This window comes from Streptomyces rugosispiralis, from assembly GCF_024505145.1.
GTDB classification, from domain to species: domain Bacteria; phylum Actinomycetota; class Actinomycetes; order Streptomycetales; family Streptomycetaceae; genus Streptomyces; species Streptomyces rugosispiralis.
The window spans coordinates 401,663-459,333 of record NZ_JANIAA010000004.1; the positions used below are offsets into that span (position 1 = coordinate 401,663).

The window sequence follows — 57,671 nt, forward strand, 5'->3', positions numbered from 1 at the left end:
GCAAGGTCACCGTGGTCGAGCAGCGCGAGGGGATGCTGGACTTCTGCGATGTCGAGATCGTCGAGGCGCTGAAGTACCGGCTGCGCGACCTGGCCGTCACCTTCCGCTTCGGCGAGACCGTGGCGGCCGTCGAGCGCCATCCGCGCGGCGCCCTGACCATCCTGGAGAGCGGTAAGAAGATCCCCGCCGACGCGGTGATGTACTCCGCGGGGCGCCAGGGGCTCACCGACGCCCTCGACCTCGCCAAGGCGGGGCTCACCGCCGACCGGCGCGGCCGGATCGCGGTGGACGAGCACTACCGCACCGCCGTGCCGCACATCTACGCCGTCGGTGATGTCATCGGCTTCCCGGCCCTGGCCGCGACCTCCATGGAGCAGGGCCGCAGCGCGGCGTACCACGCGTGCGAGGAGCCGGTGAACCCGATCCACCACCTCCAGCCGATCGGCATCTACAGCATCCCCGAGATCAGCTTCATAGGCCGTACCGAGGACCAGCTCACGGACGAGAAGGTGCCCTTCGAGGTGGGGGTCTCGCGCTATCGCGAGCTGGCCCGGGGCCAGATCGTCGGCGACGCCCACGGCATGCTGAAGCTGCTGGTCTCCCCGGAGGACCGGAAGCTGCTCGGCGTGCACTGCTTCGGCACCGGCGCCACCGAGCTGATCCACATCGGCCAGGCCGTGATGGGCTGCGGCGGCACCGTCGACTATCTGGTGGACGCGGTGTTCAACTATCCGACCTTCGCCGAGTCCTACAAGGTGGCCGCGCTCGACGCCACCAACAAGATGCGCGAGGTCGATCACCTGCGGGACTGACCCCCGGCTCCGGCCCTCCTCCGCACCGCCTCGTCCCGGATATCCCTTTTGGGATACTGGGAGGCAGACCGGGAGGAGGCTGAGATGACTCGCGCAGTCGGTATTGACCTGGGTACGACCAACTCGGTCGTATCGGTCCTGGAGGGCGGCGAGCCGACCGTCATCACCAACACCGAGGGCACCCGGACCACCCCTTCGGTGGTGGCCTTCGCCAAGAACGGCGAGGTGCTGGTGGGGGAGGTCGCCAAGCGCCAGGCGGTGACGAACGTGGAGCGCACCGCGCGATCGGTCAAGCGCCACATGGGCGAGGACCGGTGGCGGTTCCCGGCCACCGGCGATGTGGACGGCAAGCGCTACACCGCGCAGGAGATCTCCGCGCGGGTGCTCCAGAAGCTCAAGCGCGACGGCGAGGCGTACCTCGGCGAGGACGTCACCGACGCCGTGATCACCGTCCCCGCGTACTTCAACGACTCCCAGCGCACCGCCACCAAGGAGGCGGGCGAGATCGCCGGGCTGAAGGTGCTGCGGATCATCAACGAGCCGACGGCCGCCGCCCTGGCGTACGGGCTGGACAAGGAGAACGACCAGACCATCCTGGTCTTCGACCTCGGCGGCGGTACCTTCGACGTCTCGCTGCTGGAGATCGGCGAGGGGGTGGTGGAGGTCAAGGCCACCAACGGCGACACCCACCTCGGCGGCGACGACTGGGACCAGCGGATCGTGGACCATCTGGTCTCCCGGTTCGGACACGGCTACGGCGTGGATCTGGCCCAGGACAAGATGGCGGTCCAGCGGCTGCGCGAGGCATCCGAGAAGGCCAAGATCGAGCTCTCCGCGGCCAGTGAGACCACGATCAACCTGCCGTACATCACCGCCTCCGACCAGGGCCCGCTGCACCTGGACGAGAAGCTCACCCGCTCGCAGTTCCAGCAGCTGACCGAGGACCTCCTGGAGCGCTGCAAGGCCCCCTTCCACCAGGCGATCAAGGACGCCGGGATCAAGACCTCCGACATCGACCATGTGATCCTGGTCGGCGGCTCGACCCGGATGCCCGCCGTGACCGGCCTGGTCAAGGAGCTGACCGGCAAGGAGCCGCACAAGGGCGTCAACCCGGACGAGGTCGTCGCGATCGGCGCATCCCTCCAGGCCGGTGTCCTCAAGGGCGAGGTCAAGGACGTGCTGCTGCTGGACGTCACCCCGCTGTCCCTCGGTATCGAGACCAAGGGCGGCATCATGACCAAGCTGATCGAGCGGAACACCACGATCCCGACCAAGCGCTCGGAGGTCTTCACCACGGCCGAGGACAACCAGCCATCGGTGCAGATCCAGGTCTTCCAGGGCGAGCGCGAGATGGCCGCGTACAACAAGAAGCTCGGGATGTTCGAGCTGACCGGCCTGCCGCCCGCGCCGCGCGGGGTGCCGCAGATCGAGGTGGCCTTCGACATCGACGCCAACGGCATCATGCACGTCTCCGCCAAGGACCTCGGCACCGGCCGGGAGCAGCGGATGACCGTCACCGGCGGCTCCGCGCTGCCGAAGGACGACATCGACCGCATGATGCGCGAGGCCGAGAGTTACGCGGAGGAGGACCACCGGCGCCGCGAGGCCGCCGAGACCCGCAATCAGGCCGAGTCGCTCGTCTACCAGACCGAGCGGCTGCTGCGGGACCAGGCCGACAAGGTGCCCGGGGACGTCCGGCAGGAGGCCGAGGCGGCGGTCGCGGATCTGAAGCGGACGCTCGAGGGCGAGGACACCAACGCGATCCGCGAGGCCACCGAGCGGACCGCCGCCATCGGGCAGAAGATCGGCACCGCGATCTACGCCCAGGCCCAGCAGTCCGGCCCGTCCGGCGGCGGATCCAGCGGCTCCGCGGGCGGCCCCTCGGGGGACGGCGGGGGCCAGGCCCACTCGTCCGACGAAGAGGTCGTGGACGCGGAGATCGTGGACGACGAGAAGACCGGGGACGAGCCCAAGGGAGGGGCGGGCTGACACCGCTCCCCGGGTGCCCCGGCCGTCACTGCTTCCTGGGCGGCTCGCCCCGTGGCGCCGAGACCTCCACGAGTTCCGCGCGCCCCTTCGTGTTGAGATACAGGATCGGAATGGCCTTGTTGCGCGGATTGCCGTCGTCCTCGAAGGAGATGAAGCCGCTCGCCCCGCGCACCTGCTGACGGCCGCTCATCTGGTGGAACATCCGCGCCACCGCTTCCCCGGTCACCTCGCCCTGCGAGCCCGCCGCCATCTGGACGCCATGGGCGGCGGTGAGGACCGCGTCATGCGCCATGATGGCCTGGCCGTCATCGCGCGGATCAGTGGGGAACCACGTGTCCAGCGACCCGCCCGGCTGGAAGTGGCGGGCCGAGTAGCCGGAGACGTGGAGCGGATCCTTCTGCCACATATCGGGGTGCGCCAGCCCTGTGTAGAGCACCCGCACCCCGCTCTCGGCGGCGTGTGCGAGCTGCCTGGCGGTCAGGTTGGAGGTGTCGTCACCGGTGATCACCATGAACTTCCGCTCCTGGCAGGGCCGGTTGGCGATCGAGTCCAGGAACCGGGTGAGGTGCTTGCCGCGGCCCGCGAAGAAGACCGCCTGCGGCTTCTGGTCGCACAGTTGCCCCGACATGTACTGCAGCTCGTTCTGCCAGGCGCTGCGTACCGAGGAGTCATAGGTCATCCGGTCCGCCACCAGCCGATGTCCCTTGGTGTCCTGGTAGACCCTGGTGAAGGCGTCCCCCAGCGTCTTGGCGTAGTAATTGCTCCGCGCGTCGTCCTGGACCACCACCGCCGTACGGACCTTCTCCCGCTTGAGATAGGCGGAGGCGGCATACGCCTCGTCCACATTGGTCGGGGAGACCCGGACGAACCTCCTGTTGGGGTCCTCGATGTTGGTGGCCGTCATGGTGCTGGCGACCAGGGCGAGACCGTGGTCCGACAGCCGCCGCAGCGCGCTCAGGCTCCGGTCGGTGCTGGGGCCCAGCCCGGTGACCGCGACCAGCTTGTCGTCGGAGGTCTTCCGGTCTATCAGCTCATCGACGGCGTGCTCCCAATGGGCCCCGCTGCTGCCCACATTGGCGATCAGCAGCTTGATCTTCGGGGAGGAGGAGAGGTCGCCGCGGTTGTGCCGGTACTGTGCCAGATACGCGCCCTCCAGCTCATGCCGGACCGACTCCTCGGAGTTGCTGTCGTCGTCGGTCAGCGTGAAGGAGGTCATATAGGCGACGCTGACGTATGGTTCCTTGCCGGCGTTCTTCTCGACCAGGGCGTTCTCTGCCTTGATCTTCTTCTCCACCCGCTTCAGATGTCCGGCGAAGACGTACGAGCCGTCGGTGACGCCCACGCACTCGCGGTCGTCGCCCATCTTGACGACGCCGTCCCCGCACCGGTCCCGCCTCTCCTCGAACCAGTTCACGGTGAGCGGGACCGCCACCGCGAGCACGGCCGATACGATCACGCCGATCACCACCCGGCGCACGATGTGCAGCGGCCATTCAAGTCTCGGCACCGGTCTCACCCCTCGCCCGCGCTCGTCAGCGGATGGCGCCAGTGGCGGTACCGCTCCGCCTCGTTGAACAGGGCCACGATGTCGTTCCTCCGCAGTCGTGAGAGCTGGTTGAAACCGTCGGCGATCATGTCGTTCAGCCGCATCCCGGGGTCGGCGAGCGGATCGCTCCACACCCAGCGCACCGTGATCAGCTCCCGGATCACCGAAGCCGTGGTGACCGCCTCCGGGGGCTCGTCCGGGGCGAGGTCGGCGAGCAGCTCCAGCGGTCCGCCGGCCTGGCCCAGCCGGTTGGGGGCGGCCGTGATGGTGTTGAACTCAGCTATCCACTGCGCCGCGGGCACCACCGGGAAGCGCTCCACCAGATACCCGGTCACCTCGTCGATCCGCTCCGCCGCCAGCCGGTGGTACATCTCCTGGACCGGGCGGCCCTCGGACCTGAAATGCTCGGCCAGCAGCTCCTGCACCGCGTCCCAGTCGTCCGGACGCCCGGCCAGCCGCCACAGCAACAGCCGCCGCAGCCAGGGGTGCAGGGCCGGGGTCACCGCGCCCGGACTGTGCAGCAGCCAGCGGCCGCGGACCTCGCCGAACAGCGAGTCCCCCGAGCCCAGCAGCCGGGTGCCGACGGACAGGTCGCGCGCCGCGGCGCACTCCTCCAGCGCCGCCCGCCGCGCGGGGTCGAAACCGCGCAGCAGGTGGTCCAGAGCGGCCTCCGCCAGCGTCCGGGTGTCCTCGCCCTCCCGCGGCGTACGGTCCGGCAGGGTGCGCAGCCAGCGGTCCTGCTCGGCGCCGTCCTCGACGGGCACGGACGAGTGCCGGAGCAGCTCCAGGACCAGGCTGACCGCCCGGGGGAGCCCCGCGGTCAGCCGGTGGACGAAGGGCGCGAGCCGGGTGAACGGCGCGAGGTCGGGGTGGTGGCGCAGCTCCAGCTCGATCCGGATCCGCACCTCGTCCAGATTGAGGTCGCGCAGCCGCAGCGGATACCACCAGGTGTCATCGCTGTCCCGGCCCGGCCGGTGCTCGCGCCAGTCCGCCAGGGAGGCCCGGTCCGGGCCGCGCAGCCGCCACGGCCACTGGTCGCCGGTGGCCGGGCCCCAGCGGGGCAGCCACCGGTTGGAGCTCGCCACGACGGTGAGCGGATCGCAGTCGGCGCCCGCCACCACGGCGTCGTCATGGCGGGCCCGGATCAGCAGGTCGAGGAAGCGACGGCCGTACTCCGTATGGGAGTTGTCGAGCAGCAGCAGATACGAGCGGGGCATGAACGAGTGGCGCACATTGCTGCGCATGTCCTCCAGCAGGGCCGAGAACAGCACCCGGTCCAGCCGCTCCTGATCGTCCTCGTCCCCGTCGTGGCGCCACAGGTTGAGCTCGACCAGCGCCTCCCACGGATCCCGGCTCCGCAGCAGCGGATGGCCGCCGTACCAGGCCGCGCTGCTGGTGAACTTGCGGCCCGGCAGCCGCCTCCGGCCGCGCCGCAGCGCGTCCCGCAGCAGCGCCAGTGCCGCCGTGGAGGCGCCGTCGGGGGCGCCCACGGCGCCTCCGGCCACCTCGAAGAAGGCGGCGAGATAGTCGCCGTAGCGCGCCTCCGCCTGCTCCTGGAAGGCGTCCAGCTCGCGCCGGATGTTGCGCCGCCCCTCCGCCAGGCTCGTCATCCGGAGCTGGTGGTCGGAGGCGAGCAGACCGAGCGTCAGCCGCGGGAAGTGCGAGCGGCGGTAGCGCGGCAGCTTGCGCTCCAGCTGGCGCGCGAGCAGCGCCAGGGCGTACCGCGGCAGCAGGGCCTGCTCACCGCCGACATTGACATACGCGAACGGCGTCTCGGGGCCGAATTTCTCCATCAGCGCGCCATGGGCGTCGCTGGCCCCACTGCCGCGCGGCCCCAACAGCATGATCACCGGCCGCTCGTCCGTGGGCTCCAGCCTGAGACACTCCCCGACCAGACTGATGATCCCGCTGCGGCCTCTTAAGCCCACACCCATTCCGGATTCCGCCACGTGCCCCCGTCCCCCCGTTCAGGCCCCCCGTCGGCAACTAGGGGGTCCTTTACCCACATTCACCCCTTCGATAGCGGGCCGTTCCCAAACGTACTCCGAGTGTGGCCGATGCCGACATTCCCTTTCCGGCTCAGCGGCGGAAGATCTCCAGCCGGGTGGGCGCGGGCCGCCCCGGTGCGGGCAGCCCGAAGCCGCGGCGCCCCGGGGTGATCGACCCCAGCACGCCGGCGTGGCGGGCGCCGGTGCAGCTCGGCACCGTACCGGCCAGCCCATGGGCGGTCAGGAAGGCGAGGACGGCGAAGGCGTACGCCTCCTTCGCCGCCGCCGGAAGGCCGAGGTCGTCGGAGGTCCGCAGCGCGATGGGGCCCAGCTCCCGGCGCAACGCCCCCATCAGGGTGGGGTTGCGGGTGCCGCCGCCCGAGGCGATCACCTCGGTGGCGTGCACCTTCCGTACGGCGTCGGCCACCGTCCGGGCCGTCAGCTCGGTGACGGTGGCGACCACGTCGTCGTCCGGCACCGGGCCGGTGGCGGCCAGGGCAGCCCGCAGATAGGAGGCGTGGAACAGCTCCTTGCCGGTGGTCTTCGGCGCGGGCAGCGCATAGTACGGCTCGGCCAGCAGCCGCTCAAGCAGCGGCTCGTGGACGGTCCCGCGCGCCGCCATGACACCGTCCGCGTCATGGTCCAGCCGGCCGTCCGTCAGATCGCCGACCGCCGCGTCGATGAGCGCGTTCGCCGGGCCGGTGTCGAACGCCAGCGGATCCCCGGCGCCGGAGACCACCGTGATGTTGGCGATCCCGCCCAGGTTGAGGGCGGCGCACACACCGGGCCGCCCGCGCAGCCACAGGGTGTCCACCAGGCTGACCAGGGGAGCGCCCTGACCGCCCGCGGCCACATCGCGGGTGCGCAGATCGGAGACCACCGGACAGCCGGTGGCCTCGGCGATCCAGGCGGGCCCGCCGAGCTGGAGCGTGCCGTGCACCCGCCCGCCCTCGGCCCAGTGGTACACCGTCTGGCCGTGGGAGCCGATGAGGTCCGCACGCCCCTCGCACAGCTCCCGGTCGGCGCGGACCGCGAGCGCGGCGAACGCCTGGCCGATCCGGGTGTCGAGCGCGCACACCTCCCGCATGGTGGTGGCCGCCGGGGGCAGCGCGGCGCTCAGCGCCGACCGCAGCGCCTCCGGATACGCCTCGCTGACCAGCCCCAGCGGGGCCAGCACCACGGTGTCGCCGTCGAGCACCAGATCGGCCGCCGCGGCGTCCACCGCGTCATGGGACGTGCCCGACATCAGACCGATCACCCGCATGATGTCTCCTCCTCCCGCTCGGCCCCCTTGTCCGTCCGCGCCGCGCCGGGCAGCGCGCCGCGGTGGTTCTCCCCGCGCAGGGTGAACAGGGCGACCACGCTGACGGCGCAGGTCACCGTCACGTAGTAGGCCGGGATGTCGACCTCGCCGGTGTGCTTGATCACCTCGGTGATGATGAGCCCCGCGCATCCGGAGAACACCGCGTTGGACAGCGCGTACGCCAGCCCCAGACCCGTGTAGCGGACCCGGGTCGGGAACATCTCGGCGAGCATGGCCGGACCCGGCCCCGCCATCAGGCCCACCACCACGCCCGCCACGAAGACCGCCGCCCCCTGGACCCATGCCGAACTGTCCGGATCCTGCAAGACGTTGAGCAGCGGGAAGGCCAGCACCGCCACCAACGCGGCCCCGGTCAGCATCACCGGCCGCCGCCCGATCCGGTCGCTGAGCAGTCCCGCCGGGAGGATGGAGAGCGCGAAGCCCGCGTTGGCCACCACGGTGGCGACCAGCGCCTGCTGGAAGGTGGCGTCCAAGGTGGCCTGGAGATACGAGGGCATGACGACCAGGAAGGTGTAACCGGCCGCCGCCCAGCCCATGACGCGCGCGGCCCCCATGACGACGGCCCCGGCCACCTCACGGGGGTCCGCCACCCGCTCCGGCCCGGCCGACGGCGCGGTGCCGGGGTCCCCGTCCGCCGCCGCGCGGAAGAACGGGGTCTCCTCCAGCCTCAGCCGCAGCCACAGGGCCACCAGCCCGATCGGCAGGGTCAGCAGGAACGGCAGCCGCCATCCCCAGTCGCCCAGCGACTCCTCGCTCAGCACGGTGGCCAGCACCGCCGCCACCCCGGCCCCGGCCAGCAGCCCCAGCGCCACGGTGAACGACTGCCACGCCCCGTACAGCCCGCGGCGGCCCGGCGGGGCGAACTCCGTCATGATCGACACCGCGCCGCCGAACTCCCCGCCCGCGGAGAGACCTTGGACGATCCGCAACAGGGTGAGCAGCCAGGGCGCGGCCGCGCCCAGCGTGTCGTACGTGGGCAGCGCTCCGATGAGCGTGGTGGCGCCGGTCATCAGCAGCAGCACCAGGATCAGCGTGGGACGGCGGCCGATCCGGTCGCCGACCCGGCCGAAGACGGCGGCGCCGATGGGGCGGAAGAAGAACGCGATCCCGAACGAGGCGTAGGTCTTGACCAGGCCCTCGATCTCGCTGCCGCCGTCCGGGGTGAAGAAGTTCGCCGCGATGATCGTCGCGAAGAAGCCGTAGACACCGAACTCGTACCACTCGATGAAGTTGCCGACCGAACCGGCCACCAGCGCGCGGCGCGGGGCCCGTCCGGCGACACGCTCGCTGGGATCCGCTGGGGACGTCGTCACATCCGGGCCCTTTCCGCCGTCACCGCCAAGGGGATGTGATGTCCGTACCCGTCAGGGAGCGCGGTTACCGGTGCGAGCGCGGCTCCAGCGACGCTCGAGGTCTGGGCAGATCCCGTACGTAGGCCGAGGCGCGGGTCGACGCGGTGCCGTACGGGCCCGTCCTCAGCCGCGCACTATCGCGTTGCATTCCCGCTGCAACGCGATGTCCTGCCACATCGGGTGCTGGGGCCCCGCGTTGGAGCACACCACCGCGCCCCACGCGCCCACCCGTGCCGACTCCTCGACGGCGCGGCGGCAGAACGCGGCCCCCACCGGGCCCTCCTCGAAGGTCCCGTGCAGCGGGGTGTAGCCGATCCAGCCCTCGCCGAAGACCAGCGGGACCCCGTTCGCGGCCGCCCAGTCCGCGGCCGCCTCGATCCAGGTGACCAGCCGCTGGTCCATCGCCAGCCGGTGCACGGCGTAGCGGTCGTACAGCCAGGCGTCCCAGCGGTCGGGGTCGCACCAGTCGTGGACGTAGATCTCCCGGGGGCCGACCGTGGTGGCCTCCAGCCGCCAGCGGTCGCCGGGCGGAGGGGCCCAGTCGGCCAGATCGGGGGCGCCGGGGCGCAGCAGCTCCCGGCGGACCTCCTCCTGGGGGAACGGGCGGGCCCGGTCGCGGATGGCGAAGGTGGTCAGCAGCTCGTCCAGCACCCCGTAGACATAGGGGTGGAAGACCGCCACATCCACCTCGCGGGGCACCCCGCGCAGCGAACCGACCGGCACCTTGGCGTAGTTGACCGTGACCGGCCGGTTGGGGTGGCGCTCCTTGAACCGGGCGATGCCCCGCTCCAGCCGCGGCCGCAGGGCGACGACCTTGTCCGCACCGGCCAGCCCCTCGGTGAGCCGGCTGCCCTGGACCTCGTTGTGCAGCTCGGTGAAGGCGATCCGGTCGTCCAGACCGTGGATCACCAGGAAGTCGATCAGATCGGCCAGCGCGTCCGCGAGGGCCTCGGCGCGCCGCTCGGGATCGACGGCCATCAGCGCGTCGAACCAGGCCCGGTCCTCGCCGAACGACGGGCTCTGCTGGTACTCCCAGCTGGAGAGGATGACGAAGCAGTCATGGCGCAGGGCCGCCTCGAACAGCTCGCGCAGCCATGCCCGGCCGTCGATCTCGCCCCCGCCGCCCAGGTCGTACCAGCGCATCCGCTGCCCGTACGCGCCGCCCAGCGCCGACGGCCGCAGCTTGGTCGTGTCCAGCCGGGAGCCGAAGAGCAGGAACGGCATGGCGCAGATGCGCACCGTGTTGTAGCCGCGGGCCACGGCACCCTCGAAGGCACGGTCGAGATCGGCGAAGGGCTCATCCGGGCCGGTGCGGGTGTACCAGCTGAAGTCCCACAGCGAGATGGTCAGTTTGTCCGGCAGATGCGGCGACAGCGTCACAGGGGGCTCCCCGCGGTCGGCGGCTCGGCGATGGCAGAGATGAGAGATCGGTTCATCGTCCGGGGGTGCCAATGGGCTGTCAAGATGTATTCATAAATAATGGCCAGGGTCGGGGGTGACCGGGTTTCCACCCCTGTTCATCCGGTACGGCGGGTGCCGGAGGCCGTCCGGGGCCGGGACGCGACCCGTAAGGCGGTCGCGCCGACCATATGGGGCGGCCTCTCAGGCGATCCAGCCGTAGCCGGGCCGTGGTCTGCGGGAGGCCGGGGGCGCGCCCACGCTCTCCAGGTCGTGCTCGGCGGCCCGCACCAACTGCTGCCCCAGATCGCTGAGCGCCCGCCCGGCCGCCAGCTCATCGCCGATCACGGGCACGTCCTCGTCGTCCGGATTGCACCGGGCCAGTCCCCGGCCGGTGAGCGCCGTGGACCCGGTGTCCAGCTCGATGCGCGCCCTGGTCCGCCCCTCGTCCTCGGAGAGGTAGAGATGGACCTTCCACTCCACTGTGTGCGACATGGTCTGCTCCTCACCTTCTGGGCGGCCGCCTCTGGCGCCAGAAGCGGCCGGATCCCGCGGCGGCGGCCGGAGCCCCGCTCAGCGGCGGCCGGAGCCCCGCTCAGCGACGGTTCCTGCCGGACCACGCGGGTTCCACCACCTTCCACTCTGCCTCCCATCGCGCGTACCGCCTGCGGTCCAGGGCCCGCCGGACCCGGGCCCGCCCCGTGAACGCGAGCGCGGCCACCGTCGCCGCGGTGATACAGCCGGTGAACCAGCCCATGGTCCGCGCGGTCGAGGGGGAGGAGGGCGGCTGCGCCAGGGCGCCCTCGCGGTTCACCCAGACCCGTACCTCGTCCCCCGAGTCGCCGTCGCCCGCCACCGTGGCGGTGCCCGTACGGCGCTCACCGTCGTCCGCGACCCAGTGCACCCGTGCCTGCCGCGGCTCCCGCACATCGCTGTGGGCCGGGCCGGGCGTGGCATCGGCGAGCCGCGCGGTGATCTGGTGCCGGGCCTCGGTCTCGGCGGCCACGACGCGCATCTGGGAGGCGTGTGCCGCGTACCCCGCGCTGATCGCGGCGGCCGGCAGTCCGACCACGAGGATCAGCGCGAACAGCACCGTGCACCAGGTCTGGATCCGGTCCGTCCGGCGGCGCAGCGGGTTGGGTCCCTTGGCCGGGCGTTTGAGCAGAGGCGGACGCGGCCCGAATACGCGTCGCGGTCCGTGGGTGTTCATGGTCTGGCCTCCAGCGGGTGCTGACGCCGGCGCGTGGTCGCGCGGGCATCGGGGTCAGGTGCGCGGGGCGGGCTGATAGGCGCCGGGCACCATCCGCGCGCTGATCGCCGTGCGGTTGTAGGCGTTGATCACGACGGCGGCCCAGATCACGGCCGCCACCTGCGGTTCGTCGAAGACCTCGCGGACGGCCGCGTAGACCTCGTCCGGCACATGGCCGTCCTGGATCGAGGTCACCGCCTCGGTCAGCGCGAGCGCGGCCCGCTCCCGCTCGGTGAAGAACGGGGTCTCCCGCCAGGCGGCGAGGGTGTGGATCCGCTGCTCGGTCTCGCCCTGGGCGCGGGCGTCCTTGGTGTGCATGTCCAGGCAGAACGCGCAGCCGTTGAGCTGCGAGGCGCGGATCCTGACCAGCTCCAGCAGCTCGGGCTCGACCCCCGCCGCCAGGGCGGCCCGCACCGCCGCCCGGTGCAGCTCGCCCATCGCGGCGGACACCTCGGGGGCGAGGCCCTTCAGATCCAGCCGGGCGGTGGTGCGGGCCGGGGTGGTCGTGGTCATCGGTGAACTCCGTTCGTCGCGGTCGGTCGCGGTCGGTCGCAGTGAGTCGTGGTCAGTCGCGGTGAGGCAGTGAGTCGTGGTGAGGCAGCGGGTCACGGTCGGTCGCGGTCAGGGGATCGGGTCGGTCAGGGGACCGGGGTCGCCAGAGGATGGGGAACGCCGTCCAGCCAGGTCTGCCAGGAGGCGGCGCGCAGCGCCGGGCCCGCCCGCAGCGGGCGGCCCAGCCACGCGGTCACCGGGCGGATCCCGTGCACCGCGTTGACCAGCCACACCTCACGGCCGTCCAGCTCCTGCACGGTGCGGCGGCGGTGCTCGGTGCGGACGCCCAGTTCGGCCGCCCGGTCCTGGATCAGAGCCGAGGTCACGCCCGCAAGCAGCGGAAGCTCCGGGGGCGGCAGACACAGCACGTCGTCCTCCCACCACAGGACGCTCGCCGCCGTGCCCTCGAGCACCAGCCCGGAGGGGGTGGTGAGCAGCAGTTCCTGCGCGCCGCGGGCGGCGGCCCGCTCCCGCAGATGCGCCAGGAGTGAGAGGTCGGGGCCGGTACGGCGGGGATGCGACCGCGGGTCGAACTCCTCGGTCAGGCATACGGTCACATTGACCGTCCGCGGCGGCGCGGGCCGGACCCGCAGGAACAGCCGGGCCGGTTCCGGACCGGCCAGCTCGACCCGGGGGAACCAGCGCTCGGTGCGGGGCAGGGCGGCGATCGCGTCGCGCCAGAAGCTCTCGATCCGGGCGGGGGAGTCGCCGCTCGCCTCGACGCACGCGGCGACGAACCGGCGGCGGTGGCGGTCGAGCCCGCGCACCCGCCCGTCGTCGACCAGCCAGGAGTCGGTGGCCAGCAGCGCGCTGTCCGGCACCGCCCGGGAGGGCATCAGCCCGCCGTCCTCGCGCCACATCAGCGTCCACTGCTTCTGGCCCGACGCGTCGGCGTGACCGATGTTCTGTGTGGCGACCATGTCCGCTTCCACGTCTCCGTCCCGACGTTCTCGACGTTCTCGATGTGCTCGATGTCCGATGCCGTGCTGTCCCGGTGTCCTACGTCTGCTGTCAGCGTTCCGTTGCTCCGTTGTCCGGCCGGACCGTCGTTCCGTTGTCCGGCCGGGTTCCCCGCCGTGCTCGCTGGATTAGCGGTGTTCGCTGGATTGCCGGTCAATAGCCGCGCGCCGGGCCGCCCCGGGGGCCGTAGGGGGCGCGTTCCAGCCACTCCCCGCAGCGGGGGACCACCGGCGACAGGGCGGCCGCCGCGCGCTGCGTCGCCCGCTTCCACGGCCGGGGCCGCAGATGGTCCAGGGCCGCCCCGGCGGCCTCGCTGTTGTAGAGGGCCGCGCTCCGGCGGGCGGAGGCGTACCCGGCCACCGTCGCGGGTCCCCGCGATGGCTCGGAGCATGCCGCCGACACCGCCTCGGCCGCCGCGACCGCGTCCGCGATCCCGCTGTTCATCCCGCGGGCCCCGAAGGGCGGGAACAGATGCGCCGCCTCGCCCGCCAGCAGCACCCGGCCGGACGGATCCGCGAACGACCCGGCGACCTTGCGCAGGAAGTGGTACCGCGACACCCACAGCACCCGGTGGGCGCAGTCCTCGCCCACCAGCCGCGGGAGCCAGCGGCGCAGCGCCTTCTCGGTGCCGAAGGACTCCGGCGGATCGTCGGCGCGGCACTGCAGATCGATCTGGAAGCCCCCGGTGAACGGCACCCGCAGTACGGTGCGGCCGCCGGTGCCGGGGTGCTCGTAGTGGAAGACCCGCTCGACCGGCAGGTCCCCGCCGGGCGGATCCGCCACGTCCACCACCACGTGATAGCCGTCGGACCGGGTGCCCTCCAGCGGGATGCCCAGCGCCTTGCGCACCCCCGAACGGGCTCCGTCGGCAGCGATCACATGGCCGGCCGTCCAGCTCCCGCCGTCCTTGGCGGTCACCGTCACCTTGTCGCCGTCCGCGCGCACCTCGTCCACCTCGGCGTCGAAGCGGAACTCCACGCCCGCCTCCGCGCACGCCTCGTGGAGGAACCGCTCGGTGTCCACCTGGCGCAGGCTGGTGAACGCGGGCAGGGCCGCGGCCCCGCCTCCGGAGGCCCGCGGAAAGGTCTGCGCGAACACCTCGCGGCCGCGGTAGAGGGTGCGCCGGGTGCGCCAGGTGGTCCCGTACGCCGCGATCCGTACGCCCAGTCCCGGGCGGGCCCGCTCCAGCAGTCCGAGCGACCGCCGGTGGACGAACAGCGCGCGGCTGCCGGGCCGCACCCGGTCCCGCGCCCCGGCCTCCAGCACCAGGACCGGCAGCCCGGCGGCGCGCAGGGCGAGGGCCGCCGTCATCCCGACCGGCCCGGCGCCCACCACCAGAACCGGGCCGCCGTCCTCGCCCGCCGCCATGTCAGCCACCGACCGGTGCGGTGGACAGGGTGGGCAGCTCACCCGCGGCGAGCTGCCGGGCGATCTCCAGCCGCTTGATCTTCCAGGTGGCGGTGCGCGGCAGATCCTCGAAGCGGCACTGCACCGGCTCGGCCAGCGCCGGGAGATCCTCGGTCGCCCGCCGCCAGCTGTCGGGGTCCAGCGGCTCGTTCCCCCGGGTGCACACCACCGGCACCGGCTCGCGCCCCGGACCGTGGACGATGATCACTTCCCGGAGGTCGGCGAACCGCGACAGCAACTCGTCCTCCACCTCCAGCGTGCTGTCCACGGTGGAGATCCGGTCCACCTCGCGGTCCAGCAGATACAGCGCGCCCCACCGGTCGCGGTAGCCCATGTCGCCCATCCGCCACCACCCCTGGTCCACCTGCCGGGCGTAACTCTCCGGCGCGCCGAGATAGGTGAGGATCCGGCCGCGGGTGCGGGCCTCGATGGCCCCCGTCGCACCCGGCGGGCACTTGCGGCCCCGCTCGTCCACCACCCGGATCCGGGTGAACCCGGGGATGCCGGTGCCCACCCGCCGTGCCTCCACCCGGTCCGCACCCCGCCGGGTGTACCAGCCGAAGGCGATGGGCCCGGTCTCGCTCTGCCCGTACAGCTGCATCAGCCGGGGGTCGCGGCGCCGGGACGCGGCGAGCAGCCGCCGCACCGTACGGGGGTGGATGGCGTCGAAGGTGGAGCCGTACGCCCGGACGTTGGACAGCGGGCCGTTCGGCGCGTCGGCCAGGTCCTCCCACAGCACATAGGTGTTGGGGTGTGTCTCCACGATGCCGGGGCGGTGCGCCGCCAGCAGCGGACCGGCGTGGGCCGGGTCGGGGTCGACGAGCAGCAGCAGCGGACTGCCGAAGTGCAGCAGTACGCCCAGCAGATGGTAGAAGCGGGAGTGGACGAACGACATGTGCAGCGCGGCCGCCTCCCCGCGGGTGGCCCGGCCCAGCGCCTGCTGGGGCACCAGCCGGTTCCACATGGTGTGCGGGCAGTGCACCGCCAGCTTCGGTATGCCGGTGGTCCCCGAGCTGTGGGTGATCAGCGAGGGTTCCCGGGGGTGCAGCCGGATGGCCGGGCGGCGTGGCACCCCGGCGAGGGCGGCCAGCGCGATGGCGTTCCCGGGCGCCTCGTCCACCGTCAGCACGCCCCGGGCCAGGGTGGTGTCCACCGTGCTCAGCGTGGACTCCAGCGTCGCCCGGTCGGTGATCAGCCAGGGGGCGTGCAGCCGGTCCAGCAGCACCGCCGCCACCTGTCCGTCCAGCGAGGGCGACAGCAGCGCCGGGACCGCGCCGATCCTGGAGACGGCACAGGTCAGCAGCACGATGTCGACGTTGTCGCCCTTGAGGATCGCCACATGCTCACTCGGGCGCACCCCCGCCGACCACAGCCGGGCGGCCAGGTCGTCGACCAGATCGGCCAGTTCGGTGTAGCCGAGGTCGGTACCGGCGTCGGGGGCGACGTCCAGTGGCCGGTCCAGGGTCACCCTGACCCTGCCGTGCCGGGCCGCGGCCTCCTGGAACATCAGCCCCAGATAGAACCCGCGCTCGGGGAGAAGCCGCTGCAACATATCGAGGTCCTCATCGTTCGAAGTCGGTCAGCGGGCCGCGCGCTGGGGCGCGGCCGGCACGCCGGTTTGACTCGTCACCAGCGGCCCGTGCGGACGACATGGCGCCGCAGCTTTCCCGTCGGGGTGCGCGGCAGCGAGGCCACCAGGCGCACGGTGCGCGGCGCCTTGTAGGCGGCGAGCCGCCGCCGGGCCAGCGCGATCAGATCGGCCGTCAGGGTCTCCTCGTCCACCGCCGGGCCGCCCGCCCGGTCACCTCCGTCGGCCGCCCGGCTACTTCCGTCGGCTGCCCGGCTACTTCCGTCGGCCGCCGGTACGACATAGGCGCGCAGCCGGGTCGCGCCCCGCTCGTCGGGGACGGCCGCCACCGCCACCTCCCGCACCGACGGGTGCTGCCGCAGCACCTCCTCGACCTCCAGTGGCGACACGGTGATCCCGCCGACCATCTCCAGGTCGTCCACCCGGCCCAGATGGCGATAGGTCCCGTCGCGCTCGCGCCGGGCCCGGTCCCGGGTGGCGAGCCAACCGCCGTCCGCCGGGCGGCCGGTGACCACCGTCGGGCCCCGTACCCACAGCTCGCCCTCGGCCGGGCCGTCGGCGCCGTCCGCCACCACCGCGCCCTCGCCGTCCCGCAGCTCCAGCTCGAAGCGGGGCACCGGACGGCCGAGGGTGCCGGGGGTGTTGTCCCACACCGTGTTGGCGCAGAAGGCGTGGCCCGCCTCGGTGGAGCCGATCTGCTCCAGCACCGGCGCGCCGAGCAGCTCACCGACCCGCTCACCGAGGGCGGGCGGCAGCCCCTCGCCCGCGCTGACCGCGGCGCGGACGGAGGCGAAGCAGGCCGTGTGGCCGGTGCCGCGCTCGTCCACCAGAGCGGCGTACGAGGACGGCACCGAATACAGCAGGGTCACCCGGTGCCGGGCCACGAGGTCGTCGATGAGGGCGGGTCCGGGGCGGTCCGCGGTGAGCACCGCGGCCGACCCCGAGAAGAGGGGGAAGGCGAAGGCGTTCCCGAAGCCGTAGGCGTAGAACAGCTTGGACACCGAGAACGACACGTCCGCCGGGCCGATGTCCAGCACCTCCTGCCCGACCAGGTCGTGATAGGCGGCCACATCGCCATGGCTGTGCGCCACCGCCTTGGGGCGGCCGGTGGTCCCGGAGGTGTACTGGATGTACAGCGGGGTGGTGGCCGTCACCGGCTCGGCCGCCGGGGCCGGGGCCGCCGAGCCCGGCGTGGCCGACGGGCCGGTCAGGGCCGACAGCTGGTCGGCGCCGAGCCAGGGGACGCCGTCGAAGTGGTCCTGGAGACCGGGCCCGGAGACGGCCAGCGCGGCGCGCGAGTCCTCGGCCATGAAGCGGTGGTCGTCGGCGGTGAGGGCGGGGTTGACCAGCACCGCCACGGCGCCCAGCCGGGCGGCGGCCAGAAACGTGGTCACCCACATGATGCCGTCGGGCAACGTCAGCAGCACCCGGTCACCGGCCGCCACCCCCCGGCCCGCCAGCACGGTGGCCGCGCGCTCGGCGCGGTCGTGGACCTCGCCGTGGGTCCAGACCCGGTGGCCCTCGAGAAAGGCGGTCCGGCCGGACCAGCCGCGGCGGTCCGCGAGCGCCGCGAGATGCGCGGCCACATTGGCCGAGACGGTGGGCCCGACGGGCATGGGCGGGGCGGACACCGATACGGCGGACACCGATAGGGCGGTCACCGGCCGGGCTCCTTCGCCGCGGGGGCGGGCGGCGCCGCGACGGCGGCCACCAGCAGATCGTCCATCTCCCCGCCGGACGCGGGCTCCCCGGCGGACGCGGGCTCCACGGCCTGGTAGGCACGCATGGTGGCGGCGGTCTTCAGCAGCATCTCCTCGTACTCCTCGGCCGGGTCGGAATCGAGAACGATGGCGCCGCCCGCGCCGATGTGCATCCGGCCGCCGGTGAACACGGCCGTGCGGATGACGATGTTGAGGTCGGCCGCGCCGTTGCAGCTGAGGTAGCCGAGCGCGCCGGAGTACACCCCGCGGGCCTCGGTCTCCAGCGAGTCGATGATCTCCAGCGTGCGCAGCTTGGGGGCGCCGGTCATGGAGCCGCCCGGGAAGCAGGCGCGGACGCAGTCGACGGAGGTGGTCTCCGGGCGCAGCCGGCCGCGCACGGTGGAGACCAACTGGTGGACGGAGGCGTAGGTCTCGGTGTTCATCAGCCGCGGCACGTACACACTGCCCGACGCGCACACCCGCCCCAGGTCGTTGCGGAGCAGATCCACGATCATCAGGTTCTCGGCGCGGGCCTTGGGGTTGGAGGCGAGGGCGGCCAGCGCCCGCGCGTCCTTCTCCGGGTTCTGGCCGCGCGGGGCGGTGCCCTTGATCGGTTTGGCCTCGGCGGTGCCGTCGGGGGTGATGCGCAGAAAGCGCTCGGGGGAGGCGCAGGCCACATCGGTGCCGTCGAACCGCAGATAGGCGGCGTACGGCGCCGGGTTGAACCGCCGCAGGGCCCGGTAGAAGGCGTAGGAGTCGCTCGGGGCGGGCAGCCAGGCGGAGTCGGTCAGGCAGATCTCATAGCTGACCCCGGCGCGCAGCTCCCGCAGACACGCCTCGATCGACGCCAGATACCGCTCCCGGTCCCGGACCAGCCAGGGTTCCACGGCGGCCGTGGTGGCGAGGGCCGGCGGTTGCGGGGCGGGTCCGGTGAGCGTCGGCACCCCGCTGAGCACGGTCACGGTGGTGTCCAGCCAGTCCTTCGCCTCCCGGTGGCCGTCGGGGGTGTCCTCGGCGAGGCAGCAGATGTAGGTGACGCCCTCCTGGTGGTCGACGGCGACGAACCGGTCGGCGAAGAGCCAGCAGGCGTCCGGGGTGGTGGCCCGGTGGCGGTTGGGGGAGCCGCAGTCGGCCTTGAGCTCGTAGCCGAAGTAGCCCACGTAGCCGCCGGTGAAGTCGAAGGGCAGATCGGGGGCCTTGATCCGGTGGCGGGTCAGCTCCCGCTTGAGGTAGTCGAAGACGCTGCCCTCGACCCGGACGGCGGGCCGTCCCGTCCGCCGCACCTCGCAGACGCCGGTGTCGGTGTCGTAGCGGACGAACTCGGCGAGCGGGCCGGTGCCGTCCCCGAGGAAGGAGAAGCGGGCCTCGCCGGACTCCGCGCGCGAGCTGTCGAGCCAGAACGCGTGCGGCGCCTCGGCGTACAGCCGGGTGAAGGCCGCCTCGGTGTCGGTGGCGTCGGCCAGCCACCGGGCGTGCAGCCGGTAGCCGGGGCCCACTTGGGGCGGCTCGGCCGGAGCGTCGTGCTTGGGAGCGGGCCGGGCCAGTTCGGTTCGGGGGTCCGCCTCGGGGGTGGGCGGTGAGTCCGGCGCGGTGGGCGCCTTGGTCGCCTTGGTTGCTTTCGTCGATTTCGCCGCTTTGGGGGCCGTACGGGCGCGGCGCGGCTCCTCGGCGGAGGCGGGGGACACGGTGGAGGTCACCGACTCGCCGTTGGCGTGCTCGACGGTCAGATCGCGGAAGTTGCTGAGCATGCGGTGGCCGTATCCGGTCAGCACCGACTCCGGGTGGAACTGGACGCCCCACAGCGGACGGGCCCGGTGCCGCAGCGCCATCAGCACACCGTCCTCGGACCAGGCGATGCCCTGCAGCCCCAGCGGCAGCGGCTCGGCCACGCACAGCGAGTGATAGCGCACGGCCGTGAAGTCCTGCGGAAGGCCGCGGAACAGTCCGCGCCCGCCGTGCTTGATCCGGGACAGATGCCCGTGCTTGGGCTCGGGCGCGGACACCACCCGCGCTTGCGCGCCGAGTGCGATCCCCTGGTGCCCCAGGCACACCCCCAGCACCGGGATGGGCGACCGCTCGATCAGCCGGGCGGTGGCGCCGAAGTCCCGGGGATCCGCCGGATGTCCGGGGCCGGGGGAGAGCACGATGTTGTCGAACGCGGAGAGATCGATGTCCGCGCACTCCGGCGCGTCATGCAGAAGCACCTCCGGTTCCTCGCCGTTGACCTCGGTCAGCAGTTGAAAGAGGTTGTACGTGTACGAGTCGTAATGATCGACGAGGAGAGTCCTCAGCGATTCCATCCGGATTTGCCTCCTTGCGATGAGAAAACCGACCGGGTATCACCCGCCCCGGTCCTCGGGCCGCGGCGCCCCGCTCACCTACCGGCGAGCGCGTGGGCCGTCGGCCGCCATCCGCCTGTGACGTCCTCGTATCGACTGCAGCGGCGGGTAGAGCCACTTCTTCAGAAGCCGCTGCAGCCGCGGCATGACCAGCCAGGTCACCATCGCGGTCACCCCGAGACACAAGGCCAGGGTCCGCAGCAGAAAATTCGCGTCCTTGATGAACGGGATCACCAGCACATTGAAGATGAGAACCGGAGGGAAGACCGCGCTCAGATTCACCAGCCACAGCTTCCATTTGGGCGGTGGCGGTAACGGCCGCACCGGCCCCTTGAACCAGTTCTCCAGTCCCGAGGTGCGCTGTGTTCCCTTTTCCTGGACGAACGGCCCGGTACGGGACGCCAATCGTGCGCGTTCCAGTGAGGAATCCCATGCCCGGGCCGGCCCTTCCGCCTCGAACCGGTAGAGGACGTGCCACTCCGAGGAGGTCGAACCGGATCCCATCACCCCGCCCCCGAGATATCCCGGAAGGCTTGCCGCGGCATTGAGCATCTCGATCGCCCAGGCATAGAACTCGCTTTCGCGGCCGGGGTCCACCCGGTATGCGGCAGTCACCGTGACCGGTTCACTGTCCACTCCAGCCGCAACTCCTTTCCGTGCCGTTGGCTTCGCCTGTCGCGTCCGGCGAGATGACACGAAGTGTTCCACACCGTGCGATCGGGAACAGTGGAATGCTCAACAACGTACATAAAAACTCGGAAAGGCCGCCGTGACCTGGGCGTTATCTACGGTTCGAGGTTCTGCCGGGACCGCGACGGGGTCGCTGATAAAGAATCTCCGAGCGGGATTGAACATGCGGAAGCGCCGGGCCGTATGAAACGTAATGCGGCCCGGCGCCTCGTGGTTTCGATCAACTCGATCACAGCTCGATCAGCCGGGTCAGCCGGGTCGGCTGGGTCGGCTCGATGAGCTTCGGTCAGCCGAGTACCTTCTCCAGCGCCGCCAGCGCCCCCTCCAGCTCCGCACGGGTGATGGTCAGCGGCGGTGCCAGCCGGATCGTCGAGCCATGGGTGTCCTTGACCAGGATCCCCTCGGCCATCAGCCGCTCGCTCACCTCGCGGCCGGTGCCGAGCGCGGGGTCCACGTCGACGCCCGCCCACAGCCCCCGGCAACGGTGGCCCACGACGCCCTTGCCGGTCAGCGCCGCCAGCCCGTCCCTCAGCACCTCGCCCAACTCCCGTGCCCGGCGCTGGAATTCGCCGGTGCGCAACAGATCGACCACGGCCGAGCCGACCGCCGCGGCCAGCGGATTGCCGCCGAAGGTGGAGCCGTGCTCGCCGGGGCGCAGCACCCCGAGCACCGCACGGTCGGCCACCACCGCCGACACCGGCACGATGCCGCCGCCCAGCGCCTTGCCGAGCAGCAGCACATCCGGCATCACCGACTCGTGCTCGACGGCCAGCGTGGTGCCGGTGCGGCCCAGACCGGACTGGATCTCATCGGCGATGAACAGCGTCCCGGTGCGCCGGGTCAGCTCGCGCACTCCGCGCAGATAGCCGTCGTCGGGGATGACCACGCCCGCCTCGCCCTGGATGGGCTCGATGAGGACCGCCGCCGTGGTCTCGTCCACGGCGGCCTCCAGCGCCGCGAGGTCGTTGTACGGCACGACGCGGAAGCCCGGGGCGAACGGGCCGAAGCCGTCGCGGGCCACGGGGTCGGTGGAGAAGCCGACGATCGTCGTCGTACGGCCGTGGAAGTTGTCGGCCGCCACCACGATGGTGGCCTGGTCCGGGGCGACGCCCTTCACCTCGTACGCCCATTTGCGGGCGACCTTGATGCCGCTCTCCACGGCCTCCGCGCCGGTGTTCATCGGCAGCACCATGGAGAGCCCGGTGAGCTCCGCCACCCCCTCGGCGAACCCGGCCAGCCGGTCGTTGTGGAAGGCCCGGGAGGTCAGCGTGAGCTGGTCGAGCTGGCGGTGGGCGGCCTCGATCAGCGCCGGGTGGCGGTGGCCGAAGTTGAGGGCGGAGTACCCGGCCAGCATGTCCAGGTAGCGGCGCCCCTCGACGTCCCACACCCAGCTGCCCTCGGCGCGGGCGACGACCACGGGCAGCGGGTGGTAGTTGTGCGCGAGCGAGGTCTCCTCGGCGTGGATCAGCTCCCGCGAGGAGCGGGCGGCGCCGTTCGCCGCGGCCGGGCCGGAACCGGCGGCGGTGGCGTCGAAAGCGGCGGAACCGGAGGCGGTGGGGGTGGTGGCGGTCATCAGCGGATCTCCTGTGTGCAGCACTTGATGCCCCCGCCGGCCTTGTGCAGTTCCGACAGGTCGACGGGGACGGGGACGTAACCGCGGTCGGTGAGCTGGTCGATGAGCCCGGTGGCCTGGGGCGCGACGAAGACATGGCGGCCGTCGGAGACCGAGTTGAGCCCGAAGGCCATGGCGTCGTCACGGGTGGCGATCAGCGCGTCGGGGTAGAGCCGCCCCAGCACCTCACGGCTGCCGGGGGAGAACGCCTCCGGGTAGTAGGCGATGTTCCGGTCGTCGAGGACGAACAGCGCGGTGTCCAGGTGGTAGAAGTACGGGTCCACCAGCAGCAGGCTGATGGTCGGCACCCCGAAGAACTCCTGCACCTCCTGATGGGCCGCCCGGGTGGTGCGGAAGCCGGTGCCGGCCAGGACATAGGGCCCGGCCGGTACCAGGTCGCCCTCGCCCTCGCACACCGATTCCGGCGGATGGACGTCGAATCCCGCCGCCTTGAACCACCGTTCGTAGGCGAGCTGTTCCGGCCGGCGCTGCGGTGCGTGGAATCGCGAGCCGAAGACCCGGCCCTCCAGGACGAGGGCCGAGTTCGCCGCGAACACCATGTCCGGGAGTCCCGCCACCGGTTCGATGAATTCGACCCGATGACCGTGGTCGCGGTAGGCGCGGATCAGCGTCTCCCATTGCGCCTGGGCGAGGTCGGTGTCGACCTCGGTGTCCTCACGCATCCAGGGATTGATGGCATACCGCACATCGAAATATCTGGGGGCACAGGTCAGGAAGCGCCTGGGGCGCGGCACACGCGTAAGGGGCAACGGAGGATTCCTCTCGCTTCCGCGGGCGACCGGGGGGATGAATCAACGGTAGAAAGCGGAGGAGAGGGGAGACAAGGAAAGAAAACTGCGTGTCGACGCACCGACGCTGCGTGCCGGGGCCGGTTCGCGGCGGTTCATTGCGTCGCGGTCGCGGGAGGGGCCGCACCGGCCTCCGCACTGCCCGTGAGCAGGTGCGACAGCACCATGTAGCTGATCGTCTGGCGGACGAAGGGCTCGGCCCGGATGCGCTCGAGCACCTCCTCGAAATGCTCCACATCGGTGGCCATGACATGCAGCAGGGCGTCCGCGCCGCCGGTCACCGTCATGGCCGCGATGATCTCCGGATAGTTGCGCACGACCTCCGCGAGGCGCCGGGGTGGCGCGGCGCTGTCGCAGTACACCTCGACATACGCCTCGGTCCGCCAGCCGAGGGCGGCCGGGCGCACGGTGGTGGTGAAGCCGGTGATCACATCGGTCTCCCGCATCCGGTCGACGCGGCGCTTGACCGCGGAGGCCGAGAGCCCGATCGCGGCGCCGATCTCCGTGAAGCTGGTCCTGGCGTTGGCGACCAGCGCCGCAACGATTTTGCGGTCCAGATCGTCGAACGGTACGGACTGATGTGTCATGGTCTGTCATCCTTTGCGTTTTTCGCCCCCTGTGCGAAGGGGCCCCTTCCCTGTGCTCAAAAGCGCCCCATACTCAGTGAGTGCCTGGGGCGTCTTTTTCTCTACGCTCTTTCAGAAAGATTCCACAAGAGGGGGCGTGAACCGGGGCACGAGCCCCCGTTTCTCCGGGGTCGCGCGGTATGGGCTCCGGGGGTACAAGGGCGGTGCGCCGGAACGGCCGAATCCACCGCGCTGATACGACACCACCTACCGTCCGCTGTCCTCCGAGGCGTAGCGTCAACTATTCCCCCCGTCCTTTCCGGACGATGAGCGGCTCCCCCGACGGAGACGACTCGCCATCCGACGGGGAAAGACTTCGAGTACGTCCAACGCCGCGCCGCACGCGCCGAATTCACCATGAAAACCGATTCCGGAACACCGGCGGTGTCACCATGCATTCGGCGACTCGCCGTACCGGCGGCCCCGTACTCCGGTGTGAGCGAAAGGGACCACCGTCATGACCCTCCTCAGATCCGGCAGGGCGTCGTGAGCCCGCGCCGGCACCCACCCCGGCCCGCCCCCGGGGGCCCACGGGACGCCGTCGTCACCGGCCTGGGTTTCTGCCTCCCGGGCGGCGCCGAACCCGTCTTCACCGCGGCCCAGGTGTGGGACATCGCCTCCCGGGGCCGCTCCGTCCTCGACCGGCACGACAGCCACTACGGCGCGGTCCATCTGAGCGCCGAGCAGTTCGGGGAGCGCCTCCCCGACATCCCCGAATTCTTCTCCCGCCACTACACCAACGCGCACCGCTACGGCCTGGTCTCCCTCGTCGAGGCGTGCACCGACGCCGAACTCGACATGGCGGCCGGCGATCTGCGCGAGGCGGCCGTGCTCGTCGGCCGCGGCAGCGTGGACGCCAACGTGGACAGCTATCTCGCCCTGCTCGGCGTCGACCCCGACTCCGCCACCACCCTCGACGCCCTGGAGATGTTCGTCGCCGCCGAACAGGCCGTCTCCCCTTCCGATGTGGCCGTCGTCCAGGGCGCGCTGACCCGGACCGTCGGCCCCTGCTTCACCGTCTCCTGCGGCTGCTCATCCGCCGCCGTGCAGATCGGCCACGCCCGCCGCCTCATCGCGGCCGACGAGACCGATCTCGCGGTGGTGACCGGCGTCGACGTCTTCAACGTCGACCTGATCCAGAAGGGCCGGCGGCTGCTGCACGGCGCCCAGCACGCCTACGACGCGATGGATGCCGCCGGAATGCCCGATCTGCTGCCGTCCTTCGACTCCCTGATGCGCCCCTACGACCGGCGCGCGGACTGCATCAACCACGGTGAGGGATCCGCCACCGTGGTCCTGGAGAGCAGGGAACACGCCGCGCGCCGCGGCGCCCACCTCTACGGCCAGGTGCTCGCCGCCGCCATGACCCGCGACGGCCTGGCCAACCCGCTCGCCGCCGACGGCTCCGGCGCCCAGCTCGCCAGGGCCGTACGCCTCTGCCTGGGCGACCGCCGGCGGATCGAGCAGGTGCCGTACATCAACGGCGCCAGCGACGGCGGCGCGGCCGTCACCGCCATGGAGGCCAACACCATCAGGGAGCTCTACGGCCCCGACCCCGCCGTGCTGATGTCCTCCCAGGAGGGATGCTTCGGCCACCACGGCTCACCCGCCGGCTGCCTCGGCCTCGCCCTGACCCTGATGATGATGGAGTTCGGCGAGGTGTGCCCCACCGCCAACTGCGAACAGCCCGCGGACGGACTCCCCTTCGACCCCGTCCCCGGCACCCGCACCCGTCCCCTCGACTTCGACCACGCGCTCAGCTTCAACTACCAGATCGGTGGCGTGAAGCACGCGCTGCTGCTGGGCGGTCCGGACGCCACCTGAGTCCGTGACCCCCGCGGCGATCTCCACCCCACGGCCCCTCACGGCCCCCACCCCGGGCCGAGCACCACCCACGGAGACCCCGATGCGTCAGCACACTCCCGCCCCCGGCCGTTCCCCCGGCCGCATCGCCATCGTCGGCATGGGCTGCCGGCTCCCCGGTGACACCGACTCACCCGCCGCCCTGTGGCGGCTGCTGGCCGACGGACGCGACGCCGTCGGCGAACCGCCCGCCGAGCGCGCCGCGCTCTGGGCGGCCGACCCCGCCACCCCGCCCGCGTCCGCGCCGCCCGTCCGCGGTGGATATCTGCGCGATGTGTCCGGCTTCGACGCCGACTTCTTCGGCGTCTCCGGACGCGAGGCCGATGTCCTCGACCCCCAGCACCGGCTGCTGCTGGAAGTGGCCTGGGAGGCCCTGGAACACGCCGGAATGCCACCCGACCGGCTCGGCTCCACCGCCACCGGCGTCTTCGCCGGGCTCAGCTACAACGACTACATGAACCGGCTCGACCGGCACCCCCGCGAGCTGGAGGGCTCCGCCCTGGCCAACGGGCACTGCGTGGCCACCGGCCGGATCTCCTACCTCCTCGGCCTCCACGGCCCGTCGGTGGCGCTGGACACCGCGTGCTCGTCCTCCCTGGTCGCCGTCCACCTGGCCGTCCAGGCGCTGCGCGCGGGGGAGTGCGATCTGGCCCTGGCCGGTGGGGTCACACTGATGCTCGAGCCGCGGATCACCCGCTCGTTCGACCGGATGGGCATGCTCTCGCACACCGGCCACTGCCACGCCTTCGACGCCGCCGCCGACGGCTTCGTCCGCGGCGAGGGCTGCGGCATCGTCGTACTCAAACGCCTCCCCGACGCCCTGCGCGACGGGGACCGGATCCTGGCCGTGCTGCGCGGCTCGGCCGTCAACCAGGACGGCCACTCCGACGGCCTCGCCGCCCCCTCGGCCACCGCCCAGCGCGCCCTGTACGAGGAGGCGCTCGGCCGCGCCGGGGTGGACCCCGCGGACGTCGGCATGGTCGAGGCCCACGGCACCGGCACCCCCGTCGGCGACCCGGTCGAGTTCACCAGCCTCGCCCAGGTCTACGGCACCGGCCGCGACCGCTGCGCGCTGGCCTCGGTCAAGACCAACCTGGGCCATCTGGAGACCGCCGCCGGTGTCACCGGGCTGATCAAGGCCGTGCTGTGCCTGGGCCGTGCACACATCCCGCCCAATCTGCACTTCACCCAGTGGAATCCCGCCATCACCGCCGAGGGAACCCGCTTCTTCATCCCCCGCCGGCTCACCCTCTGGCCGGTGCGGACCGGGCCCCGGCTGGCCGCCGTGTCCTCCTTCGGCTTCTCCGGGACCAACGCCCATGTGGTGCTGGAACAACCACCCGCACCCGCCCCCCGCCCCGCACCGACTCGCCTGCGGCCCGTCACCCGCGCCGTTCCGCAGGTGTTCCTCGTCCCCGCCGGTTCCCCGGCCGTGCTGCCCGGCGCCGCCCGCCGGATGGCGGACTGGCTGGAGGGCGACGGCGCCGACACCCCGCTGCGCGACATCGCCCACACCCTGGCGCTGCGCCGTGGCTCCGGCCGCGGCCGGCTCGGTGTCACCGCCGCCTCGCGCGCCGAACTCGTGTGCTCCTTGCGGGCGTTCGCCGACGGCCGGGCCCACCCCGCCGTGGTGAGCGGCGCCGTGGGCGCCGCGGTCTCCCGCCGGCCGATCTGGGTGTTCTCCGGACAGGGCTCCCAATGGCCCGGTATGGGACGGCGGCTGCTGGAGACCGAACCGGTCTTCGCCGAGGCGCTCGCCGAGGCCGACGCCCTCATCGCCGCCGAGTCCGGATTCTCGGTGCTCGACATCGTGCGCAGCGGTGCGCCGGTGACCGGCTGCGGCCGGGTGCAGCCCGTGCTGTTCGCGCTCCAGACCGCGCTCGCCGCCACCTGGCGCGCCCACGGCGTGGAGCCCGCCGGGGTCATCGGCCACTCCATGGGCGAGGTCGCCGCCGCCGTGGTGGCGGGGGCGCTCTCCCTCGCCGACGGGGCCAAGGTGATCTGCCGCCGCTCCGCGCTGCTCACCCGCGTCGCCGGGAACGGCGCCATGGCCACGGTCGGCCTCGGCGCCGACGAGGTGCAGGCCGAACTCGACGGCGGCGGCGCCGAAGCCGTCACCGTGGCCGTCATGGCGGCACCCGGCTCCACCGTGGTGGCCGGGGACACCGCGCACGTCGAACGGCTGGTCGCCGGCTGGCAGGCCCGCTCCGTTCCCGCCGCGCTGATCGCCGTGGACGTCGCCTCGCACTCGCCCCAGGTGGACCCGCTCCTGCCCGATCTGCGCACCGCCCTCGCCGGGCTCGACCCCCGCCGCCCGGACGTGCCCTTCTACACCACCGTCCTGGACCATCCGCACACCCCGCCCGCCTTCGACGCCGACTACTGGTGCGCCAACCTGCGCCACCCGGTCCGCTTCTCCGCGGCCGTCGCCGCCGCCGCGGCCGACCGTCACCTGGTGTACGTCGAGATCTCCCCCCACCCGGTCATCACCCACCCCGTCCTGGCCGGTCTCGCCGGTCTGGTGGACGACCCCGTCGTCCTGCCCACGCTCCGCCGCGAGGAGGACGAGCCGACCACCTTCCGGACCCAGCTGGCCGCGCTGCACTGCGCGGGCGTGCCCGTCGACTGGTCCGTGCTGTACGCGGACGGTGTTCTCACCGACGTACCGCCGATCACCTTCGACCGCACCCGCCACTGGGCCGACGCCCCGCCCCCCGCGCCCGCCGACCCCACCTCGGCCGCCGGGCTGCCCGGCGCGCACCTCGAAATGCCCGGTGAACCCGTCCGCCACTGCTGGCGCGCCCGTACCGGCACCGCGGCCCTGCCCTGGCTCGACGACCACCGGGTGCACGGCGCGCCCGTCCTGCCCGGCGCGGTCTCCTACGCCCTCGCGCTCACCGCCGCCTGCGAGGTGTTCGGCGCCGGGCCCGAGGAGGTCGAGGTCACCGATCTGCGCTTCCGCGAACTGCTGCGGCTCGCCGACCACACCGACCTGTCCACCACGGTGGCCCTCGCCGCCACCGACCGCGCCGAATGCGAGATCTTCGGACGCGACGATGACGGCGCCTGGGTGCGGCAGGCGACCGCGGTGCTCCGCCGACTCGCCGTACCGCCCCGCTCCCGCGCCGCCTCCGTCCGTACCCTCGCCCTGCGCCATCCCGAGCCCATCGAGACCGAGGCGCTGTACGCCGATCTGCGGGCCCGGGGGGTGGCGCACGGACCGGCGTTCCAGGGCATCACCGAGGTGTCCGCCTCCCGCCACGGAAAGAGCTTCTGGGCCCGGGTACGGATCCCCGAGGCCGCCCGCGAACCCGGACCCGGGCTGTGCGTCCACCCCGTCCTGGTCGACCTGTGCGCCCAGTTGCTCAGCGCCGGGCTGCTCGACGAGGGCGACCGGCGGCTGCTGCTGCCCGCGCGGATGCAGGGCGTACGCGTCCTCGGCGACCCCGGGACCGCCGTGTACTGCCACGCCCGGCTCGCCGAGACCACCCCCGGAGCCACCGTCGGCCACGTCCGCCTGCTCGACGCGGACGGCCGGCCGGTCCTGGCCGTCGACGGGCTGCGCATCGTCCACCGGGCCGGGGAGCGTGCGGCCGAGGCCGACCAGTGGTTCCTCGAGGTCGGCTGGCGGCGCACCACCCGGCCCCCGGCCACCCGGCCCCCGGGGCGGTGGCTGGTCGTCGGGGAGGCGGACGGCACCGCCCGCCCGGTGGCCGCCGCCCTGCGCGCCGCCGGGGCCACCGCCCGGGTGTGGGAGGTGCCCCTGGCCGACCAGGGGCTCGACGCGTTCCGCGACGCCCTCACCAACCGGCTCACCCGCCCCGGGGAACGGCCGCGCGCCGTGGTGTTCGTATGCGGCGCGCACCCCGCCGAGGGCGGCGCGCACCCCGCGGAGGGCGGCGCGCACCCCGCGGAGGGCGGCCCGCACCCCGCCGAGGGCGGCCCGCACCCCGCCGAGGGCGGCGCGGAGGACGGGCTGCGCCGCACCCGCCGACTGCTCGCCGCCGCCCAGGCGCTCACCGCCCGCTACCCCGAACCGCCCCGCCTCTACGCCGCCACCTCGGGCGCCCGCACCGTGACCCCCGGCGACCCGGCCGACCCCGGGCAGAGCGCGCTCCGCGGACTCCTGCGGGTGCTCGCCCTGGAACACCCCGAGCTGCGGGCCACCGTCGTGGACACCGACCCGGCCGCCCCCGACCAGCTCGCGGACACCCTCGCCGCCGAACTCCTCGCCGACGGCCCCGAGGACGAGATCGCGCTGCGCGACGGAGCCCGCTACACCGCCGAACTGGACCGCGCGCCCCTCACCGACGCCGAGCGCACCACCGCCGCCGCCCGCACCGTGCGCTGCGGCACCGACGGCTTCCGGCTGCGCGCGGGCCGCCTCGGCGACCTCGGCAGCCTGGAGCTCACCACCGCCACCCGCCGCCCGCCCGGACCCGGTGAGGTGGAACTGCGGGTGCTCGCCGCGGGGCTGAACTTCCGTGACGTCCTCACCGCCATGGGCCTGCTCCCCGGCGACGAGGACATCCGCTACCGGCTCGGCTTCGAATGCGCGGGCGAGGTGACCGCGGTCGGACCGGGCGTCGACCACCTCGGCGCCGGTGACCGGGTGGTGGCCGCCGATGTGCACGGCGGCGCCTTCGGCTCGTTCACCGTCGTCCCCGCCGACCGCACCGCGCCGCTCCCCGAGGGTCTCGACCCGCACACCGCCGCCGGGCTGCCGATCGCGTTCCTCACCGCCTGGTACGCGCTGCGACGCAGCGGCCGGGTGAGCGCGGGGGAGCGGGTGCTGATCCACTCGGCCACCGGCGGCACCGGCCTCGCCGCCATCGCGGTGGCCCGGCTGCTGGGCGCCGAGGTGCTGGCCACGGCGGGCAGCGAGGAGAAGCGGCGCTTCCTGCGGGGGATGGGCATCGCCCGGGTGATGGACTCCCGGTCGCTGGACTTCCGCGACGAGGTCATGGAGGCCACCGGAGGCGAGGGCGTCGACGTGGTGCTCAACTCCCTCTCCGGGGCCGCCATCCGGGCCGGTCTCGAATGTCTGCGCCCCTTCGGCCGCTTCGTCGAACTCGGCGTCCGCGACATCCTCTCCGACGCCCCGCTCGGACTCTCCCCACTGCGCCACAACATCACCTTCTCCACCGTGGACCTCAGAGAGCTCCAGCTGGACCGCCCGCGGGAGTACGCGGCGATGCTGCGCGAGGTGTTCACCGCGATCGGCGAGGGCCGTCTCAAGCCACTGCGCTGCACCAGCTATCCGCTCGCGGAGGTCACCGACGCGTTCCGGCAGATGGCCGGCGCCCGCCACCTCGGCAAACTGGTGGTCACCATCCCGCAGGAGGGCCAGGTCGACGCGGTGCTGCCGGACGGGCCGCTCACGGTACGCGACGGCGGGACGTACATCGTCACCGGCGGCCTGCGCGGCCTGGGGCTCGCCACCGCCCGCTGGCTGGCCCGGCAGGGCGCGGGCCACCTGGTGCTCAACGGACGGACCGCGCCGGTCGGCGCCGCCGCGCGGACGCTCGCCGAGCTCTCCGCCGCCGGTACCAGGATCACCGTCGTCACCGGCGACATCGCCCGCCCGGACACCGCCGAGCGGCTGGTGGCCGCCGCCACCGCCGACGAGGGGGCGTCCCCGCACGGCGTCGTCCACTCCGCGATGGTCCTCGACGACGCGGCCGTGGCCAACATCCGCGAGGACCAGCTGCGCCGGGTATGGGCGCCGAAGGCCACCGGGGCGTGGCGGCTGCACCAGGCCACCGAGGGGCACCGGCTCGACTGGTTCGTGGTGTACTCCTCGATGGCCGCCCTGCTCGGCAACGCCGGACAGGGCGCCTACGCGGCCGCCAACGCCTGGCTGGATGGCTTCGCCGCATGGCGCTCGGCACGCGGGCTGCCCACCCTCGCGGTCAACTGGGGCCCGTGGGGTGAGACCGGAGTGGCCACCGGCTTCGCCGACCGCGGCTACCAGACGATCCCCACCGACGAGGGGCTCCGCGCACTCGGCGCCCTGCTGGCCCATCGGCGGGTGCAGACCGGGGTGATCCCCGGCGAACCCGCCACCTGGATCCCCGCCACCGGCCGCCGGTCCTCCCTGTTCGCCCCGCTGCTCCCCGGCGGCGACACGCCGGCGGCCACCTCCCGGGAGGGCGACGACGACATCCGCGCCCGGCTGGCCGCACTCCCCGCCGGACCGGCCCGCCGCACCGCGCTGGAGTCCTATCTCACCGAGCACATCCGAGCCGTGCTGCGGCTCAGCAGCACCACCCTCGATCCGCGGACCCCGCTCAAGTCACTGGGGTTCGACTCGCTGCTCGCCATGGAACTGCGGGTCCGGCTGGAGACGGGGCTGAGCATCAAGCTCGCGGGTAACTTCGTCTGGCGGCATCCGACCGTGGAGGCCCTGGCCGCCGGGCTCGCCGAGCAGCTGGAGCCCGGCCCCGCCGACCGGCCGGAGGAGCGGCTGGGCACCCCGGGCTGACGGGCCCGCGGGATGGCCACGACGCCACCGGCGGGCGGCTGCGTGGCCATGGGCCATCGGCGGGCCGCTACGGACGGGCGTCCGGGCGCGCCGGGGAATCCGGGGCCGGACGGGCCCAGGCGCTCACGCCCAGCTTGCCGGTGGTGCCCAGGTCGACAAGGTCGGGAACGGTCTGCGCGTCCGTCCCGCCGCCGTTCGGCGCGATCTTCAGATAGCGCCCGTCGGCGGCGGGGCGCGTCACGTCCGTCACCAGATTCCGCCACGCCAGCCGCGCCACCGCCCGTTCGCCGGGCTTCAGCCGCACCGGCCCGGTGGCCGTCTCGAAGCCGTCGAGGGTGGCGATGGCCGAGGCCCCGTGGCTGACCGTGACCTCCAGCGGCTCCAGGTCCTCGTCCAGTACCTGGACGGACGGATGGCCGCTCACCGTATAGGCGCGCGTGCCGCAGTTCACCAGCTCGATCTGCTGCACCCGCAGCCCCATCGCCGCGTTGGCCTCCGCGGCCCGCAGCAGCACCCCCGACTCGGGGCAGGCCGCGGGGGCGGTGGGGGCGGTGGTGCCCGGCGAGACGGTGGGGCCCGCCGGTCGGGACGTGGCCTCGTCGGGCACCCCGGCCACTCCCGACGAGGACTGCGTCCCGCACGCGGTGAGCAGACCGGCCGCCGCGAGCGAGCCGAGCAGCCGTCTTCGGCGGCGTCGGGCGGCGCTCCGCAGGAGGGGCGCCCGGGGTGTGGTGATCGCATCCGTTTCCATGCGGCTCATCCTGCCCCAACGCCGGGCGGGACGAGTCGCGTTGGACCGAACGCCCCGGTCGCGGCGCCAGGACTACAGCGTCACGACGTCCGCCGTGGCCACCGGCCTTCCGCTGACGAACGACTGGTTGGCCGCGAGCCCGGTGACCAGCGCGAGCGCCCCGTCCTCCTCGGTGGCCCGGCGGCGGGAGGCGTCCGAGGCGTCCACGGCAGCCCCTTCGGTGGCCCCCGCTTCGGTGGCCCGTGCCGGATCCACCGGGCCGTCCGCCGGATCCACCGGGCCGTCCGCCGGGGCCACCGGGCCGTAGAGCACATCGAGCATCCGCTCGTCCCCGCCACCGTGCCCGGCGTGGTCGAACGCCGGCAGCTCCACCTCCCGCGGCGGCTCCCACAGCGGCCGCAGCACCAGCCGCGGACCGCCCGCGTTGGCCAGTGCCCGGTCGCCGTGGATGGTGCCGCGGCCGGAGGCGGTGCCCAGCAGCGGCGGCTGCCACGCGCTCTCCTCGACCTCCAGCTCCAGCCGGCCCCGGGTGCCGTTGAACATCACCCGGTAGCCCTCCCAGGGGGAGTAGGCGGTCAGGTGGTACGTCATGGTGGCGCCGGTGTCATAGCGGACCAGCAGCGCCATGTCGTCCTCGATGGTGATGTCGTCGCCGAACACATTGCGGTCGCGGTGGTAGCCGTCCTCGCCCTCGGCGTCCAGGTACAGCGAGCGCATCGCGTCGTTCTCGGCGAGTTCCAGCGCGAACGGGTCGTCCCGCGCGGCGGCGGCGCCGTGGGCCCGCTCGTACTCGCGCCGGTAGCCGCTGCGCTCGCCCGCCGCACGGCCGTAGAAGCCGAGCCGGCCGTAGCCGAACACCTCCTCCGGCCGCGCCCCCAGCCACCAGTTGACCAGGTCGAAGTGGTGGCTGGACTTGTGCACCATCAGCCCGCCGCTGTGCTCCTTCTCGCGGTGCCAGCGGCGGAAGTAGTCGGCGCCGTGCCGGGTGTCCAGCAGCCACTCGAAGTGCACCGACAGCACCTCGCCGATGGCGCCGCCGGACAGCTGCCGGTGGACCTCCTCGTGCACCGGGTTGAAGCGGTAGTTGAAGGCGACCGCCAGATGGTTGCCGGTCTCCCGGACCGTCTCCAGGATGCGGCGGCACTTGGCCGCGTCGGTGGTCATCGGCTTCTCGGTGACCACCCGGCAGCCGGCTCGCAGCGCGGGCACGATGTACGCGTCGTGCAGCGCGTCCACGCAGGTCACCACCACCTCCTGGATATCGTCCGCGCGCAGCCGGCGCTCGAACTCCGCCGGCCCCCAGGCGGCGGCCTCCGGCTCGCCCGCCTCCTTCAGCAGCCGCTGGTGGTGGGCGATGCGCACCGGGTTCGGATCGCACAGCGCGGCGACCCTCAGCCGTGGGCGGCGGGCCAGTGCCTCGGTGAACATCTGGGCCCGGGAGCCGGTGCCCACCACCACGGCCCGGGACGGGGTGCTGCCGACGGTCATGCGTCCTCCAGCGGAAGCAAACGATTCAATCCGAAGTCGATCAACGCCTGCGCAGAATAGGACGATCGGCGGCCCGCCACCACGGGGAGCGCCGACACGGCGCCGGGGCGCCCGCGCCCGTGGGTGCACCGGCGAACCCTGTGCAAGGATGAAATGTGAGGATATGACCTCCAGGGTTCCGGCTGCGGTGGACGTGTCCGGCCGCTGTCGGCGCCCCTCATAGGTCCCGGGAGGGCGACGGGCCATGACCGATATCCAGGAGTCGCTGCGCGATGTGATGGAGTGCGAGGGCGTACTCGCGGCCTCACTTGTCGACTATCTGAGCCGGATCACCCTGGGCGCCGTCCAGACCCCGCAGGGCCCGGACCTGGAGAAGGTGGCCTACGGGGACACGGATGTGCTGCGGGCCAAGCTGGCCACTCTGGAGTTGCTCGGCTACAGTCCGGAGCGGCTCGAGGACATCGTCGTCACGCTGGACACCGAGTACCACCTGATCCGTCCGATCAGCCGGCGCGCCAGCCAGGGGGTCTTCCTCTATCTGGTGGCCGACCGGGCGCGGGTGGATCTGGACGTCGCGAGGGCCACCATGCGCGATGTGGCCCTCCGGCTCGATGTGTGACCGTGTCCCCTCGCCCCGACGGGGCCGGTGGCGCGCCCGTCGAGGGGGCCATGGTGAGCGTTGTGTGGGCGGGGCGCCACGTATCGTGCCGAGGCGTATCACGGACCGGGACGGCCGCGGATCGTGCGCCACGAGGCTTCCCGGTCGGAGGGGAGTAAATGGTAGGAAGGGTGCGTGGTCGGAGTTTTCGGTCGATCCAGACTTGCCCCGCACACCCCCGCCCGGACGCGCTTCCGCTCGCTCCTGAGCCTGCACAGCTTGAGCGTGCGCAGCATCGCCGGGCAGGTTTTCGCTGTCCAAGTGGTGCTCGTGTGCCTGCTCATCGTGGCGGCCACCACGGCGCTCATCCTCCAGGCCCGTATCGACAGCGAGCAGGAGGCACTCAACCGCGCCACCGCCGTCGCCCAGACCTTCGCCACCTCCCCGGGCACCGCGTCCGCGATGCGCACCGAGAATCCGACCACCCTGCTCCAGCCGCGGACCGAGCAGACCCGCAAGCGGGCACATCTGGATTTCGTGGTCGTGGCGGACACCCACGGCATCCGCTACACCCACCCCAAGCCGCAGTACATCGGCAAGACGCTGGTGGCCGACTGGCGGCCGGTGGTGAAGGGCAAGATCGTCACCGAGTCCGTGCAGGGTCCCCTCGGCCGGGAGGTCCAGGCCACCGTCCCGATCCCCAAGGGCGACGGCACCGTGGCCGGTGTGGTGTGCGCCGGGATGACCGCCGCCGATGTGAGCGGCCGGGTCGAGCGCCAGCTGCCGCTGGTCTTCGGCTCCGCCGCCGGTGCGCTCGCGCTCGCCACCGGCGGGACCGCGCTGGTCGGCGGGCGGCTGCGGCGGCAGACGCGAGGGCTCGGCCCCGCCCAGATGACCCGCATGTACGAGCACCACGACGCCGTTCTGCACTCCGTGAAGGAAGGCGTGCTCATCGTCGACGGCCATGGCCGCCTGGTCCTCGCCAACGACGAGGCCGGCCGGCTGCTCGACCTCCCCCCGAACGCCGAGGGCCGCCCCGTCACCGAACTCGGTATCGAGCCGCGCACCGCCGAACTGCTCGCCTCGGGCCGGGTCGCCACCGACGAGGTGCATCTGGCCGGGGAGCGGCTGCTGGCCGTCAACCAGCGCTCCACCCGATGGGACGGCGGGATGTCCGGAAGCGTCGCCACGCTCCGCGACTCCACCGAACTGCGTGCGCTGTCCGGCAAGGCCGAAGTGGCGGAGCGGCGGCTGAGGCTGCTCTACGAGGCCGGCGCGAAGGTCGGCACCAGCCTCGATGTCGTACGGACCGCCGAGGAGCTGACCCGGTTCGCCGTCCCGTGGTTCGCCGACTTCGCCACCGTCGACCTCGTGGACCCCGTGCTGCGCGGCGACGAGCCCGTGGGCAGCGCCATGCGCCGCACCGCCACCTGTGGCATCCGGTCCGACCATCCGCTGTGGCGGGTCGGCAAGATGATCACCTACAGCGGCGCCGTGCCCCAGGCACTGGGCTTCGGCGCGGGCCGGCCGGTGCTCGAGGCGGATCTGCGGACCTACGAGGGCTGGCAGGAGCAGGACCCCGAGCAGGCGACCAAGATCATCAACTATGGCATCCACTCGATGATCACCATTCCGCTGCGGGCGCGGGACGTCACCCTGGGCATCGCCACCTTCTGGCGCTCGGAGAAGTCCGAGCCGTTCGACGAGGACGACGTGGCACTCACCGAGGAACTGGTCGCCCGCGCCGCGGTCGCCATCGACAACGCCCGCCGCTACACCCGCGAACACGCGATGGCGGCCACCCTGCAGCGCAGCCTGCTGCCCCAGGGCCTGCCCGAACAGGACGCCATGGAGGTGGCCCACCGCTATCTGCCCGCCCGGGCCGGGGTCGGCGGCGACTGGTTCGACGTCATCCCCCTGCCCGGCTCCCGGGTCGCGCTCGTCGTCGGCGATGTCGTCGGCCACGGACTGCACGCCGCCGCCACCATGGGCCGGCTGCGCACCGCCGTGCACAACTTCTCCGCGCTCGACCTGCCGCCCGATGAACTCCTGGCCCATCTCGACGAACTGGTCAGCCGGTTCGACCAGGACCAGGCCGCCGCGGGCACCGACGCCCCGGGGATCAGCGGCGCCAGCTGTCTGTACGCCATCTACGACCCGGTCTCCGGCCGCTGCACGATGGCGGGCGCCGGCCACCCGGGCCCGGCGGTGGTCCTCCCCGACTCCACCGTGACCTTCCCCGACGTCCCCCTCGGCCCGCCGCTGGGCCTGGGTGGCGAGCCCATCGAGACCGTCGATCTCGAGCTGCCCGAGGGCAGCCGGCTGGCCCTGTTCACCGACGGGCTGATCCGCGACCGCGGCCGGGACTTCGACGAGGGGCTCGGCGTGCTGCGCACCACCCTCGCCGGGCTGCCCGGGGGCACTCCGGAGGAGACCTGCCAGGCCGTCTTCGACACCATGGCGTCCTCCCACCCCGGCGACGACATCGCCCTCCTCGTGGCCCGCACCCATCTGCTGGACCCCGGGCACGTCGCCGAATGGGAGCTGCCCTCCGACCCCGCCGCGGTGGCCCGGATCCGCAACGAGGCCGCCGAGCAACTGAGCACATGGGGTCTTGAGGAGGTCGGCTTCACGACCGAACTCATCCTCAGCGAGCTGATGACCAACGCCATCCGCTACGGATGCAGCCCCAGCCGGGTCCGGTTGCTGCGCGCCCGCACCCTCATCTGCGAGGTGGCGGACGGCTCCAGCACCTCCCCGCATCTGCGCCGCGCCGCCACCACCGACGAAGGCGGCCGAGGGCTCTTCCTCGTGGCCCAGTACGCCCAGCGCTGGGGAACCCGCTACACTCCCAACGGCAAGATCATCTGGGCCGAACAGCCCCTGACCGCTCCGGTGACACCGCTGGGCGCGTGCACGGGCGACGACCTCCTGGACCAGTGGGCCGACATTCCCGGCTGATCCCGATTGGCGCCGAGGCCCCGTCAGACGACACCCTCATGGCGTAAAGCGCCGCTCACCACGGGCCGTTGGGCCCGGCGGCGCGATGGGCTATGGAGGAATGCGGCATGCGCAAGAGGCTGCGGGAGCGGCTGCGGTACTGGTTCGACGGGACGATGGACCGTGGTACCCCGGCTCTGATCGGCTGGCTGGGGCTGGCCTCATTGGCGTTGATCACCCTGGTCTCCGGGGCGGCGGTCGCCTTCGCCCACAAGGACACCAACGACAACGGCGGCTGGCTGGGCATCGTCTGGATGAGCCTGCTGCGCACCCTCGACCCGGGCACGATGGGCGGGGACAGCGGCCGGCCGCTGTTCCTGGTCCTCATGCTCACGGTGACCATCGGCGGCATCTTCATCGTCAGCGCGCTGATCGGTGTGATGACCACCGGCCTCGAGGCCCGGATCCAGCAACTGCGCAAGGGCACCTCACGGCTGATCGAGCACCACCACACCATTGTGCTGGGCTGGTCGGAGCAGGTGTTCACGGTGATAGCGGAGCTGGTGGAGGCCAACCAGAGCGAGCGGCGCTCCTGTGTGGTGATCCTCGCCGACCGGGACAAGGTCGACATGGAGGACGAGATCCGGCGCCGCATCCCGGACACCGGGAAGACCCGGGTGGTCTGCCGCTCGGGCAATCCGCTCCAGCGCGGCGACCTGGAGCTGGTGAGCCCGGACAGCGCCAAGTCCATCATGGTGCTCTCACCCGTCGGGGAGGACAGCGACATCGACGTCATCAAGTCGCTGTTGCTGCTGAACAGCCGCACCTGGACCGGGACCCGGCCCAATGTGGTGGCCGCCGTGCAGAGTTCGGCGAACCTGGCGGCCGCCCGGCTGGCCGCGGGGGACCACGCGCTGGTGATCGACGCCGATGACATCGCGGTCGGGCTGATCGTGCAGTCCCACCGCCAGTCCGGTCTCTCCACCGTCTTCAACGAACTGCTCAGCTTCATCGGCAATGAGATCTACCCGTGGGACGAGCCCGCACTGGCCGGCACCACCTACGGGGAGTCGCTGAACGCCTTCGAGCTCGGTGTGCCCATCGGCGTGCACCGCGCGGACGGCGAGGTGCTGGTCAACCCGACCATGGACACCGTGATCGGGCGCGGGGACCGGCTGCTGATGGTCGCGGAGGACGATCTGCTCATCAAGACGGCGGCCACCCGGCCCCGCATCCTGCGCCCGGCGATGGCCGCGGCCGCGTTCCAGCCGCCGGTGCCGGACCGTACGCTGCTGATCGGCTGGAACTCCCGCGCGGAGAAGATCATCGCGCAGCTCGACCTCCTGGTGAAGCCCGGGTCGGTGGTCGACATCGCCGCCGCGCGCCCGCCCCGGGAGGAGGCGAACCGGGAGCTGAGGAACCTCACCGTCGGCTTCAAGTACTGCGAGCCCACCCGCCGTCCGTCGCTGGAGGCGCTCGGGCTGGACGGCTACCGCCACATCGTGGTGCTGACGGACGACGGGATCGACCCCGGACGCGCCGACGACCGCACCCTGGTCACCCTGCTCCACCTGCGCGACATCGAGATCCAGCTCGGCGATCCGTACTCCATCGTCACCGAGATGCACGACGACGCCAACCGCGAGGTCGCGCAGGTCACCAAGGCCGACGACTTCATCGTCTCCACCAAGGTGATCAGCCTGCTGCTGACCCAGCTCACCGAGAACCGTCATCTGCACGCGGTCTTCGCCGACCTCTTCGACCCGCAGGGATCCGAGATCTACCTCAAACCGGCACCCAGCTATCTGATACCCGGCGCGGAGGCCAACTTCGCCACCGTCATCGAGGCCGCCCGCCAGCGCGGCGAGACGGCCATCGGCTACCGCCTGGCCCGGCACGGCGACGAGCCACCGCTCTACGGAGTCCACCTCAACCCGTCCAAGACCGCGCCGCTGACCCTGGAGGAGGGTGACGCGGTCGTGGTCCTGGCCGAGGACTGAGAGCCTGTGCGCGGGCGCGGAGCGTCAGCCGAGCGCGCGATGGGCACCTGGGGTGTGGCCGAAGGCCCGGCGGAAGACATCGATGAACGCGCTGCTGGACGCCCAGCCGCAGCGATGCGCCACGGCGGTGACCGGGACGCCCTCGGCCAGCAGCCGCAGGGCGTGGTGCAGCCGGAGCTGGGTGCGCCACCGTGGGAAGGTCATCCCCAGCTCCGCCCCGCACAGCCGGGTCAGGGTGCGCTCGCCGACCCCGACCGCGGCGCCGAGGTCCGCCGGCCGCGCGGTGTACTCGATGATCAGCTCGCGCAGCAGCGGGGTGACGCCGAGGACCGCGGGCCGCTCCAGCCGCAGCGGGTTGTCCGCCACCGCCAGCCCCACCAGATGGAGGTCGGTGGCGCCGTACGAGCGGTGCTCATGGACGGTCCCGGCCGGAATCCAGAGCGCCGGGTCGGCGGGCGCGATCCAGCTGCCCGCGTCGGTGGTGACCGCCAGCACGCCGCGCCCGGCGTAGACGATCTGGTGCTCGTCGTGCCGGTGCGCATCGATGCCGCCACCGGGGGGCAGCGGAAGCCGGCCCGTCGTCGCCTGCGGAGCGTGGCGGATTCTCTCCATCGCGACCTCATGGTATCGGCCACCCGTGCCGGTGGCCGGGGCGCGGATTCCGCCGCGGCCGTCAGTGGACGGCCGGCGCGCCGTCCACGTTCATGATGGTGCCGGTGGTCCACCCGGCCCGGGGGGAGGCGAGAAAGGCCGCCGCGGCGGCCACCTCATGGGGTCCGCCGGCCCGGCCCGGGGGAGGGTAGTCCGGGGCGTGACCGGCCCCGTGCCGCTCCCCGGCGCTCATCGCGACGAGGCGGTCCCGCTCACACGCCGGGGCGGGCACGGCACCGGGGGCGATGCCGTTGACCCGGACCCCGGAGGGGCCCAGTTCGTTGGCGAGCGCCCGGGTCATCGCGTTGATGGCACCACGCGTGGCGGAGTAGGCCGCGGACGGGCGGTCGGCGGACGCCGTGTGGGCCCAGTAGCTGCTGATGTTGATGATGCTGCCACGCCCCTCGATGAGCGCGGGCAGCAGCGCCTGGGCGAGGAGGAAGGGCACCCGGACATTGTGGTGCAGCATGGCGTCGAAGGAGTCGGCCGAGGTCTGGGCGAGCGGGCTGAAGTGTGCCGTGCCCGCGTTGTTGACCAGGGTGTCCACCCGTTCGGTGAGCGCGAGCACCTGACGCGCGGCGGCGGTCGCGGCGCCGGGGTCGGCCAGGTCCACGCAGAGCCCGCGTACGGTGGTGCCGTGTCCGGCCAGGGTGTGGCGGGCCCGCTCCAGCTTGTCCCGGTCATGGGCCAGCAGCACCAAGTCGGCGCCCTCCACCGCGAAGGCGTCCGCGATGGCGTAGCCGAGGCCCTCACCGGCTCCTGTGATCACCGCGGTGGTGCCTGCGAGGTGGCTCATGCGCGGGCTCCCTTCGAGGTGTCGGTCCTGTAGCGGCGGCCTCCCTGAACGGACAGATCTTGCCCGATTGGATCTTCAGCGTATGTATCCGGACAGATTCTGTCCATTTGATCGTCCGTCGGGTCGCCGTACGACCGGCTCCGATGACACTTCCGTACCGCACACTGGGGTGTCATGGAGCTGCAGATCACCGCCACCTCGCCCGAACATCCGGCATCCCTGCTCGATCTGCCGTGGAACATCCCGCTGGCGGAGTGGCCGGAGGAGCAGCTGGTCGCGCTCCCCCGGGGCATCTCCCGCCATGTCGTGCGCTTCGCGCAGGCGGGCGGCGAGATCGTGGCGGTCAAGGAGGTCGGCGAGTGGGCGGCGGTGCGGGAGTACGGGCTGCTGCGCGATCTGGACCGGCTCGCGGTCCCCGCGGTGGACGCGCTCGCGGTGGTGACCGGGCGCACCGACGAGCACGGCGAGCCGCTGGAACCGGCGCTGATCACCCGCCATCTGGTGGGGTCGCAGCCGTACCGGTCGATGTTCCAGACGACCATGCGGCCCAGCACCATCAGACGGCTGCTCGACGCGCTCGCCGTACTGCTGGTGCGGTTGCACCTGGCCGGGTTCGCCTGGGGCGACTGCTCGCTGTCCAACACCCTCTTCCGGCGCGACGCGGGCGCGTACGCCGCGTATCTGGTGGACGCCGAGACCGGGCAGATCCAGCCGAGGCTCACCACCGGGCAGCGGGAGTACGACGTCGAGGTGGCGCGGGTGAACATCGCGGGCGAGCTGATGGACCTGGAGGCGAGCGGTTCCCTGCACCCCTCGGTCGACCCGGTGCTCTTCGGCCAGGCCACCGTCGAGCGCTACTGCGACCTGTGGCATGAGCTGACCCGTCAGTCGGTCTATCCACTCGCCCAGCGCCACGCCATCGACCAGCGCGTCCGGCGCCTGAACGACCTCGGGTTCGACGTGGCGGAGATGCAGATCGAGCGCTCGCCCGACGGCGACACCGTCACCTTCGTGCCCAAGGTCGTGGACGCGGGCCACCATCAGCGGCAGTTGCTGCGGCTGACCGGGCTCGACGCGGAGGAGAACCAGGCCCGCAGCCTCCTGAACGACCTGGATACCTGGATGGCCAACCAGGACGACTACGCGCCCGGCGATCCGCTCGGCGCCCGCCCGGAGGTGCTCGCCCACCGGTGGGTCCGCGATGTCTTCCGGCCCACCGTGCGGACCGTGCCGAATGAGCTGCGCGGTGTCACCGACACCGCGCAGATCTACTACGAACTGCTCGAACACCGCTGGCTGTTGTCCGAGCGGGAGGGCCGGGACGTGGGTCTGGACGCCACGGTCGAGGACTACATACGGACCGTCCTGAACCATCAGCCCAACGACTGAACGCCCCGCGGCCGGGCGGGCGTTCAGGACTTAGCGGTCAGCACGTCCCGGATCGACGCGATCACGCGCGGCGCCTGGTCGTTGAGGTAGAAGTGGCCACCGGGGTAGACCTGGAGATCGAAGCCGCCGGTGGTGTGCTCGCCCCAGGCGCGGGCCTCCTCGACCGTCGCCTTGGGGTCGTCGTCCCCCACATGCGCGTGGATGGGCGTCGCCAGCCGCGGGCCGGGGGTGTAGCGGTAGGTCTCGGCCGCCTTGTAGTCGCTGCGGATCGAGGGCAGCACCATCCGGAGGATCTCGTCGTCGCCGAGGAGCGAGGTGTCGGTGCCGCTCAGGGCCTTCATCTCGGCGATCAGCCCGTCGTCGTCGCGGAGGTGGACGGACTCGTCACGGTGGCAGGACGGGGCGCGCCGCCCCGAGGCGAACAGCGCCACCGGCTGCACGCCCTTCTGCTCCAGGCGCAGGGCGATCTCGAAGCTCAGCGTGGCACCCATGCTGTGGCCGAAAAGCGCCACCGGCTTGTCCGTATAGGGCAGCAGCTCGGGCACCAGCGCGTCGGCCAGCTCGGCGATGTTGTCTATGCACTTCTCGTTGCGCCGGTCCTGGCGCCCCGGGTACTGCACCGCGAGCACGTCGACCGTGGGTGAGAGCGCCTTGGAGACGGGGAAGTAGTAGGAGGCGGACCCGCCGGCGTGGGGCAGGCAGACGAGTCGCGTCGCCGCGGTCGGCGCGGGGTGGAACTGCCTGATCCACAGGCTTGTGCCGGTGGGGTTTGCGGTCACGTGATGTCCTTTCGTCCGCTCGCTCTGCGGCGGCTGTCGGGTGGCTGTCACGCGCGTGCCTCGGGTCGCGCGCAGACCAGTAGACCACCCTGCCGGTCCCATCCGATCTGCGGCCACCCCTATTTCGGCCGGGAGTCCCCTAGTATTTCCCTCGTGTCGGTCATGTGCGGGAGGCGGTCAGTCCGCCCCGTTCGGCCGTCCGCAGCGCCAGGGCCGCCAGCGCCTCGGGGGCCCCGGCCTGGCCGCGGATCCCCGGGAAGGCGTTGATGTCCACGATCAGCGGGGCGCCGCCGCCCGCGTCGATCAGATCCACACCGTAGACCTCCAGCGAGAACACCGCCCCGACCCGGAGCACCGGATCCAGCCAGCCAGGAGGCAGCGCGTCCAGGGCGAGCGGCAGGTTCGGACCGCGGCCACCCGCCGCCAGCTCCGAGCGGCGCAGTGCGGCGAACACCCGGCCCGCGACCACCCACAGCTTGTGGTCCCAGCCGTCGTTCGGGACGAAGTCCTGCACCACCACCGGCTCATCCGCCCAGTCCGCGGTCAGGGCACGCAGCCGTGCGGTGTCGTCCACGCGCGCCACCAGGTCATGGCGGCGGCTGTGGCGGCTCTTGACGACGACGGGACGTCGGGGCGGCTCGGCCGCAAGTCCGGCGAGCGAGGCCACGGTACGGGTGGGGGCGAACGGCAGACCGGCGCGGAGCGCCCGTTCGGCCATCACCGTCCGGTCCTGGCACCGCGCGGTGGCGGCGGCGGAGTTCACCACCGGGGCGCCACGCCGCTCCAGGGACCGGGCGAGCGCCAGCGCGGGCGGTGTCCGGGCCTTCAGCAGATACACATCGGCGAGTTCCCCGGGGGAGGCCGGGCTGCCGTCGCCGCGCAGGTCGAGGGCCACCACCTCATGGCGGGGGGCCAGCAGAGCCGTGGCATCGGCGAGGAGTTGATGGCCGGGGTCGGCCGTGATCAGGCCGATCCTCATCGGCCGCCGCTCACCGTGGTGGTCATCCGGCTCGTGGCGGCGGCCGGGACCGGCCCGGAAGCGTGTACCGGCGGCTCGGCTCCGGTGAGAGCGCCGACCAGTCCGGGCCCGGACCGGCCACCGCCCCCGCGCGCCAACTCCAGTACCGCGCGCCCCACCCGGGCCGCCGCGTCCGGCACCTCCTTGAAGCTGGGGAAGTCGTTCACATCGACGACCACCGGCCCGTCCGGACCCAGCAGCACGTCCACCCCGTACAGATCGAGACCGTAGACCGCGCCGACCTCGGCGGCGATGGCCGCCACTTCGGCGGAGAGCGGTACCCGCCGGCCGCGGGCGCCCCCGTCGGGGCCGAGCGGTGACATCCGTTCGGTGGCGTACAGCTCCCCGCCCACGCAGTACACCTTGAGGTCGATGCCCGAATTCGGCACATACGGCTGGGCGATGAGCATGCCCTCCGCCGCCAGCTCGGAGCGCAGCGCCCTGAGCCGGTCCGGGGTCGGCACCAGCCGCACGGCCCGCCCCGAGCTGCCGTCCGCGGGCTTGACCACCAGCGGGAACTCGGCCTCCGGTATCTCCTCGAGCGCCTCGGGCCGGGCCGCCGCGTAGGTGGGTGGCATCGGCAGGCCACGGCCGCGCCCGATGGCGGCCGCCAGGGCCTTGTCCCGTACGCCGCGGATGGAGCGGGCGTCGTTGACGGTGGTCAGCCCGACCGCCGCCGCGGCCTCCAGCAGCGTCAGGCCGGGCCCTCCGGAGACCGTCTTGAGCACCCAGGCGTCATGGCTGCCCGCCCGCACCACGTCGGACATCCGCATCAGGGAACGACCCGGCCGGATCACGTCCACCTGGTGGCCCCAGGCGGAGAGCTGACGGATCACCTCACGCGGCATGCCGTCATGGCGATAGCGCTCCTCCACCAGAAAGCAGAGTCTCATCGGCCTTCTTCCTCGTCACCGGACAGGTCCCCGGGTCGCTGCCGAGAGTGTCCGGCGCGCCATGGCTTCTCAGGATGTCATCCGCCGTTCTTTTACGATCTCCTGGGCCAACCCATGGCCGTCGGTGTCCTGTTCATCGGCCCCCGACGGCACCTGTTTATCGCGCTAAGTTTGCTTTACTCTGCCGAATATGACGCTGACGCGCCGGGAGCGGGAGATACTCGCGCTGCTGCGGCGGGACCCGCTGGCCGGCGCCCAGTCCATCGCCGACGCCCTCGGGACCACGCGGGCCGCGGTCAATGTGCATCTGTCCAACCTGGGCAAGAAGGGCGCCATCCTGGGGCGCGGCTACATCCTGCGCCAGGAGCACGCGGTGGTGGTCATCGGCGGGGCCAATGTGGACGTCAAGGTGCGCAGCCTCGCCTCCGTGGCGTACCGCACCAGCAATCCGGGGCGGTCCCACACCAGCCCCGGCGGCGTGGCCCGGAACATCGCCGAGAACCTCGCCCGGCTGGGCACCCCGACCCATCTCATCGCCGCCGTGGGGCAGGACGCGGCGGGGGAGCGGCTGCTGAGCGAGACCCAGGCCGCCGGGGTGCGCATCGAGCAGGTGCACCGCGGCCCGCATCCCACCGGCACCTATACGGCGGTGCTGGACGCCGACGGCGATCTGGTCGTGGCCATCGCCGACATGGCCGCCACCGACGCGCTGGCCCCCGAGCACCTCCACGCCGCGCGGGAACTCATCGGCAACGCCGGTCTGCTGGTGCTGGACGGGAACCTCGCCACGCGGGTGCTCTCCTACGTCCTGGACATCGCCTCCGCCACCGGGGTCCAGACGCTGATCGACCCGGTGAGCGTCCCCAAGGCGGCGCTGCTGGCCCCGCTGTTCGCCGCCGGGCGCCCGGTCTTCGCCGTCACGCCGAACGTGGCGGAGCTGGGCGCGCTCGCCGGGCGGGACCTCGCCGAGGCCGCCGACGCGGACGACCCGGAGCTGCTTCGGGCCGTGGCCGTCCTCCATGAGCGCGGGGTGCGGCATGTGTGGGTGCGGCTCGGTGCGCGCGGCTCCCTGCTGAGCACCCTCGACGAGGGCCGGGTGCGGCTGGAGGCGCCACCGGCCGAGGTACGGGACGTCACCGGGGCCGGTGACGCGATGCTCGGCGCGTTCGCCCACGCCCTGCTCGGTGGCGCCGACCCGGTGGACGCCGCCCGTTACGGCCACGCCGCCGCCGCGCTGACGGTGGCCACCCCCGCCACCGTACGACCCGACCTGACCCCGCGTCTGATCGAGGACGCGCTCGACGCCCCGCTGCGGAGGACCACATGACCACGCCCCACCCCCGGCTGACCCTCACCGAGGAGGTCGCGGAGGCCCTGCTGGACGGCCGTCCCGTGGTCGCGCTGGAGTCCACGATCATCAGCCACGGCATGCCGTATCCGCAGAACGTCGAGATGGCCACCGAGGTCGAGGAGATCATCCGCGCCGAGGGCGCGGTCCCCGCCACCATCGCCGTCCTCCACGGCAGGCCGCGCGCCGGTCTGGACCGGGCCGATCTGGAACTGCTCGCCACCAGCCCCGAGGTGGGCAAGGTCAGTGTGCGCGACCTCGCCCATGTCATCGCGCGCGGCGGCCACGGGGCGACCACCGTGGCCTCCACCATGCGGCTCGCCGCGCTCGCCGGGATCCGGGTCTTCGTCACCGGTGGCATCGGCGGAGTGCACCGGGGAGCGGAGCGGTCCTTCGACATCAGCGCGGATCTCACCGAACTCGCCACCACCCCGGTGGCCGTCATCAGCGCCGGGATCAAGAGCATCCTCGACATCGGGCTGACCCTGGAGAGGCTGGAGACCCTGGGCGTTCCGGTGCTCACCTACGGCACCGACGACTTCCCCGCCTTCTACTCCCGGGTGAGCGGCTTCCGCTCCCCGCTGCGCGTCGACTCACCCGAGGAGATCGCCGCCACCATGCGCGCCCAGTGGGAGCTGGGCATGGCGGCGGGGCTGAGCATCGCCAACCCCGTTCCCGAGGCCGAGGAGATCCCCGCCGAGCGGATGGACGGCGTCATCGAGCGGGCCCTCGCCGAGATGGCCGACGCGGGGATCGGCGGCAAGGACGCCACCCCGTATCTGCTGGGCCGGATCGTGGAGTTGACCGAGGGCGAGAGCCTGCGGACCAATATCGCCCTGGTCAAGAACAACGCACGGCTCGGGGCGCGGATCGCGATCCACTACGCGGCCGGGGCGAAGAGCGGGTCGTGAGCGCGCCTGCCCCGAGGGCCCGATAATCGATTGCCGCCGGAGGGGCCGGGTGCTGGGGTGGGCGCATGGACCGTGATGTGGTGCGTGAGCTGTACGACCGGGAGATGAGACAGGGTGCGCGGGCCGACGGCCCCGGCACCCGGGTCGAGCGTGTGGGGACGGTGGTGCGGCAGACCGGTGGCCGCGACGACTGGAACGGCGTCCTGTGGTCGGATCTGGACGACGCCACCGCCGATGCGGCGATCGCCGCGCAGATACGGCACTTCGGGGGCGCGGGCCGCGCGTTCGAGTGGAAGCTGTACGCGTACGACCGCCCAGGCGACCTCGGCGAACGGCTCCGGGCGGCCGGATTCGTCCCGGAGCCCGAGGAGACGCTGATGGTCGCCCATGTGGCGGAGCTGGACACCGCCGTCGAACCGCCCCGGGGCATCCGGCTGCTCCCGGTGACCGACGCGGCCGGTGTGGAGCGGGTGGTGGACGTCCATGAGCGGGCGTTCGGCGACGACGGCGCCGCTCTCCGGCACCGGCTCCTCACCCAGCTCGCCGAGGAGCCGGACGCGGTCGTCACGGTGGTGGCCATGGACGGCGACCGGCCGGTCAGCGCGGCGCGGATGGAGCTGCCGCCGGGGGCGTCGTTCGCCGGGCTCTGGGGCGGGGGCACGGTACCGGAGTGGCGTGGCCGGGGCATCTACCGTGCCCTGGTCGCGTTCCGGGCCCGTATCGCCGCCGACCGCGGCTATCGCCATCTCCAGGTGGACGCGTCCAGCCTGAGCCGCCCGATCCTGGGCCGGCTCGGCTTCGTGCCCCTGACCACCACCACGCCGTACATGTACCGGGCGTGACGAGACGGCCGGGGCCGGGGACGGACGTGGCCGGGGCCCTGTCGGTGGAGTGTTCTACGGTCTGGCCATGACGACCTCCGACGATGTCCGTGCCATCGCCCTCTCGCTGCCGGAGACCACAGAGAAGATCGCCTGGTCGATGCCCACCTTCAGGGTCGCCGGGAAGATGTTCGCCACCCTGCCCGAGGACGAGACCTCGATGGCCGTCAGATGTCCCAAGGTGGAGCGGGAGGAGCTGGTGCTGGCGGAGCCGGAGAAGTTCTGGGTCGCCGCCCATGAGGCGAGTTCGGCCTGGGTGCGGGTGCGGCTCGCGGCGCTCGAGGACCTCGATGAGCTGCGGGATATCCTGCTCGACTCCTGGCGGCAGGCCGCACCGGCCGCGTTGCTCGAATGATCGCACCACGCGGCCGGCTACTTCTCGAAATGTGACCTTATGGGTGTTCGACTGGATAACCGACACGGGTGAAAGTATGGACTTTTCCCGGTAATCGGAGTGCCGTCTTCCGCTGTGCGGGGTTCCCTGGAGGGGGATCAGCGAGGGAGGCCGCATGGTGCACGGCGGCAGGACGAACCGCCCCGCGGTGTGCGGCGGCCCGTGCGCGGCCGCCGTCCTTCTGCTGCTGGCGGCCACGCTGCTGCATGCCGTGCTGGGCCTGGGGGCCGTCCGCCCCTCGCCGTCCACTGGGCCGGAGCGGTGCGCCGCCGGGGCGGCCGGGAAGGCCGGGGCGGCCGGGGTGCCGAACCGGGCCCCGGCCCCCTCCGCGCCCGGTGGCGTCGGCGCTCCCGCCGCGGGCCGGGCCCTCGGCGCGTCCGCCCCCGCGAGTGCTCCCGCTCCCGTCCCCCCTGTTCCGATGGCGCCGGAGACCGAGGACGAGCGCTCCATCTCCTCGGCGTCGGCCGTGTTCTCCGCCCGGGACGGTGCCGGGCATCCGGCCCGGCACGCCGGGCGGGTGGCTCACGGCGCCTCGTTCGGCGCGTCGCATCGGTCCCTCTCGACGTCCCTCGGCCCCCTCGTGCTCGCCGCGGTCCGCGGTCGTCCCGCCGACACGGCGCGGGGCCTCGGCGCGTTCGGCGCCGCGGGCGACGTCCCGGCCGGTCGGCTCTCCTCGCGGTCCGTCGTACTGCGCTGCTGAGCAGGCCAGGCCCGTCCGTCATCCGTCTCCGCGTCCGTCGCGGATCCCGGATGCGGTCCGGCCTGCCCGCTCAGCCGTAGGACGTCCGAGACCGCAGGAGTATCCGCATGCCCATCGATGTCTATGCCGCCATGCGCGCGATGCTGCGCGCGGAAGCCACCCGGCGCCCCGTCACCCCGCAGGCGAGCACCGCCGATCCGTCGCCGCCCGCGGTGGATCCGGCCGCTCCCGCTACGGTGGACGCCACGGTTCGGGACACGCCCGCCGAGGAGGCCGTACCGGCTCCATCCACCGCATCGCGCCCCGCCCGCCGGGCCCGCCCGTCCCGGTACCTGTCGCGCTGCCGTGCCGTACTGCGCGCCGTATGCCACGCCGTGTCGTCCTGCTTCGCGGGGCGCGCGTCACGACAGGGCCGGTGACACTCAGGGGCCGGTGACTCGCGAGGCCGACGACAGGCGAGGCCGACGACAGGCGAGGCCGGTGACACAAGGCCGGTGACACTGGGCCGTTGGCACAAGGCCGGTGACCGGCCACCGAGGAGAGGAACCGGAAGCACGGGTGCCGGGAGGTCACACCGGTCCGTCGTTCCGTCCGCCCTCCGGTGAATCCCCGCTCGAGAGCAACCGCTCGCGCTGCGCCACGGCCCAGGCGTAGCCGGGATTCAGCGCCACCGCGCGCTCCAGATCCGCCAGCGCCGCCGCGCGTCTGCCCAGGGCCTCGTTGGCCATCGCGCGGCTCCCCAGGGCCCAGGCGTAGCCGGGGTCGAGGGCCAGCGCCCGGCCGTACGCCGCGATGGCCTCCTCGTAGCGGCCCGCGAAGCGGTGGACATCGCCGCGTTCGCCCAGCGTTCCCGGGACGCCGGGCTCCAGCGCCTCCACCCGGTCCAGGTCCTCCAGCGCGCCCGCGGTGTCCCCCAGGGTGCTGCGGACACGGGCCCGCCGGAGCAGCGCCCAGGTGTAGTCACCGTGTCGCTCGATGGCCCGGTCCAGGTCGGCCAGGGCCTCCTGGATCCGGCCGAGCGCCATCTTGGTCTGGCCGCGGCTGGCCAGGGCCACATGGTCCGCCGGATCGGCCTCGATCACCGGGTCGAGCCGGGCCAGCGCCTCCTCGTACCGGCCCGCCCGGCGGCAGGTCTCCCCGCGCTCCCGCTGCACCCAGGCCGAGCCCGGCTCCAGCGCGTCCACCCGGTCCAGCGCGTCCATCGCCGGAGTGAACTCCCCGGTCGCCCGGTGGACCACGGCCCGCCCGAAGTGCGCCCGCACATTCCCGGGGTCCAGCTCGATCGCCCGGTGGAAGTCCCCCAGCGCCCCGTCGAACTCCTCGACCGAACGGCGGTGCCAGCCCCGTACGACGAGGGCCGCGACCCGGCCGGTGGCGTCCAGCCCGCCCCGGGACAGCAGCAGTCCCAGCGCCTCGATACCGCGCCGCCGTTCGTCCGCCAGCGCCTCCACCAGGTGCTGCCCCCAAGCGCGTACCGCGTCCGAGTCGGCGTCCTCGCCCGCCTCGACCAGGGTGGTCGCCCAGCGCCTGGCCACCGCGGGGCCCGCGTCGCAGGCGCCGATCCCGTCCCGCAGCGCTCCGGGCAGCGCCGCCGACGGCCGTGCGCACAGCAGGTGGTACCACTCCTCCAGACGCGGTCCGCTCCAGGTGTCCAGCCGCCATCCGTCCTGCGGGTCGAGCCCTCCGGCGGCCGCCTCCCGCCATCCGGCGAAGGTCTCCGCCAGCCGGGTGTGCGCCGCGCCCCACCGCTGCGGTGAGGTGGTCCGCTGGAGCCGCAGCATGGGGGCGCGCACCACATCGTGGTAGCGGGCCGCGCCATCGCGGCCGCCGATGAACGGCAGCGACCGCAGCCAGCCGAACAGCCCGGCCCCGTCGTCGTCCACCGCCGCCCTGAAGACGTCCTCGTTGAGCCGCCGGGGCAGCGCGCCCGCCAGGGCGGCGGAGCGGCGCACCGGATCGCGCTCCCACTTCAGGAACCCCTCGACGGCGGTGGCGCTGGGGTCGTCCAGTGCGCCGCCGGTCCCGGGGTTCTCGGCGAGGGTGGACACCAGGACCGGCAGCCGGCCGGAGAGCCGCAGCACCTCCCGCACCACCGGTTCATCGGTGATCCCCTTGGCGGTCAGCAACTGCCGGGCCTCCGCGTCGGTGAACGGCTCCAGCGGCAGCTCCGCGACCACATCGGCCAGATCCCCCCAGCAGCCGGGGTCCAGCCGGGTCTGCCCGGCCAGTACCAGCACGGTGTTGGCGGGGAGGACGCCGAGGCGTTCGCTGGTCAGCAGGGTGCGCAGCCAGGGGTCGAGCAGCGGGCCGAGGCGCTCGTACGTGTCGAACAGCAGCACCAGCCACGGCACCGCCGCGGCCGCCTCCGACAACTCCCTGACCAGCAGCGGGGACAGCGTCTCCACGGGGTCCAGCACCAGCTGGACGTCCTTGTGGTCGCGGAACCGCGAGCTGAGCGCCGCCCGCAGCCGGTCGGTGCCCTCGGCCAGCGGCACCGGATCGACGGCGCCCGCCAGCGCCCCGACACCCGGCACCAGGCCGAGCCCCGCGAGACCCGCCCGCGCGGCGGCCATACTGCCGCTGCTGGGCCCCTGCCGCTCGCCCTCCGCCGGTACCGACTCCGCCTCGTGACGGCGCTGCCGATAGGTGGCGAGCCGCCGGTCGAAGGCCGTCAACTCCCGCCCCTGGCGGGCGAATTGCTCACTGATCGCGGCCATCGCCTCGGGTACGGAACTCGCCGCCTCGTCGACGCGGGCGGTGAGCGCGCCGTACTCCTGGCGGGCGGTCTGCTCCAGCCGGCGCGTCAGCCAGCTCTTGCCCACGCCCGCGTGGCCGTGCACATGGAAGACGAAGCGATGCCGCGCGTCCTCCGGCGGCAGCCCGAAATTGTCCCGGAACGCGTCCAGTTCCCGTCGTCGGCCCACGAATCCGGCGTTCCTGCGCCGCTGGATCAGCTCCTGCATCGACGGCCGTGCCCGCGCCATCGGCCCCTCCTCCCCTCGGGATCCAGTCTGCCAGTACGATCGGTGGACGGGCTTATTGCGTACGATGCGCAGGTGCCCAGCTACCGCATCAGAACCGCGACCCCCGACGACCTCGACGCCGCCCGCGGCGTGATGCTCGACACCGTCTACCGCGACTTCGGAACCGGCTATGTGCCGCGCTGGCACGCCGACATCATCGATCCCGCCGCCGCGTATCTGAACGGTGTGCGCCACACCCTGCTGGTCGCGGTGGACGACGCCGACGGAGCGGTCGTGGCGACCGCCGCGCTCGACTCCCGGGGTCCGGCCCATCCGCCCAACCCCCCGTGGCTGGCCGCGCGTTATCCGTCGGGCGAGACCGCCCAGCTGCGCCGGGTCTATGTGCGCCCCGAGCACCGGCGCCACGGGCTGGCCCGGCGGCTGGTGGGTGCGCTGCTGGACTTCGCCGAGGCGGACGGCGGCTATCGCGCGGTCTATCTGCACACCGATCCGGCGGTGCCGGGCGCCGAGCCGTTCTGGCGGTCCCTGGCGAAGGTCGTCTGCGATGAGCGGGAGGCGCCCGGGGGCGGTCAGGGCATCGTCCACTTCGAGGTGCCGATGACTCCTGGGACACCCTGAGTCTTATGGAAATGATTATCATGTAGCGTTCGTGTTCGGCCGTACCCGCGCAGCCCCTGGAGAACCACGCCCATGCACTCTGTCCGCCGCCGGTGGGCCGCCGCGCTGTTGCTCCTCCCGCTGCTCGCCGGGTGTTTCGCGACCCGCGACGGTTCGCCGTACGACGCCGGGGCCGGGGCCGGGGCCGGGGCCGGGATGGGCGGCGGGCGCCTGCGCGTCGCGATGGCCTTCCCGCCCGCCGAGCGTTTCTCCCCGTACGGCGCCGACGCCACCCTGCTCAGCAGGCTCGGCGTCACCGAGGGGCTGACCCGGCTGGACGGCAACGGCGGCGCGGTGCCCGCCCTCGCCGAGTCCTGGACCCGGCAGAGCGCCCGGGGCTGGCTGTTCACCCTGCGCGAGGCGCGCTTCCAGGACGGCACCGAGGTCACCCCGGCGGCGGTGGCGGGCGCCCTCACCCACGCCACCCGCGCCGATCCGCCGCCCGCCGCGCTCACCGGGGTCACGCTCACCGCCGAGGCGGTGGGGGAGCGTCGGGTCCGGGTCACCACCCGGTCCGCCGACTCCGCCCTGCCGCTGCGGCTGTCCAGTCCGGGACTGGCCATCCTCGCGCCCAAGGCGTACCGGGCGAAGGACAGTACGGGGCGGGGGGAGACGACGGCGGACGGGAAGGTGACGGTCGATCCGGCCGGCACCGCCACCGGCCCCTTCACCCTGGCCAGGACCACCGGCGCCACTCGCGCCACCCTCCACCGCTTCGACGACTACTGGGGCGGCCTGGCCCACGCCTCCGGCCTGGACGTCCGTTTCATCGCCGACGGCACGGCGCGCACCAACGCGCTGCGCAGCGGCGAGGTGGACATGGCCGAGGCGGTCCCGGTCTCCCAGGCGGCCACCCTCGACAAGGCCACGCTGCGCGAGGTGCCCACCGCCCGCACCACCGCCCTCTTCCTCAACACCCGCTCCGGACCCTTCGCCGACCCCGCCGTCCGCGCCGCCGCCCGCGAGGCCGTCGACGCCTCCGCCCTCGCCGAGGACGTGTACGAGGGCCATGCCGACACCGGCCGCGGGCTGTTCGGCCCGGCCCTCACCTGGGCCGCGGGCGAGCGTCCCCGGCCGTCCGGCCGCCCCGCCGCCACGCGGGTCCGGAACACCTCGATCACCCTCGCCACCTACGACAACCGGCCCGAGTTGCCCGAGGTCGCGCAGGTGCTGCAACAGCAGCTGCGCAGGGCCGGGTTCGGCGTGAAGCTGGAGGTGCGGGAGTACTCCCGGCTCGAAGGCGATGCCCTGGCCGGGAAGTTCGACGCCGTGGTGGCCGCCCGCAACACGATGCTCGACACCGGCGACCCGGTCTCCTATCTCGCCGACGACTTCACGTGCGACGGCGGCTACAACCTGGCCCGGGTGTGCGACAAGGCCGTGGACCGCGCGGTCGCGGAGGCCGGTTCCCGCGCCGACGACGCGGCGCGCCACCGCGCCGCCCTGGCCGCGCAGACCGCCGTGCTGCGCACGGACGGGGTGGTCCCACTGGTCCACCAGCGGATCCTCCACGGCGTCGGCGCCTCGGTGCGCGGTGTGATCCTCGACCCGTACGAGCGCACGCTCGTCGGCACCGGTACGCGACGTTGAGCGGCGCACGGATGCGGCCCACCGGGCGGGAGGCGGGGCGGACTGCCGGGTCGGGTGTGGGCCGGGCTGCCCGGTCGGGCGAGGGCCGGTCCGCGGGGGCGAGCGCGGGGCGTTTCGCCGGGTCGGGTGCGGGGCCAACCACCGGGCCCGGTGCGGGGCGGTCCGCCCGGTCGGGTGCGGGCCGGTGCACGGGGCCGGGCGCGGGGCGAACCGCGGGGCCGAGCGTCGTACGGACCACCGGGCTGGTCGCGCTCTGGCGCGTCGCGCTCGCCGGGGCGTTGCTGTGTGGCATCGGTCTGCTGCCCTGGCTGTCCCGTACCGACCCCGCCCGCACCGTCCTCAAGGCCCGCGCGGCCGACCGCGACCCCAGCCCCGAGCTCCTGGAGTCCCTGCGCTCCCAACTCGGCCTCGATGCCGGGCCGTTGCGGCTGCTCGGCCGGTGGCTCGCCGGGCTGACCCACGGCGACGCGGGCACGTCCTGGATCTCGGGGACGGCCGTGGCCCCCTCGGTGGCCGCGGCGCTCGGCGTGTCGTTGCTGCTCATGGGCGGGGCGCTGGTGGTCGCGGCGGCCACCGCGGGCGCGGTGTGCGGGCGCACGCTGTGGCTCGGGCCGCGGCGGCGGGCCGCCCGGCGCGGGGCCGGCGCGGGGAGCGGTGGCGCGCTGCTCGCCGCGCTGCCGGAGTTCCTGCTGGCGTCCGTGCTGGCCGCCGTGGTCGGGGTGCGGCTCGGCTGGCTGCCCGCGGTCGGCTGGTACGGGCCGCGGTGGATGGTGCTGCCCTCGCTCGCCCTCGGCCTGCCCGCGGGCGCCCTGCTGGGCCGGGTCCTGGACGACGCGCTGCCCGGCGCGTTCGCCGAACCCTGGGCGCGGGCCGCCGCCGCGCGTGGGCTGCCCGCCCGGCGGATCGCCCGTCAGGCGCTGCGGCGTGCCGTGCCCGGAGTGCTGCCGAACATCGGGCTGTTCGTGGTCGGGCTCACCGGGGGCGCGGTCGCCGTCGAGCAGGTCTTCGACATTCCCGGGCTCGGCCGGCTCTCCCTCCAGGCGGCCATCGCCCAGGACCTGCCGATGCTCCAGGCGTGCGCCCTCGCCCTGATCCTGCTGGCGGCCGCCGCCGGAGGTCTCGCCCGGCTCGCGGCCCGGCTGCTGCTCGGGCCCGCGCTGCGCGACGGGGCACTGCCCTCGCTCGACCGGTCCACCGCGCCGTCCGCCCGCGCGATTCCGCTGCTGTACGGCGCGCTTCTGCTCACCGTCGTGGTGCTCGGTGCGCTCCGGGACCCGCTGGTGGTGGACACCGCCGCCCGGCTCACCGCCCCGTCCTGGGCGCATCCGTTCGGCACCGACGCGCTGGGCCGCGATCTGTTGGCCCGGGTGGGACACGGCGCGCTGTCCACGCTCGCGCTCGCGGTGGCGGTGAGCGCCGCCGCGCTGGTGGCGGGGGTGCTGCTCGGGCTGGTGCCCCGGCTGTCCGGCGGACTCGCCGAGACGGTGAACGCGGTGCCGCCGGTGCTCGCCGGGCTGCTGGTCGCCGGGGCGGCGGGCCGTGGCCCGTACACCCCCGCGCTCGCCGTGGCCGCCGTCGCCTGGGCCCCGCTGGCCACGCACACCTCCGCCCTGCTGCGGCAGCAGCGCGCCGCCACGCATCTCGCCGCCACCCGGGCGCTGGGCGCCTCCCGCCGCCATCTGCTGCGCCGCCACGTCCTGCCCGCGGTCCTGCCCCCGGTCGTCCGTCACGCGTTGCTGCGCCTGCCGTCGATGGCGCTCGCCCTGGCCGCGCTGGGCTTCCTCGGTCTGGGTGCCCAGCCGCCGTCCCCGGAGTGGGGCCGGCTGCTGGCCGAGAACCACCCCTACGCCGAGCGCGCCCCCTGGGCGGTGCTCGCCCCCGCCGCCGCGCTGGCCCTCCTGGGCCTCCTGGCGGTGACGGCGTCCGGCGGGGTGCGGTGGCCCCGTCGGCGCATGCGCATTGACGATCGCCCCGGTGCGCTCATCGAGAGCCTCCGCAAAGCGGGGGAGGAATCGGACTCTGCGCAGCAAGGGCGGCGTAAGCGTAATCGCCGCAAGGGTGGCGTCTGCGACTGACGTGCCGTCAGGTGGTAACAAGATCATGTGGTAGTTGTGAACTGTGGCCACTCACGTGAAGCGGGCGTATCGGTATCGCTTCTACCCGACCGATGCGCAGGCAGCGGAGCTGTCGCGCACGTTCGGATGCGTGCGGAAGGTCTACAACATGGCGCTCGCGGTCCGTGCCCAGGCGTGGACGCTGAGGAGCGAGCGGGTCAACTACGACGCGACATCGGCGATGCTGACGGCGTGGAAGAAGACCGAGGAACTCGCCTACCTCAACGATGTCTCCTCCGTTCCGCTCCAGCAGGCCTTGCGTCACCTCCAGATGGCGTTCACGAATTTCTTTGGAAAGCGGGCGAAGTATCCGCGATTCAAGTCGCGGAAGAAGTCCCGCAAGAGTGCCGAGTACACCTCCAGCGCGTTCCGCTTCCGGGAGGGGAGGCTGACTTTGGCGAAGATGGCCGAGCCGCTGGACATCGTCTGGTCCCGCCCCTTGCCGGAGGGTGCGCGGCCGTCTACGGTGACTGTCTCCCAGGACGCGGCCGGACACTGGCA

The 57,671-nt window shown here is 72.9% G+C and carries 42 protein-coding genes and 1 pseudogene (2 of these 43 running past the window's edge); 18 read left to right on the forward strand and 25 right to left on the reverse strand.

Annotated features, from left to right (window positions below; translation table 11 throughout):
* Both sthA and dnaK read left to right on the forward strand, forming a co-directional pair.
* A protein-coding gene (gene sthA, locus NP777_RS10360) for a Si-specific NAD(P)(+) transhydrogenase (RefSeq protein WP_256649795.1) crosses the window boundary here: on the forward strand, positions 1–812 show its 3' portion. 592 nt of this gene lie to the left of the window's left edge; the window shows 812 of its 1,404 coding nt (coding positions 593–1,404); its start codon lies off the left edge, out of view; the stop codon is at positions 810–812.
* An 84-nt stretch (positions 813–896) separates the two neighbouring features.
* The gene (gene dnaK, locus NP777_RS10365; protein ID WP_256649796.1) at positions 897–2,801 is read left to right on the forward strand and encodes a molecular chaperone DnaK; all 1,905 of its coding nucleotides are present in this window, start codon (positions 897–899) and stop codon (positions 2,799–2,801) included.
* Between the two features lie 25 nt (positions 2,802–2,826).
* On the opposite strand, the gene NP777_RS10370 is transcribed toward dnaK, so the two are convergent.
* The 17 genes from NP777_RS10370 to NP777_RS10450 all read right to left on the reverse strand — a co-directional run bounded on the left by NP777_RS10370 (position 2,827) and on the right by NP777_RS10450 (position 23,902).
* Positions 2,827–4,308 carry an ABC transporter substrate-binding protein gene (locus NP777_RS10370; RefSeq protein ID WP_256649797.1) on the reverse strand — a complete coding sequence of 494 codons (1,482 nt, stop codon included), beginning with the start codon at positions 4,306–4,308 and terminating at the stop codon, positions 2,827–2,829.
* Between the two features lie 5 nt (positions 4,309–4,313).
* Entirely contained in the window at positions 4,314–6,296 is a 1,983-nt protein-coding gene (locus tag NP777_RS10375) for a hypothetical protein (protein ID WP_256649798.1), read from the reverse strand.
* A gap of 130 nt (positions 6,297–6,426) precedes the next feature.
* Positions 6,427–7,599 (reverse strand): anhydro-N-acetylmuramic acid kinase, encoded by a 1,173-nt coding sequence (locus NP777_RS10380; protein ID WP_256649799.1) that lies wholly within the window; start codon positions 7,597–7,599, stop codon positions 6,427–6,429.
* A complete protein-coding gene (locus tag NP777_RS10385) occupies positions 7,590–8,972 on the reverse strand; it encodes an MFS transporter (protein ID WP_256649800.1) in 1,383 nt (460 codons plus the stop codon). The genes NP777_RS10380 and NP777_RS10385 overlap by 10 nt, the downstream gene beginning before the upstream one ends.
* A gap of 162 nt (positions 8,973–9,134) precedes the next feature.
* On the reverse strand, positions 9,135–10,391 hold the full coding sequence (locus NP777_RS10390) for a cellulase-like family protein (protein ID WP_256649801.1): 1,257 nt from the start codon (positions 10,389–10,391) through the stop codon (positions 9,135–9,137).
* A gap of 222 nt (positions 10,392–10,613) precedes the next feature.
* Positions 10,614–10,904, reverse strand: coding sequence for a DUF1876 domain-containing protein (locus NP777_RS10395; RefSeq protein ID WP_256649803.1), 291 nt, complete (start codon positions 10,902–10,904; stop codon positions 10,614–10,616).
* A gap of 100 nt (positions 10,905–11,004) precedes the next feature.
* Positions 11,005–11,619, reverse strand: coding sequence for an Rv1733c family protein (locus tag NP777_RS10400; RefSeq protein WP_256649804.1), 615 nt, complete (start codon positions 11,617–11,619; stop codon positions 11,005–11,007).
* Positions 11,620–11,673: 54 nt separating this feature from the next.
* Positions 11,674–12,171, reverse strand: coding sequence for a carboxymuconolactone decarboxylase family protein (locus tag NP777_RS10405; RefSeq protein WP_256649805.1), 498 nt, complete (start codon positions 12,169–12,171; stop codon positions 11,674–11,676).
* A 125-nt stretch (positions 12,172–12,296) separates the two neighbouring features.
* The gene (locus NP777_RS10410; protein WP_256649806.1) at positions 12,297–13,130 is read right to left on the reverse strand and encodes an aminotransferase class IV; all 834 of its coding nucleotides are present in this window, start codon (positions 13,128–13,130) and stop codon (positions 12,297–12,299) included.
* A 193-nt stretch (positions 13,131–13,323) separates the two neighbouring features.
* Positions 13,324–14,538, reverse strand: coding sequence for an FAD-dependent monooxygenase (locus NP777_RS10415; protein WP_256649869.1), 1,215 nt, complete (start codon positions 14,536–14,538; stop codon positions 13,324–13,326).
* A gap of 1 nt (position 14,539) precedes the next feature.
* The gene (locus tag NP777_RS10420) at positions 14,540–16,129 is read right to left on the reverse strand and encodes a class I adenylate-forming enzyme family protein (protein ID WP_256649807.1); all 1,590 of its coding nucleotides are present in this window, start codon (positions 16,127–16,129) and stop codon (positions 14,540–14,542) included.
* A 74-nt stretch (positions 16,130–16,203) separates the two neighbouring features.
* Complete coding sequence (locus NP777_RS10425; RefSeq protein WP_256649870.1) at positions 16,204–17,781, reverse strand: AMP-binding protein; 1,578 nt, start codon at positions 17,779–17,781, stop codon at positions 16,204–16,206.
* 41 nt (positions 17,782–17,822) lie between these two features.
* Positions 17,823–20,165, reverse strand: a complete 2,343-nt coding sequence (gene pabB / locus NP777_RS10430; RefSeq protein WP_256649808.1) for an aminodeoxychorismate synthase component I — start codon at positions 20,163–20,165, stop codon at positions 17,823–17,825.
* Between the two features lie 78 nt (positions 20,166–20,243).
* On the reverse strand, positions 20,244–20,840 hold the full coding sequence (locus NP777_RS10435; protein ID WP_256649809.1) for a hypothetical protein: 597 nt from the start codon (positions 20,838–20,840) through the stop codon (positions 20,244–20,246).
* A 340-nt stretch (positions 20,841–21,180) separates the two neighbouring features.
* On the reverse strand, positions 21,181–22,467 hold the full coding sequence (gene rocD / locus NP777_RS10440; RefSeq protein ID WP_256649810.1) for an ornithine--oxo-acid transaminase: 1,287 nt from the start codon (positions 22,465–22,467) through the stop codon (positions 21,181–21,183).
* The gene (gene ddaH / locus NP777_RS10445; protein ID WP_037950441.1) at positions 22,467–23,276 is read right to left on the reverse strand and encodes a dimethylargininase; all 810 of its coding nucleotides are present in this window, start codon (positions 23,274–23,276) and stop codon (positions 22,467–22,469) included. Before ddaH ends, rocD begins: the two co-directional genes overlap by 1 nt.
* A gap of 134 nt (positions 23,277–23,410) precedes the next feature.
* Entirely contained in the window at positions 23,411–23,902 is a 492-nt protein-coding gene (locus tag NP777_RS10450; protein WP_020866202.1) for an Lrp/AsnC family transcriptional regulator, read from the reverse strand.
* A gap of 525 nt (positions 23,903–24,427) precedes the next feature.
* Between NP777_RS10450 and NP777_RS10455 the strand changes: the two genes are divergently transcribed.
* Both NP777_RS10455 and NP777_RS10460 read left to right on the forward strand, forming a co-directional pair.
* Positions 24,428–25,765, forward strand: a complete 1,338-nt coding sequence (locus NP777_RS10455) for a beta-ketoacyl synthase N-terminal-like domain-containing protein (protein WP_256649811.1) — start codon at positions 24,428–24,430, stop codon at positions 25,763–25,765.
* 82 nt (positions 25,766–25,847) lie between these two features.
* Entirely contained in the window at positions 25,848–32,288 is a 6,441-nt protein-coding gene (locus tag NP777_RS10460) for a type I polyketide synthase (RefSeq protein ID WP_256649812.1), read from the forward strand.
* Positions 32,289–32,355: 67 nt separating this feature from the next.
* On the opposite strand, the gene NP777_RS10465 is transcribed toward NP777_RS10460, so the two are convergent.
* Both NP777_RS10465 and NP777_RS10470 read right to left on the reverse strand, forming a co-directional pair.
* Positions 32,356–33,039 carry a DUF4232 domain-containing protein gene (locus NP777_RS10465; protein WP_256649813.1) on the reverse strand — a complete coding sequence of 228 codons (684 nt, stop codon included), beginning with the start codon at positions 33,037–33,039 and terminating at the stop codon, positions 32,356–32,358.
* 72 nt (positions 33,040–33,111) lie between these two features.
* A complete protein-coding gene (locus NP777_RS10470) occupies positions 33,112–34,527 on the reverse strand; it encodes a Gfo/Idh/MocA family protein (RefSeq protein ID WP_256649814.1) in 1,416 nt (471 codons plus the stop codon).
* 244 nt (positions 34,528–34,771) lie between these two features.
* On the opposite strand from NP777_RS10470, the gene NP777_RS10475 reads away from it, so the two are divergent.
* The 3 genes from NP777_RS10475 (at position 34,772) to NP777_RS10485 (ending at position 40,065) form a co-directional block, all read left to right on the forward strand.
* Positions 34,772–35,146, forward strand: a complete 375-nt coding sequence (locus tag NP777_RS10475) for a hypothetical protein (protein ID WP_256649815.1) — start codon at positions 34,772–34,774, stop codon at positions 35,144–35,146.
* A gap of 258 nt (positions 35,147–35,404) precedes the next feature.
* Positions 35,405–38,086 carry a SpoIIE family protein phosphatase gene (locus NP777_RS10480; RefSeq protein ID WP_391858477.1) on the forward strand — a complete coding sequence of 894 codons (2,682 nt, stop codon included), beginning with the start codon at positions 35,405–35,407 and terminating at the stop codon, positions 38,084–38,086.
* A 107-nt stretch (positions 38,087–38,193) separates the two neighbouring features.
* The gene (locus tag NP777_RS10485) at positions 38,194–40,065 is read left to right on the forward strand and encodes a CASTOR/POLLUX-related putative ion channel (protein WP_256649816.1); all 1,872 of its coding nucleotides are present in this window, start codon (positions 38,194–38,196) and stop codon (positions 40,063–40,065) included.
* 24 nt (positions 40,066–40,089) lie between these two features.
* On the opposite strand, the gene NP777_RS10490 is transcribed toward NP777_RS10485, so the two are convergent.
* Both NP777_RS10490 and NP777_RS10495 read right to left on the reverse strand, forming a co-directional pair.
* Positions 40,090–40,677, reverse strand: a complete 588-nt coding sequence (locus tag NP777_RS10490) for an AraC family transcriptional regulator (RefSeq protein WP_256649817.1) — start codon at positions 40,675–40,677, stop codon at positions 40,090–40,092.
* A gap of 61 nt (positions 40,678–40,738) precedes the next feature.
* The gene (locus NP777_RS10495; RefSeq protein ID WP_256649818.1) at positions 40,739–41,512 is read right to left on the reverse strand and encodes an SDR family NAD(P)-dependent oxidoreductase; all 774 of its coding nucleotides are present in this window, start codon (positions 41,510–41,512) and stop codon (positions 40,739–40,741) included.
* A gap of 174 nt (positions 41,513–41,686) precedes the next feature.
* Here NP777_RS10495 and NP777_RS10500 point away from each other — a divergent pair, with 174 nt between their 5' ends.
* Entirely contained in the window at positions 41,687–42,901 is a 1,215-nt protein-coding gene (locus NP777_RS10500; protein WP_256649819.1) for a DUF4032 domain-containing protein, read from the forward strand.
* 23 nt (positions 42,902–42,924) lie between these two features.
* On the opposite strand, the gene NP777_RS10505 is transcribed toward NP777_RS10500, so the two are convergent.
* From NP777_RS10505 to NP777_RS10515, 3 genes are all read right to left on the reverse strand, one after another.
* Positions 42,925–43,680, reverse strand: a complete 756-nt coding sequence (locus tag NP777_RS10505) for a thioesterase II family protein (protein WP_256649820.1) — start codon at positions 43,678–43,680, stop codon at positions 42,925–42,927.
* Positions 43,681–43,840: 160 nt separating this feature from the next.
* The gene (locus tag NP777_RS10510; protein WP_256649821.1) at positions 43,841–44,659 is read right to left on the reverse strand and encodes an ATP-grasp domain-containing protein; all 819 of its coding nucleotides are present in this window, start codon (positions 44,657–44,659) and stop codon (positions 43,841–43,843) included.
* Positions 44,656–45,591 (reverse strand): ATP-grasp domain-containing protein, encoded by a 936-nt coding sequence (locus NP777_RS10515; protein ID WP_256649822.1) that lies wholly within the window; start codon positions 45,589–45,591, stop codon positions 44,656–44,658. Before NP777_RS10515 ends, NP777_RS10510 begins: the two co-directional genes overlap by 4 nt.
* 190 nt (positions 45,592–45,781) lie before the next feature.
* Here NP777_RS10515 and NP777_RS10520 point away from each other — a divergent pair, with 190 nt between their 5' ends.
* The 6 genes from NP777_RS10520 to NP777_RS10545 all read left to right on the forward strand — a co-directional run bounded on the left by NP777_RS10520 (position 45,782) and on the right by NP777_RS10545 (position 50,244).
* Positions 45,782–46,918, forward strand: coding sequence for a PfkB family carbohydrate kinase (locus NP777_RS10520; protein WP_256649823.1), 1,137 nt, complete (start codon positions 45,782–45,784; stop codon positions 46,916–46,918).
* Positions 46,915–47,850 carry a pseudouridine-5'-phosphate glycosidase gene (locus NP777_RS10525; RefSeq protein ID WP_256649824.1) on the forward strand — a complete coding sequence of 312 codons (936 nt, stop codon included), beginning with the start codon at positions 46,915–46,917 and terminating at the stop codon, positions 47,848–47,850. The genes NP777_RS10520 and NP777_RS10525 overlap by 4 nt, the downstream gene beginning before the upstream one ends.
* Before the next feature lie 65 nt (positions 47,851–47,915).
* Positions 47,916–48,692, forward strand: a complete 777-nt coding sequence (locus NP777_RS10530; RefSeq protein ID WP_256649825.1) for a GNAT family N-acetyltransferase — start codon at positions 47,916–47,918, stop codon at positions 48,690–48,692.
* Between the two features lie 67 nt (positions 48,693–48,759).
* On the forward strand, positions 48,760–49,086 hold the full coding sequence (locus NP777_RS10535) for an MmcQ/YjbR family DNA-binding protein (RefSeq protein WP_256649826.1): 327 nt from the start codon (positions 48,760–48,762) through the stop codon (positions 49,084–49,086).
* 154 nt (positions 49,087–49,240) lie between these two features.
* Positions 49,241–49,825: a hypothetical protein gene (locus tag NP777_RS10540; protein WP_256649827.1), complete on the forward strand. Its 585-nt coding sequence runs from the start codon at positions 49,241–49,243 to the stop codon at positions 49,823–49,825.
* Positions 49,826–49,932: 107 nt separating this feature from the next.
* Positions 49,933–50,244 carry a hypothetical protein gene (locus NP777_RS10545; protein WP_256649828.1) on the forward strand — a complete coding sequence of 104 codons (312 nt, stop codon included), beginning with the start codon at positions 49,933–49,935 and terminating at the stop codon, positions 50,242–50,244.
* Positions 50,245–50,394: 150 nt separating this feature from the next.
* Here the strand turns inward: NP777_RS10545 and NP777_RS10560 are convergent, their stop codons facing one another.
* Complete coding sequence (locus NP777_RS10560; RefSeq protein ID WP_305889565.1) at positions 50,395–52,809, reverse strand: tetratricopeptide repeat protein; 2,415 nt, start codon at positions 52,807–52,809, stop codon at positions 50,395–50,397.
* Positions 52,810–52,941: 132 nt separating this feature from the next.
* On the opposite strand from NP777_RS10560, the gene NP777_RS10565 reads away from it, so the two are divergent.
* From NP777_RS10565 to NP777_RS10580, 4 genes and pseudogenes are all read left to right on the forward strand, one after another.
* Positions 52,942–53,427 carry a GNAT family N-acetyltransferase gene (locus NP777_RS10565; RefSeq protein WP_305889622.1) on the forward strand — a complete coding sequence of 162 codons (486 nt, stop codon included), beginning with the start codon at positions 52,942–52,944 and terminating at the stop codon, positions 53,425–53,427.
* 72 nt (positions 53,428–53,499) lie between these two features.
* Positions 53,500–55,056, forward strand: coding sequence for an ABC transporter substrate-binding protein (locus NP777_RS10570; protein ID WP_256649830.1), 1,557 nt, complete (start codon positions 53,500–53,502; stop codon positions 55,054–55,056).
* Positions 55,057–55,334: 278 nt separating this feature from the next.
* A complete protein-coding gene (locus NP777_RS10575; RefSeq protein ID WP_256649831.1) occupies positions 55,335–57,131 on the forward strand; it encodes an ABC transporter permease subunit in 1,797 nt (598 codons plus the stop codon).
* 43 nt (positions 57,132–57,174) lie between these two features.
* A pseudogene (locus tag NP777_RS10580) lies at positions 57,175–57,671 on the forward strand (RNA-guided endonuclease InsQ/TnpB family protein) (it continues 606 nt past the right edge of the window).

Excerpts from the sequence above, each read along its gene's own strand:
- NP777_RS10400 (WP_256649804.1), bottom strand. The coding sequence starts at position 11,619 with ATGAACACCCACGGACCGCGACGCGTATTCGGGCCGCGTCCGCCTCTG.
- NP777_RS10395 (WP_256649803.1), bottom strand. The coding sequence starts at position 10,904 with ATGTCGCACACAGTGGAGTGGAAGGTCCATCTCTACCTCTCCGAGGAC.
- NP777_RS10530 (WP_256649825.1), top strand. The coding sequence starts at position 47,916 with ATGGACCGTGATGTGGTGCGTGAGCTGTACGACCGGGAGATGAGACAG.
- NP777_RS10540 (WP_256649827.1), top strand. The coding sequence starts at position 49,241 with ATGGTGCACGGCGGCAGGACGAACCGCCCCGCGGTGTGCGGCGGCCCG.
- NP777_RS10565 (WP_305889622.1), top strand. The coding sequence starts at position 52,942 with ATGCTCGACACCGTCTACCGCGACTTCGGAACCGGCTATGTGCCGCGC.
- NP777_RS10490 (WP_256649817.1), bottom strand. The coding sequence starts at position 40,677 with ATGGAGAGAATCCGCCACGCTCCGCAGGCGACGACGGGCCGGCTTCCG.
- NP777_RS10570 (WP_256649830.1), top strand. The coding sequence starts at position 53,500 with ATGCACTCTGTCCGCCGCCGGTGGGCCGCCGCGCTGTTGCTCCTCCCG.
- NP777_RS10450 (WP_020866202.1), bottom strand. The coding sequence starts at position 23,902 with ATGACACATCAGTCCGTACCGTTCGACGATCTGGACCGCAAAATCGTT.
- NP777_RS10545 (WP_256649828.1), top strand. The coding sequence starts at position 49,933 with ATGCCCATCGATGTCTATGCCGCCATGCGCGCGATGCTGCGCGCGGAA.
- NP777_RS10470 (WP_256649814.1), bottom strand. The coding sequence starts at position 34,527 with ATGACCGTCGGCAGCACCCCGTCCCGGGCCGTGGTGGTGGGCACCGGC.
- NP777_RS10410 (WP_256649806.1), bottom strand. The coding sequence starts at position 13,130 with ATGGTCGCCACACAGAACATCGGTCACGCCGACGCGTCGGGCCAGAAG.
- dnaK (WP_256649796.1), top strand. The coding sequence starts at position 897 with ATGACTCGCGCAGTCGGTATTGACCTGGGTACGACCAACTCGGTCGTA.
- NP777_RS10535 (WP_256649826.1), top strand. The coding sequence starts at position 48,760 with ATGACGACCTCCGACGATGTCCGTGCCATCGCCCTCTCGCTGCCGGAG.
- NP777_RS10515 (WP_256649822.1), bottom strand. The coding sequence starts at position 45,591 with ATGAGACTCTGCTTTCTGGTGGAGGAGCGCTATCGCCATGACGGCATG.
- NP777_RS10475 (WP_256649815.1), top strand. The coding sequence starts at position 34,772 with ATGACCGATATCCAGGAGTCGCTGCGCGATGTGATGGAGTGCGAGGGC.
- NP777_RS10520 (WP_256649823.1), top strand. The coding sequence starts at position 45,782 with ATGACGCTGACGCGCCGGGAGCGGGAGATACTCGCGCTGCTGCGGCGG.
- NP777_RS10560 (WP_305889565.1), bottom strand. The coding sequence starts at position 52,809 with ATGGCGCGGGCACGGCCGTCGATGCAGGAGCTGATCCAGCGGCGCAGG.
- NP777_RS10495 (WP_256649818.1), bottom strand. The coding sequence starts at position 41,512 with ATGAGCCACCTCGCAGGCACCACCGCGGTGATCACAGGAGCCGGTGAG.
- NP777_RS10460 (WP_256649812.1), top strand. The coding sequence starts at position 25,848 with ATGCGTCAGCACACTCCCGCCCCCGGCCGTTCCCCCGGCCGCATCGCC.
- NP777_RS10380 (WP_256649799.1), bottom strand. The coding sequence starts at position 7,599 with ATGCGGGTGATCGGTCTGATGTCGGGCACGTCCCATGACGCGGTGGAC.
- NP777_RS10465 (WP_256649813.1), bottom strand. The coding sequence starts at position 33,039 with ATGGAAACGGATGCGATCACCACACCCCGGGCGCCCCTCCTGCGGAGC.
- NP777_RS10405 (WP_256649805.1), bottom strand. The coding sequence starts at position 12,171 with ATGACCACGACCACCCCGGCCCGCACCACCGCCCGGCTGGATCTGAAG.
- pabB (WP_256649808.1), bottom strand. The coding sequence starts at position 20,165 with ATGGAATCGCTGAGGACTCTCCTCGTCGATCATTACGACTCGTACACG.
- NP777_RS10485 (WP_256649816.1), top strand. The coding sequence starts at position 38,194 with ATGCGCAAGAGGCTGCGGGAGCGGCTGCGGTACTGGTTCGACGGGACG.
- NP777_RS10425 (WP_256649870.1), bottom strand. The coding sequence starts at position 17,781 with ATGCCCGTCGGGCCCACCGTCTCGGCCAATGTGGCCGCGCATCTCGCG.
- NP777_RS10510 (WP_256649821.1), bottom strand. The coding sequence starts at position 44,659 with ATGAGGATCGGCCTGATCACGGCCGACCCCGGCCATCAACTCCTCGCC.
- NP777_RS10525 (WP_256649824.1), top strand. The coding sequence starts at position 46,915 with ATGACCACGCCCCACCCCCGGCTGACCCTCACCGAGGAGGTCGCGGAG.
- NP777_RS10500 (WP_256649819.1), top strand. The coding sequence starts at position 41,687 with ATGGAGCTGCAGATCACCGCCACCTCGCCCGAACATCCGGCATCCCTG.
- rocD (WP_256649810.1), bottom strand. The coding sequence starts at position 22,467 with ATGACCGCCACCACCCCCACCGCCTCCGGTTCCGCCGCTTTCGACGCC.
- NP777_RS10415 (WP_256649869.1), bottom strand. The coding sequence starts at position 14,538 with ATGGCGGCGGGCGAGGACGGCGGCCCGGTTCTGGTGGTGGGCGCCGGG.
- NP777_RS10420 (WP_256649807.1), bottom strand. The coding sequence starts at position 16,129 with ATGTTGCAGCGGCTTCTCCCCGAGCGCGGGTTCTATCTGGGGCTGATG.